This is a genomic window from Adhaeribacter radiodurans, from assembly GCF_014075995.1.
In the GTDB taxonomy this organism is placed as follows: domain Bacteria; phylum Bacteroidota; class Bacteroidia; order Cytophagales; family Hymenobacteraceae; genus Adhaeribacter; species Adhaeribacter radiodurans.
Genome location: NZ_CP055153.1, coordinates 5767147 through 5824817, shown reverse-complemented (window position 1 = coordinate 5824817; position 57671 = coordinate 5767147). Strand labels below are relative to the sequence as shown.

Genomic DNA, 57671 nt, shown 5'->3' with positions numbered 1-57671 from the left:
TATTTTCCGGATGCTGATGCGCGGTTATCCCTACCGTCCGGCTTACTGGCCAAACGGCTTACCAGGACCAGATATTGAAAATGGCGAACAACCAGTCCTGATTACTACAAATGCTTCGGGTTACGACCGGGATACCCGGTATTACCTGCAAAGTAATGGTAAAATAGACGTTACTCTTCCGTGGGTGAAAGGCTTGAAACTTACTGGTAGTGCCGCATTGGATAAGTATGTTCAGCAAACTAAACGATTTGCTATTCCATGGTACATTTATAGCTGGGATAATACTAGTTATGAAGCCGATGGAGTAACGCCTAAACTGCAGAAAGTGCCACGCGGACCAGCTCAGGGCGAAATGGGGCAGAGCACCGGCGACCAGTTGAATGCTCTCCTTACCGGTATTATATCGTACGAGCGCACATTTGGCAGCCATGCTGTTACCTTGTTAGCTGGTGTAAATAAAGAAACCTCTAACCGTAATTTTTTCAGCGCTAACCGCCGTTATTTCAGTTCTACCGCCATCGATCAGTTGTTTGCAGGTAGTGATAGAGAGAAAGATAATTTCGGTAGTGCCTGGGAACGGGCTCGTTTGAGCTATTTTGGCCGGGCTGGTTACAACTTTAAGGAAAAATATATTGCTGAATTCTTATGGCGCTACGATGGTTCTTACATGTTTCCGGAGAGTTCCCGTTATGGTTTCTTCCCTGGAATTACGGCAGGCTGGAGAATTTCTGAAGAAGAATTCTTTAAAAAGAACATCAGCTTTATCAGCAGCTTAAAACTTCGGGGATCCTGGGGCCAGTTAGGTAACGATAACGTAGAATTTGGCGGGGTGCTAAGGGAGTACGATTATCTGGCAACCTACGCCTATGGTTCTTACCCTATTGGTGGCCAAATTGCTCAAACCTTATTCGAAAATGGCGTACCTAATACCAATTTAACTTGGGAAGTGGCCGATAATAAAGGCTTAGGCTTAGATGGCCAGTTACTAGACGGTAAAATTTTCTTTGAATTAGACGTATTTAAAAACAATCGTTCTAATATCTTATGGCGCCGGAATGCTTCTATTCCAACTACCACCGGTATGACTTTGCCAGCCGAGAACATTGGAAAAGTGAGTAACAAAGGATACGAGTTTAATGTAGGTTACAACGGTACTGCCGGCGATTTTACCTATAATGTAAGTGTGAATGGCGGTTACGCTAAAAACAAAATTGAATTCTGGGACGAAACACCCGGGGCTCCTGAGTGGCAGCGGTCTACCGGCCGGATGATGAATACAGGTTTATTTTACATCTACGACGGTATATTCACTACGCAGGCAGACATTGATAACAACATTTCTCCGGCAACTGGTAAACCTTATGATTACAGCGGGGTAGGTGCTAGCACGCTACGTCCGGGTGATATGAAGTTTAAGGATGTAAACAACGATGGTAAACTAAATGGCGACGACATGGTACGCCGGGATAAAAACAATCAACCTACCTTCCAGGGTGGTTTAAATTTGGGCGCCCGTTACAAAGGCTTTGACTTATCCATTTTGTTCCAGGGAGCAAAAGGTGGTGAAATTTACCTGCAAACGGAATCAGGCACTATTGGTAACTTCCTTTCTTGGAGTTACGAAAACCGCTGGACCGTTGACAATCCTAGCACCGAGCATCCCCGCACCGTAGACCGCAACAACCAGTATTTCTCTAATAATAACACCTACTGGTTAAAGAATACTGATTATGTTCGTCTGAAGAATTTTGAAGTGGGCTACACCTTGCCTAAAGGTATTGGTCAACGATTTGGCATCAGCAATTTGCGGGTTTATGTAAATGGGTTAAATTTAATTACCTGGGACAAAACCGATGTGTTCGATCCAGAATCTTTAAATGGCAACGTGCAGTACTATCCGCAATCCAAAATTCTTAACACGGGGGTAACAGTATCCTTTTAGAAACGGTTAAAAAATTACTTCGTCTCTCACTATTGCTCATTATATAAGGCGAAGTTTTTTTTAGCATTTAATCATAAATCAAGATCAAATGAAAAAAAATATAATAAGATACGTTCTCATATCTATGTTTTCCGGAGCCATCCTTACCGCGTGTAATGATGATTTCCTGAATACGCAGCCTCTGGATAAAGCCACGGGAGAATTGGTTTGGAGTGACGCCGCTCTAGCCGAGTCGTTTGTAACCGATCTTTACAATGGTTTAAACGCTGGGATGTTGGATCAGCAAAACATGGAAACCATTACGGATAATGCGTTGTACAATTTCGGCAAGCAGGATATTATGGAAGCCAACGTGAGTCCGGCTAATGTGGGTTGGGTAAGTGGTAACTACGAGTGGAGTGCCATGTACCGCCGCATCCGGGCAGCCAATATTGCCTTGCAGAACCTGGCCTCTCCTAAGTTCGATAATGCTGGTACTGTGTCTGCGGATAGATTAAAAGGCGAAGCCTACTTTATGCGGGCTTACTATTATAACCAAATGCTGCGGTGGTACGGAGCAATTCCTATTGTAAAAAAGCCTTATGACCTAAATAACCCAGACTTTACTATTGCCCGGAATACTTACGAAGAATGTGTAGATTTTATTGTTAGTGATCTCGACTCGGCAGCCTTATTACTGCAAGGTAAAACGTTAGCTGCAGGCCGGGCTACTCAAGGTGCCGCTCTGGCCCTGAAAGCGCGGGTACTAACCTACGCGGCTAGTGATTTGCACGATATTCCTACCGCCAGCGCTAAATCGCCGGTTATAGCGGGTGCACCTAACAAAGAGCAATTGGGATATATTAGCGGCGACCAGACAGCCCGTTGGCAGAAAGCCCGGGATGCGGCTAAAGCAGTAATGGATTTAAATATCTACGGGTATAAATTAGATGAATCCCTGAATGCTCCCGTAACACCAGAAGAAGGACAGCAGAATTACATAAACATGTATTTGTCCCGCGGGGGCGGAGAGAGAGAAGCCATATTTTCACGGTACTTTCTTAACACCAAAGATGAGTGGGGCGCTTGGTATCCACGCAACAATATGCCGAACGGTTATCATGGCTGGACTTCCAGTGAGCCTACCCAAAACCTGGTAGATGATTATGAAATGATGGATGGCACCAAGTTCGACTGGAAAAAACCAGAACATGCGGCTGCTCCTTACCAGAACCGCGATCCCCGTTTTTATGCCACTGTTTTGTATGATGGTGCACAATGGAAGCCTCGTACCTCCGATGGTAAAGGCATAGATCCTTATGGTCAGATTCAGATGGGAACGTACCAGATAGGCAGTGCCAGCAATCCTACCACCTACTTTGGTTTAGATACCCGGAATAGTTCTATTGAAAACTGGAACGGAACCAGGACTGGTTATGCTATTCGCAAATTCATAAACATCGATCCAGGTATTGAAGACCAGAACACCCGGCAAGAAGTGCCTTCGCCGCAAATCAGGTTTACCGAAGTAGTATTTAATTATATCGAAGCTTCTTTAGAATTAGGAGATGAAGCCGAAGCTTTAAAATGGTTAAATCGAATCCGTTTCCGGGTAGGTATGCCAGCGGTTAACGAATCCGGAGCTGCTTTGGTGGAGCGTTACCGCAATGAGCGTAATGTAGAAATGACGTTTGAAGAGCAACGATTCTATGACACCCGCCGCTGGATGATTGCTCCGGATGTCTTGGGTGAGAAGGTTAAAATTGTCAAGATTACCGGTACTTTAAAGCCGGGTAAAACCGTGCAGGTTTATAAATACGATCCGGAAAATTATACCTATACCTACACCGTACAGGATATCGACCCAGGCGTAGAAAACCGTCGTTGGGATGATAAAATGTACTTTATGCCTATTCACCGCGACGAAATGAACCGGAATAATAAACTGGTTCAGAACCCAGGTTACCAATAAGAATAACTTACTCGCGCATTAAAAATCTATGCCGGTTATTTTTGTACCGGCATAGATTTTTTTATTTTTAGTAAATCTTAATTGTATTACCACCTTGTTACTAATCAGATTAAAGTATTATTTCCTATTAATTGGGGGGATAACCGTTATTTTTTCCGCCTGTCAGAAAAAAGCTCCTATCATCGAAGAAAGTACGCCTGTTAGCTCTTCTGAACCTACTCTTTTTACCTTGCTCGCTCCCGAAAAAACGGGAGTAACTTTTGCAAATACCTTAACCGAAGCCTTAAATACAAACGTGCTCATGTACGAGTATTTTTACAATGGCGGCGGCGTAGCGGTAGGCGATGTGAACAACGATGGCTTGCAGGATTTATACTTTACGGCGAATATGGCACCCAACCGGCTGTACCTGAATAAAGGGAATATGCAGTTTATAGATGTTACCGATGCGGCCGGGGTAATTGGCCGGCCCGGCCCTTGGAAGACCGGCGTAACCATGGCCGATGTAAACGGCGATGGTCTATTAGATATATTTGTGAGTTATTCCGGTAATGTTCGACCAGAAAAACGCATTCCTCAGCTGTTTATTAATCAAGGGAACGATGCTAGCGGTATGGTTCATTTTACGGATCAGACGGCTCAGTATGGCTTTACGCAACCTACTTACAGCACCAACGCTTCTTTTTTTGACTACGACCGCGATGGCGATTTAGATGCATTTTTACTAAATCATTGCCCCACGCAGTTACCCGCTCTAGACGAAGCCTTAACGGCCGAAATGCAAAGCAAAGAAGACCCGCAAAGCGGCGTACGCTTATTCCGCAACGATAACAATTTTTTTAAAGATGTTACTCTAAAAGCTGGTCTGCAAAGCACCGTATTAACTTATGGCTTAGGCGTAGGTATTTCCGATTTAAATACTGATGGCTGGCCCGACTTGTATATTTCCAACGATTATGCTATTCCGGATTACCTGTACATAAATAATCATAACGGTACTTTCACGAACAAGCTACCTGGCAGCATGGGGCATACCTCGCAATTTTCGATGGGCAACGAAGTAGCCGATATTAACAACGATGCCTTACCCGATGTTTTTACTTTGGATATGCTGCCCGAAGATAACCAGCGGCAAAAGCTTTTATTTGCCCCGGATAATTACGAAAAATTTGACTTGAATTTACGCTCCGGTTTTTACTACCAGTACATGCGCAACATGCTGCAACTCAACAACGGCGATGGTACTTTTAGCGAAGTAGGTCAATTAGCCGGAATCTCGAATACCGATTGGAGTTGGGCACCATTATTAGCCGATTACAACAACGATGGCTGGAAAGATTTATACGTAACCAACGGCTACGTACGTGATTTTACCAATATGGACTTTATGAAATACATGAGTGATTTTATGAAGCAACACGAAGGTAAACTTATGCGCGACGATGTTTTAAAGTTGGTGTACCAGATGCCGGCTTCTAACGTGACGAACTATGCTTTCCAGAATATGGGCAATGCTAATTTTAGGGACCAAAGTGCGGCTTGGGGCTTAAAGCAAGTTTCTAACAGTAACGGGGCGGCCTATGCCGATCTGGATAATGATGGGGATTTAGACTTAATTGTGAATAATATTAACCAATCGGCATCTATTTACCAAAATCAGGCTAACGCACAACTTAAAAATCAATACCTGCAAGTTAAGCTGCAGGGAACTGGCAAAAATACGCAGGGTTTGGGCGCTCGGGTTACTCTTTACGCGAATAACCAGAAGCAATACTTAGAACAAATGCCAACCCGGGGCTTTCAATCGAGTGTTTCGCCGGTTTTGCATTTTGGTTTAGGTACAACTACAGTGGTAGATTCACTAAAAATAAACTGGCCTACTGGGAATCAACAAGTTTTGCGGCAGGTAAAAGCCAATCAATTACTTACTTTAAAGGAACAAGATGCCGGTAAATCAAAATTTACCGCTAAGAAAGAAAGTCCTGTTTTTTCGGAAGTTAAACCGCCGGTAACTTTTGCGCACCAAAAACAAAACATCAACGACTTTAAACGGCAGCCTTTATTAGTAAATCCCTTATCGTTTGCCGGGCCTTGCCTGGTTAAAGGCGACGTAAACAACGATGGACTGGATGATGTGTATGCCGGGGGAAGTGCGGGCCAGGCCGGCGTTCTATACCTGCAGCAAAAAGGCGGTAAATTTATCCAGAAAACAAATGCTGCTTTTGCTGCGGATAAAAACAGCGAAGATGTAGATGCTTTATTTTTTGATGCTAACGGAGATTCTAAACTGGATTTGTACGTGGGCAGCGGCGGTTACGGTAATTTCATGCCCGAAGATCCCCTGCTCCAGGACCGAGTTTATTTAGGCGATGGACAAGGTAATTTTACTAAAAGTGCCGATGCCTTGCCGCCAATGCTGACGAGTACAAGTTGTGTACGCGCTACCGATATAAACCGCGATGGCCATTTAGATTTATTTGTGGGAGGGCGGATAATTCCGGGGCGCTATCCGGAGGCTCCGCGGAGTTATATTTTACTAAATAATGGCCAAGGTAAGTTTACCGATCAAACGGCTACTATAGCGCCAGCACTGCAAAAGACAGGAATGGTAACCGATGCGGCCTGGCAGGATTTAAACAACGATAAGATACCTGAATTACTGGTAATTGGCGAATGGATGCCAGTAGCTGTTTTTAGTAATAACAATGGCAAATTACAGGAAACAACCAAAACGTATTTTAACAAAGAATACCGCGGCTGGTGGAATAAAATTTACGTGAATGATTTTAACCACGACAACAAACCCGATATAATTCTGGGAAATGCCGGTCTCAATTCGCAGTGCAAAGCATCAGATAAACAACCCGCCGATTTATTTTATAAAGATTTTGACGATAATGGTTCCGTTGACCCTATTTTATGTTTCTACATGCAAGGTAAAAGTTATCCGTACGTGAGCCGCGACGAGTTACTGGAGCAAATGAGCATCATGCGGACCCGTTTTCCGGATTATAAAAGTTATGCTAATACTACCTTAAAAGATATTTTTAAGCCCGAAGAATTACAAGGAGCACAACGTTTATCGGCTAATTATTTATCAACGGCTTATTTTCAGATGAATAATGCAGGAAAATTTATAGAGAAAGCTTTACCGGTTCAAGCGCAGTTTTCGCCGGTTTATGCCGTTACGGCTCTGGATTATAACCAGGATGGCAACTTAGATTTACTTTTAGGAGGTAATAGCAACCAAGCCCGTTTACGTTTTGGCAAAGCCGACGCCAATTACGGGATCCTATTACAAGGCAACCGCCAGGGCGAATTTATTTATGTGCCTCAGTTGCAATCGGGTTTGCAGGTAAAAGGTGATGTAAGATGCATTCTAAATTTAAATAAGATTATTTTATTTGGCCGGAATCAACAACCCGTGGTAGCTTATAAAAAGGCAAGCTTTAAATAAAATAAGAGGCAATAGCTTATTGTTATTAATCACGCTACTTAAAACAAAAGGCCGGAAGTAAGTATTCCGGCCTTTTGTTTTACAGTTATACCAAAATAAATTTGTTAAACTGTGTTTAATACCAAATCGTATCAAAAAGCTATCCTATATTTTGCTTGTTAGTAAACGTTTTCTGTGGAGCCTTTTAAAACCACTAGTTTGCGGTGCTGATGCGGTAGAACGGCCATGAGGCAAACTCAGCCCTATTTAATAAGATGGAACCTGTAAATGGAGGCTGGAACAGGCTCTAAAGAACAACATTAAAGTCTGCTATAGCAACTACTTTTTACTATTGGGTATAAGTTACTATCAACACCACTTACATTTTACTAATGGGTTTACCGCTGCCGCCTTGGAGCTGGTTGTAAAAGACAGATTGTGTTAGTTTGAAAACAGTTTTAGCACCCCGATTAAAACCTGTAAAATTTAACAGAATAAAATACTTATAACCGTAATAATACTATTTGAGTGTTTTACCCGGAATGTATTTTACGTGTTAATTTAGGTAGAAAATAAAAATCTTTATCTGTTTAATTCGTTCTAAAACGGCTAGTAAAGCAGCTTGCAAGAGGAGCGTGGCTTGGCGTTATTTTTGCAATGCAACCATTTAAGCCGATAAGAGGTCTTAGGAAAAAGTTCTTGAATTAATTAAAAGAAGAAATTCATGCGTTGGCTATTAAATATTGTATTTGTAGTATTATTACTTATCACGGCGGCTTTTACGGCTCGGTACATCAAGGACGAAGCGTTACCATCGGGTAAGGAAGCAAGGTGGCAAGTTGCTACTACTGAAGTCAGAACCAGGTAAATTTATAAAAACAAAAAGCGGGCTTAAAGGCCCGCTTTTTGTTTCCGGAGGTTCGTCAACATATCCTGGGTCATGCGGGGCAAATCATAATCAGGTTGCCAATTCCAATCTTTTTGGGCGGCAGAATCGTCAATAGATTCAGGCCAGGAAGCGGCAATTTGCTGGCGGTAATCGGGCTTATACATAATTTTAAAATCCGGAATATGTTCTTGAATAGAAGTGGCAATTTCGGCGGGTGAAAAGCTCATTGCCGTTAAATTATACGACGACCGTATTTTTATATTTTCGGCGGGCGCATGCATCAACTCCAGGGTGGCTTTTAAAGCATCGGGCATGTACATCATGGGCAAATAAGTATGTTCCGCCAGATAACATTCAAACGGAACTTCTTCTACTGCTTTATAGTAAATATCTACTGCATAATCGGTAGTGCCTCCGCCCGGTAGTGCTTTGTAACTAATTAAACCCGGATAGCGCAAACTTCTTATGTCTAACTTATAGCGGGTAGCATAGTATTCGCAGAACCGTTCGCCGGTTAGTTTACTAATGCCATACACGGTATTGGGGTCTGTAATGGTGTGTTGCGGCGTGTGGTGGCGGGGAGTATTCGGGCCGAAAACCGCAATAGAGCTGGGCCAGTATACTTTCGCAATTCCTTTTTCTAAAGTCAGGTCCAGAATATTTTCTAAACCTTTCATGTTAACCTTCCAGGTAAACTTGGGCCGTTTTTCGCCGGTAGCCGATAAGACAGCCGCTAAGTGGTAAATTTGCGTAAATTCATGCTTATAAGCCAGGTCAGCTAAATGATGACGATCCAGCACATCCAGAATTTCAAATGGACCTGATTCAACTAATTCGTTTTGTCTAGGTAGAGAAATATCGGCCGCAACTACCTGGGCATCGCCGTAAATCTTCCGTAATTCTAAGGTGAGTTCGGAGCCTAATTGGCCGCAAGCACCAATAACTAAAATCTTCTCTTTAGTGGGGATCATGTTACGTTTTTGAATCAAGAAGCCTTGGGTTAAGAAAACTGCTGACCACAGCCGCGTTCAAAGTTAGTTCTGATTTAATATCTTTGCAAAGAGTACGATTTTTACTCAAAATAATGTGCAAGCCGGATTTAACCGGTAACGCCATTCAATCGTTAAAGAAAATTTACTTTTTTTATACCTATTACCAAAGCGTATGACTTTTGAGGATGATCTGACCAAACGCCGTATTAACGTAGCCGCATTTGCCGCCGGCGATCCGGAAAGATATGCAGCCTGGCGAACGCTATACGAGCAGGTTCACCCGAATACGTTTTATACAGCGGTAAAAATGATTATTAACGATGTGCGCCGCCAGTTTTGGTTAGAAGAAGTGCCCAAACCAGCAACGGTTACAATTACTGCTACTGCAAAACCAGTTATGCGGCGTGCTACTGGAACGGTTCCTAACACTGCCTCTGCCATACCGGATGAGCCTTCGCCCTCCGTGGATCGTACCCCGGAACTAGCGCCTGCCCCGCGGGGCCGGGCAGTTATACGCCGGCCACCTGTAACGGAGTCAGCTGTACCCGAAGAAAAAGAACAGCCTCAGGAAAAGCCATTGCCTACCGAAAGCCAGGTAAATACGCCGGAAGCACTAAAACCAGGCCGGGCCCGACCTGTATTTAAACGGCCAGTTGCGGAAACGCCTGCCAGTTCTAGCGCCGAATCGGAATCAAATAACCAGCCACCTACTGCTCCCGAAGAAAGTATTACTGCCGCAGAAGCCGCTAAACCACCGCGGCCCCGTCCCGTTTTTCGAAAGCCTGCTACTCCTACTCAAACACCAGAAGCGGAAACGAAGAACGAAGCTTCCTCTGATGGCAATGCTATGTCCTTGCCGGTGCACAGTAACCCGGACCCGGATGCTACGCCTAAACCGCCCCGACCACGGCCTGTATTTAAGCGACCAACTCCAGCAACGGTTCCCGATGAAACAGAAATAACAACTCCAATGCCGGAAACCCAAGTTTTAGCGGATAATCTGGCAGATAATCAGGTAATTGTAGCAGAAGAAAAATCAGATGATGTAATTCCCGAGGCTACTAAGCCACCATGGCCACGGCCAATATTTAAACGACCAGCCACTGCTACTTCAGGAGATATAAATAAAGAGGAAGTTTCTTCACCGGCGGCTATACCAGAAAACAGACCGGTCGATTCAGCAACGGAAAAGCCAATTGAAATAACTCCTGAACCGGTAAAACCGCCAAGGCCACGACCTATATTTAAGCGTCCAGGTGCGGCAAGTCCAGAGCAAAATGCAGCGGAAGCTACTCCTGAACCAACCGCAGAAAACAATCCGGAACTAATGCCGGAACCGGAAAAGCCTAAGTTCCCCCGGCCCAGGCCAATAATAGAACGCCCGACAACTTCTACTAAATCTTCGGAGACAGAATCCTTAACGGAGAAGGTGCCTGATACCCTGAATACGGAGCAGGAAATTAATAATTTAGAAAATAAAGGCCAGCAACAGCCGGTAAATGAGTCTGATTCTGCTGCTATAATCCCGGCTCCAGAGTCAACAGAGGTACCAATAGTTTCGAAACCTCCCCGGCCACGCCCTATTTTTAAGCGGCCTGCTCCGTCGGGGCCATCTACGGAAACTCCTCTTGGTAAACCCGAAACAGAATAGCGAATTACCTGTTGCTTATACATATTTTAAAACCAAGAACAAGCAAAGTGCTATGTACGAAACGTTAAAGCCTGACCTGGAAAAACAACTCACGGAAATAGAAGAAGCCGGTTTATATAAAAAAGAACGCATTATCACTACTCCGCAGGGAGCGGCTATCGAAACTTCGGAGGGGAAAGAAGTACTAAATTTTTGCGCGAATAATTACCTGGGCTTATCGTCGCATCCGGCGGTGATTGAAGCGGCTAAGCGCACCATTGATACGCACGGTTACGGTTTATCGTCGGTACGTTTTATTTGCGGCACCCAGGATATTCACAAAGAACTGGAACGTAAACTAGCCGAGTTTTTAGGTACCGAAGATACTATTTTATACGCCGCTGCTTTCGATGCCAATGGGGGCGTTTTTGAACCGCTTTTCGGCGAAGATTCTGCAATTATTTCTGATGCTTTAAACCATGCTTCTATTATTGATGGGGTGCGTTTGTGTAAGGCGCAACGTTTGCGGTATAACCATAACGACATGGCTGATCTGGAAGCAAAATTGCAAGAAGCACAATCTGCCAAACACTGTATTATTGTAACCGATGGTTCTTTTTCCATGGATGGTACGATTGCCCAACTTGATAAAATCTGCGACCTGGCTGATCAGTATAAAGCTCTGGTAATGGTAGATGAAAGCCACTCTTCAGGGTTTATTGGTAAAACCGGCCGCGGAACGCACGAGTACCGCAACGTGATGGGGCGGATTGATATTATTACCGGTACTTTAGGAAAAGCTTTGGGCGGAGCTATGGGAGGATTTACCTCGGGCCGGAAAGAAATTATTCAGATGCTGCGCCAACGTTCGCGCCCTTATTTGTTTTCTAATTCCCTTATGCCGGCTATTGTAGGTGCTTCTATTGCTGTGCTCGATATGCTTTCCGAAACTACCGAGTTGCGTGATAAACTGGAATGGAATACCCAATACTTCCGCGAAAAAATGACGGCCGCTGGTTTTGATATTCGCCCGGGCGAACACCCTATTGTGCCTATTATGCTTTACGAAGCCAAACTAGCGCAGGAATTTGCGGTTCGTTTGCTGGATAAAGGCATTTACGTAATTGGTTTTTATTACCCGGTCGTGCCCCAGGGCAAAGCCCGGATTCGGGTCCAGTTATCGGCCTCGCACACCCAAGAACACCTGGACAAAGCTATTCAGGCTTTCACGGAAGTAGGAAAAGAACTAGGAGTGTTAAAGTAAGTTTTGGCTTAAAACAGGCATCATACCAAAAGATATTCTTATTGAAGAACGGCTTTTGATGTTAACATTTAATACCTGTAATATCTTACTTTTATTCCTGACTAATATTTACTTATCAATAATTTATACTTTCTATTTTAATCAGACTTTGGTTTATAAAATTAAACAGAAAATATATTGAAATAAGTAAAGTATATAAGAATAAAAGCTTACTTTGCTTACCAACATTCGTCTAACTTTAGCAGTGCAATACCATTGATGAATAAACTGCATCGTTTTTTTAACAAACCTTAGTACCTGAATTCTACTAACTAATCTAAGAGTCCGTTGAGGCATTTATTTGCTTTACCAAGTACCAGTTAAGCCTTGCTTACGGCCAGTAGTACTTTTCATTTTATTTGGTTACACTTTTCTATTTAGAGTAAATATTCACTTAAATAATAAAGCTATGCACCATAAAATTACCTGCCTCTTTTTACTAATTCTGCTAATAAGTACTACTGGTTGCGAAGAGTTTTACGACATTGTAGACGAACTCAAACCCAAACCGCCCAAGTCCAAAGCTTTTGCCACTGGTTTAACTGCTCCTTTAGGAGTAGAGAGCGATGCCCTGGGACAATTGTGGGTAACGGAAGCGGGCACCGGCCAAACGAATGATGGGCAGCTTTCTTTTATTACCCCCCAGGGAGAAGTGTATCCGGTAGTACAAGGCTTTACGTCTGAGGCTAGTCCCGAAGGTGCCATTTTTGGCCTGAATCACCTTCTGTTAAAAGATAACGTTTTGTACATGCTTCATGGGGTAGAAGGCAAACTTTACAAATTAAATATTTCGGCTTATCAGCCCGGAGATAAACCCAGGAAAGCGGCCGACCTGGAGGTGGAAGATATTGGCAGTTTTGTTAAAGATTATTTTAAAACCGAAGAAACCGATATTTTTAACCTTACCGTTGGGCCAGAAGGGGATATATATATTGTGGATGCGGCAGCTAATGCCGTTATCCGCCGAGATGCTAAATCGGGCAAATTAAGTGTATTTGCCACTATTCCGCCCATTGAGATTCCGGATGGCGAAGACCTGCAAGCTGTACCTACCGGAATTGTCTTCGACGGCGAAAAATTCTTGGTGTGTACTTTTACGGGTTATCCGTATCCAGCTAAAAAAGCTACTATCTATCAAATTGATTTGGCCGGGAATACTACGGTTTATCAATCTGGGTTATCTATATTAACCGACATTGAGCTAGGCGTTGATCAGAAACCGGTAGTACTAGAATATGGTACCTGGACCGGAGAATCATTTATTCCTAACTCTGGCCGAATGGTGTTTTCTACTCCCAACAAAAATATACCTTTACTAAGTAAACTTAATTTTCCGAATTCAATTGAAAGATTTGGCTCTAAAACTTTCTTTATCGCTCAAACCTTCGATGGGGAAATTAAAAAAGTTACTTTTTAACCAGGAGGCAAAATTGTATTAATTAGATGAGTGAAATAAACCCATTTCAATTAATACCATCAAAAAAGCCACTTCTGATCAGAAGTGGCTTTTTTGATGGTATTAACTATAAAATATTTATTCTTTAATCTCCACAGTAGAGCTAGAATTTTCTTTTTTTACTTCTGCCAGTTCGGTTTTTACAACCGTATCCATATACCTTGCGCGGTTTTTAGGTAAGATGGGTGCACCACCCAAACCAACTCCCAACGAAGCCAATATAATCAGGCAAATAATGCCCGTTAGCTTAAGTGCTTTTTGCCATTTCTTCATCATTTTAAGAGATAATGTATAGAAGGTTGCGGAGAACGCAACTAGTAAGTTTTAGTAAAATAAAAGTGCCCTGCCAGAAGCAGGCAGGAAAATAAATTAACTAAAGCGGGCGAGCAGAGGATCTTCTTTTAAAGGAGCAGGAATGGTTTTTCCTGGAAAAGTTATTATGAAAGTTTTGAAGGAATTGTACAGGCAGTAAGTACAAGCCAGCTTGACTTGGTTAAGCTGATTATGCCGAAAAATTGTTTGATTTAACTTAAATAAGTTGAGGCAATGATAGGAGGAACGCTTCTTATGGCCGAGTTGGGAGGCCCTTTTTAATGATATGGACTTTTGGCCGGATGAGTAAACCGGAACAACAAACCCAGTTAGTTTAAAAGGCGGCTGCTGACTTGAAAAATTAAGATTCCCGTCTGAAAAGCTAATCAGGTTAAAAAACAAAGTTAGCGTTAAAAGCCACCTGGTGAACTTCTGTTGGTAATTAGGAAAGTGGCCGACAGACATAATAAGAGTATAAGTACTATTATAATTGAACCAAAAATAACGAATCAATTAGAATAGTTTAGCTATATAATTGATTTTAAGTTAATAATGTGGGCTATCTTCTCTTGCAATCTGAATGATAAAAGAAAATTATCATGAGAGGTGCATAAATTAGACGATAAATTATTTTTCTACTTTTTTAATTGCTCATCTATTAAAGCGGCCTCAAAAATATAAGCTTTCAAAATGTCAACATTAATATCAGGGATACTCGTGAAATCTTTACAGTAAACCTGTTTACGATTACCTTGGTTCAAGTAGTTTATTTCGTCTTGCAGTAAGTTGCCTTTGGTAAACCCAAACCTTACTCCTGATAAGTTACCTGCTTGCCCCATTTTACGGAGGCAGGCCAGATAAAACAAATACTCTTGTTTACCCAATAATAAGGCACATTATAAGCAAGCTTCTCGGTGCAGTTAGGTAAGCAGTAAAAAACAAGTCGGCGTAAGAATTCTACTATTTGTAATTCGTCTTCGGGTAGATATGCCAGAAAATCATCCACGCTTTGGAAAGCAACATCCTGAAACTTGTTCTTGGCCATTATTGTATTTACATTATACTTTTGGATTAATTTTGCTATTGAAATTAAAATTAAAAGTAATAGATAATTGCTTGTAACTTAACTAATTTCAATCAGAGCATTCCGGAATACCGCGTATTTCTGAACCGCTGCGGCTAATAATTCTTTATCTAACTTAACAGTAGAATCGAATAGCGAAAGGTGTAGCTTTATTTTACTTTTTTCCGGGCTGGTTTGCCAAAGACCAACTACTTTGCCGTTTACCACAATTATTGGTTTAAATATGCCGTTCCCGGTAATAGTTTCTTTAAAATGGGCAGGTAAAAGCGATGCCGTTCTGTTTTTATAACTTATCATAAATTCGTCGAAAGCCGGTAGTAAATGCAAACTCGCCGGGTTGTATGTTTCCGGGGTAGCTTCATCGGCTAGCCAATACGTTAGGTCTTCTATCGTTTCGGAAATAAGATTCGTTTTAACTTGATTTAGGCCAAGGCGGGCATCGGTTAACGTTAAGCCACTCCACCAGGTAAAATCCTGAATAGTAGCGGGTCCGTGACTGGTAAAATAACGCATAGCTAATTCGGCTAAAGCTTCGTGGCGGGTAAAATTTTTAGTACAGGGCGGTACTTTTTCGTCGAGTAAGGCGTAGGTAAATTGCTTATTTTGTTTAACGCCGTTGCAAACAACACCATCTAATTCCGCTTGAAACATAATATGGCCCGCCCGCAAACCATTAGTTAAAATACCTGCTTGGTTAATAGTAGCCATTATTTCCTGGCGGGAAAGGTGGTTTCCACCTTCCAAAGATTTAAACAAAATCTGGTAGATTTTAGAAAACACTTGCTCATCTAGCTCTAGTTGCCGGTTCATAGAAGCGGCGATTCTTTTTAAATGCGGTGCGGTTAATTGGAGCATCCACCGGATATCGCTGGCAGCTACAAAATGCCAGGTTGGGCGCATAATATGGGTCCGGATAATATTGCTCTGGTTAAGGGCATCTTCTATTACGGCATCGGTGCCATTAGGCAAACGCAAGGCCATAGCCCATTTTGCCATGGCGTAATCCTGAGCCTGTATGGCACCTAACCAGCGAATTAAATCAAGTGGAGTGCTAAATCTATTTTTCTCGATTTGTTGATTAAAAAGCCGATGCAGCGCGATATCCATTATAGCCATTTAGAAATTAGTAACTGCTTAAGATGAAACCTATTAATTTTGAATGCGAACCTATGGTATTGATTGAGAAATGGAGTAGTTAATTTTTTATTTCTCTTGTTGTTAAATTAAGCAGGCAATTCTTCCATTAACTTTCATTCAAAATCTAATTATTTGAAGTAATATTTTCCACTATTTTTTGCAAAGTAGCTAAAGTTTGTTCGTATTGTTGCTCGGTAATACCTGCCATTGCCTTTAGCCGGAATATTTTTTGTTGCTCCTGGCAAGTAGCGTGTAAGGCTATTCCTTTATTTGTAAGGGCAAGGTCATCCTTGTTTTCAATCAGTAATAAATCATTTTTTAACTCAGCCAGAGTTTTGGTTACAGTTTCTGGATCGGCGAAGGGCTGTAATAGGGTTATTAAGGCCAAAAAGTTGATTTGTTCTTTTTCCTGAATGCTATGTAAAATTTGCCATTTCAGTCTGGTTATTCCTAAAGTGGCATGTAGCGCATTAATTTCTTGGGTAAGTAAAGTGTCAACTTGTTTTATCCAGTATCCAATGGGGAGAGCTTTTGCCTGCATTTTACGGTGTTGTTTTACTCGATTTATCTATTTTTCCGAAATTAATTTTATTGCAAGAAAACAATTGTTTAAAAGCTAAATTTTTACTCTATTCTTTCTCTTTTTAATACTTTTTCAGTGTGTCGCCGCACACACTGAAATTTTTACAGGACTATTCTTTGCTGGATTTGGCAAAGGTTGGATATATTAAGTTAAGCCGGTAAATTGGTTATATTTTTCAACGGAATTATATAAACAATTAGGTGTCCAGATTTTAGGTTTAGAAGGTGCGTAACTTATGGCTTTGGGTTACAACATAGTGTTTTCAACCAATAATTAATATTTTTGCCATTCGACTTTTTAATCTTACGATTAAAATTTCATTTTAAAATATTATAAGTTATTAATGCTAAAAACCAAATTAACCATAAACTGCATGTAACACAAACCAATCAAAATACTCTTCTCGTTACGTGGCAAAAGGCCATTGTCTTCTTACCAGTTAGTTCGGTAGTTTCCTTCTACTTTAGTAGCCTGGTTCTTCCGGCTGTCTGTTTTTCTCCCCGTTCAGGTTTTAATTCCTAACCTGCTGTTCTTGTGCGGCATTTATCAGTACAGGGCCGCTACTGTAAGTATATTTCTAAACCAGGAAAAGAAAATAACATGAAAATTAATTTACCCGTTAAGGTCCGAAACTACCATGGGGTACACACATTACTACCATCCGTTGGGACCATTTTGAAATTTACGTGTTTCCTCTTTGTTTTTTTGAGTACCCTTACCATTTCCTTTGCCCAAACAACTGTTTCCGGTAAAATATCCGATGAAAAAGGCGAGGGAGTTCCAGGGGCTACTGTTTTAGTGAAAGGCACTACCAACGGTGCTACTACCGATCCTAACGGCAGTTTCACGCTGAATGCTCCTAATGGCAACGGTGTTTTAGTGGTGTCTTTTATTGGATATCAAACTAGAGAAGTGCCTATTAACAACCAGTCTACTATAAATGTAACCTTAGCTCCCGATACCAAAGCTTTAGACGAAGTGGTGGTAATTGGATACGGTACCCAACGTAAATCCGATTTAACCGGAGCGGTTGCAGCCGTAAAAGCTGAGCAATTGCAGGAACGTCCCGCGCCGTCGCTGAACCAAGCCTTAGCTGGCCGTATGGCAGGTGTGCAGGTAAACAATAACTCGGGTCGTCCGGGTGGTCGTACTACCGTGCGGGTGCGGGGCTTTAGCTCTATTAACTCCTCTAACAACCCATTATACGTGGTAGATGGAGTAATGCTGCCCCAAGGTAATCAAGCCCAGTTCAGTAACGCTATTGACTATATCAACCCCAACGACATTGTATCGGTGGAAGTGTTGAAAGATGCTTCGTCAACGGCTATTTACGGTGCTCGCGGCGCGAATGGGGTAATTTTAGTAACTACCAAGCGTGGTAAGGCTGGCGAAGGTCAAGTTACTTATAACGCAGATTTTAGCGTGAACACCATTGGGCCAAATCGTCCGGAAGTTTTAAACGCCCGTGAATATTTAGCTACCGAAGATTTAGCTTATGCCAACATCGCTAAATACGATCCGGCTGGTTGGGCTCAAGGTAAATACGCCAATTTAGATCCAGTAAAGAGAAGACAAGATTTTAGTAAACAGTTTCCGGGCGTTTTCGACGCAAACCTGCAGCCGTTGCACGATACCGACTGGATGAAAGAAATTACCCAGAATAAAATTTCGCAGAACCACCAATTAGGTTTTAGTGGCGGAAACGAGCGTACTACTTATTCTTTCTCTTTAGGTTACCGCGACGATGAAGGCTTAGTAAAAACGTCGTACATGAAGCGCTACTCCGGCCGTTTTAGCATCGACGATCAAGTAAAAAAATGGTTAAAAGTGGGCGGTACGCTGAGTTACAACAACCAGACTGAAAACTTAGTGGATATTAACGATGCGGTAGCTCGCCAAATGGTAGAAGACTTCCCTTTCTTACCTGTGAGATACCAGGATGGCACTTACGCCAATAACCGGGATTATCCTCAGGCAGAAGGCACCATGAGTTCGTATCACCGCTTAATGGGACGCCGGTATATTTTGAACTCACAAACCACTAACGGTAACGTGTATTCCAATATTACCTTCTTCCCCGGTTTAGAAATGCGGACCGTATTAGGAGCTAATATCCTGACGCAGGAAACGAACGAGTCTAGCACCCGGACCTTATCTATTGCGGACCAAGGTTTCGCCCGGGCCTACAACCGGAAAGAAAGCTTCTGGTCTTTGGAGAATTACTTAACTTATAATAAAAAGTTTGCCGAGATTCACTCAATTACCGCATTAGCTGGTATTTCCTGGCAGGAAACTAACTTTTTTGATATGGACGCGCGGATCCGAGGTTTTGCTACGGATTATTTTGGATTTAATAACTTAGATGCGGGTTCTCTTCGGCCAGAAGTATTCTCGGAAGCTAACCGGTTTGCCTTTAGCTCTTACTTTGGCCGGATTAACTACAGCTTAATGGATAAGTATTTGCTTACGGTAACTGGCCGGGCCGATGGATCTTCTAAATTCGGAGCTAACAATAAATTTTCTTTCTTCCCTTCTGCTGCTTTAGCCTGGCGGGTATCGGAAGAAGAATTCCTGAAGAGTAATCCGTTTATTTCTAATTTAAAGGTACGGACCAGCTTTGGTTTAACGGGTAACTCCGAAATTCCACCTTATCAATCTATTGATATTTTAAGTTCTACTTACGCTTATATATTTGGCGATACCCGGGTTGGTGGTACAGGCCTTAGCCGCTTGGCTAACCCAGATTTACGTTGGGAAAAAACCGCCCAGTACGATGCCGGGGTAGAATTAGGGTTATTACAAAACCGGATTAGTTTGGAAGCGGATTTTTATTACCGCAAAACTACTGACATGTTATTAGATGCTCCGGCGCCTCGTACCAGCGGTTACGGCTCTATCCGGCAGAACGTAGGTTCTATGGAAAACAAAGGGATTGAATTAACTTTGAATACCGTGAACGTTAATTCCGGAGATTTCTCTTGGAATACTACATTTAACATTTCCATGAACCGGAACAAAGTACTTACCCTGGCTACACCAGCGGATATTTTTGGGGTAGGTGGTCCGAACTTTACCAATCAAACCAGCATTATCCGGATTGGCGAACCGGTTGGTTCTTTCTGGGGTTTGAATCGTTTAGGTGTTTGGAGTGAAGCTGAAAAAGACGAAGCCGCTAAATTCCGCAGCTACCGCAATGGTTTAACCATTTTACCGGGCGATATTAAATACCAGGATGTAAACGGTGACTACGCCATTACCGATGCTGACCGGATGATTATTGGTAACGGTACTCCAAAAGCCTGGGGCGCTTTTGTTAACACTTTCAAGTATAAAAACCTTGACTTAACTGTTGAGTTACAGTATAACTACGGTAACGATATCCTGGACCTGACTTTGCACCCAAGCGAAGACCGCCAAGCAATTGCTAACAGCTACAAAACCGTATTAGATGCTTGGACTCCTCAGAATCAGAACACACCGATTGCTGAAATCCGGGATACCCGGGCTGGTTACGTTACCAACGTAGATTCACGCTGGGTAAAAGACGGATCTTTCCTCCGGGGTCGTAATATTTTATTAGGCTATAATGTTCCAGCCGCAGTGGCAAGCAAAATCCGGTTAAACCGTTTACGGGTTTACGGTTCTGTACAGAACGCCTTCCTGATTGTTGATAAAGAAGTTATCGGTGATCCGGAAGCTACTCCTACTAACCAAGGCGATGGCAGCAGTGCCTTCTCGCAAGGCATCATCTGGCACGGTTATCCAAAGCCGCGCACCTTTATGCTGGGCATCCAGGTTACATTGTAATTCATTGATTTAAAAAGAGATTCACTATGAAGTTGAAAATATTTAAAAAAGTAAGCACGGCTTTCTTACTGGGTGCTATTTTGCTTGGACCTACTTCTTGTAAAGATTTCCTGGAAGAAGAACCACCTTCCAACTTAACTCCCAATAACTTTTATACCATTCCGGATCACGCCGAAGCCGCTTTAGTTGCTGTTTATGCCGATTTACGGTTAGGTTACGATGGAGCTGGTATCTTTTCGTCGTCGTGGCAATTATTAGAAGCTCCTACGGGCACTTCTACCACTGAAACTGCCCAGAACTCCGATTTAAACAACTTGTACTCGTTAGTTTATGATGGCAATACCCAGCACATCATTAACTGGTGGAACGGCATGTACCGGATCATTGCCAACGCTAATTTGTTGCTGGCCAAAGTTCCGAGTATCACCCCTATGGACGAAGGTCAAAAAAGCAGAGTACTGGGGCAAGCCCGCTTTTTGCGAGCTTGGGCGTATTTTAATGCGGTACGGTTGTGGGGCGATGTACCTTTAATTACGGAACCACAAACTATAGAGTCAGAAGACTTCTTCCCGACCCGGGCTCCCCAGGAACAGGTTTATAACTTAATTATTGAGGATTTAAAAGCAGCCGAAGCAGCAGGCCTACCTTGGATGGACGCGAGTGGTAAGGCTTCTACGGCTGCGGTAAAATCAGAATTAGCCCGGGTTTACTTAACTATGGCAGGTTATCCTTTAAACAAAGGTGCTGAGTACTATAAGTTAGCGGCCGACAAAGCTTTTGAGGTAATTACTTATGCTAATGCTAATCCCGGAGAGATTAACCTCTTTCCAACTTACATGGATGTGCATAAAGAAAGTACTGAAAACAAATTGGAGCATATCTTCATGATTCAGTACAATACGCTGGTAGCTGGTAACCCAATGGAAAACATGTTCCCGAACTTTAAACCGGTTACCTACGCTGGTCCGGGTGGTACGGGTAGCACTATTCCTACCCGCGAATTCTATAACTCTTATGAACCAGGCGACCTGCGGGCTAAGAACCAGGAAGGCTATTTTTACACCAGTTATTACACCAATGGAAACGGTGATCCATTTGAGTTAGGCGCACCTTACATCTTTAAACATTTTAATACTACTTCCAGTGGTTTTAATGGTGTAGCTGGTTCCCGTAACAATAACCTGAACGTACCACTTATTCGTTACGCCGAAGTGCTTTTAATGTACGCCGAAGCGCAGAATGAATTAGGTGGTCCTACTCCGGAAGCCTACGCTGCTTTTAAAAGAATCCGGGACCGGGCGCAATTAACTACGCCCGACATAGGCACCTATACTCAAGCTAGTTTCCGGGAAGCAGTTTGGCGGGAACGCTGGCACGAATTGGCCTACGAACAAATTACCTGGTTTGATATGGTCCGGTTGCGTAAGGTGTACAACGAAACCACCAATCAATTTGATGAATTTGTAGGCCACCAGAATCAAGGACGTTTCCCATTACAGGAAAGACATCTTTTGTTCCCGATTCCAATACCTGAAATTCAGAACAGCCCGAACCTGGTTCAGAACACTGGTTATTAATTTTTCGGCTTTAACTAATAGTAAAATGTAAACCAGTAAACAAAGAAGATGGCCTCTTTACTAAAATAAAAGGCATATCTTCTTTGTTTATTTTATATGTCTATTGCAATTTCATCAAAGAAAAAGAGTTTAATTATTAAGGTTGTATTTTTCTATATTCACTATTGCTACTACCAGATTTCAGATGAATTATAACTTAATCTGACTGGTAAATAAAAATTCTTGATTAAGAATTTTTATTTAGCCTCTACTGCCAAAGTGCTTTTAAAACTTGCATCAATTATCTACTACCCTCAACTAAAAAACTTTTCATACAGGTTGTTTCACGATAAAAGCCTAATTTCAGGGCTCAAAGTCTTTTAAGTATATATTCAAATTAATCCTTTCTTTATTATGACAATGAACATTTCAGTGAAGAGTATGCGGCAAATGGCAGCACTTCTGTGCGCCGGTTTTCTGGCTCCTCTTTACCTGCAGGCGCAAACGGCTGCTAACAGTCAGTCGGGTACCATGCCTCTTACCGATCTTTCGGCTTTTAAAAGTCCCTCTAAAAACTGGCAGATTGTAGGAGATGTATCAGCCAATTTGGGCAAAGACAATACGCTCTCTACTTCTAAAGGAACGGGAGTTTTAGTAAATGTATTAGACAAAAAAAATCACGGCGCGGATCTGTACACGAATGCCGAACACGGCGATGCCGAACTGGAATTAGATTACATGATGGCCAAAGGTTCTAATTCGGGTATTTACCTGCAAGGCCGTTACGAGTTACAATTACTGGATAGCTGGGGCGTAAAAACTCCTAAAGCCAGCGATAACGGCGGTATTTATGAACGCTGGAACGAAAGCAAGCCCGATGGCCAGAAAGGTTATGAAGGATATGCCCCGCGTCAGAATGCCAGCCGGGCGCCTGGTTTATGGCAACATTTAAAAGTAACTTTTCAGGCTCCTAAATTCGATGGCAGCGGTAAGAAAACCGAAAATGCCCGCATGTTACGCGTAGAATTAAACGGTGTATTAATTCACGAAAACTTAGAGCTGTTAGGACCAACCCGCGGTGCTATGGGTAACGACGAAAAAGCTACTGGCCCTTTGCGCTTCCAGGGCGATCACGGTGCTATCGCATTCCGGAATATCACTATCTCTAACTTGCCTGCTGCCCCGCAAGAACAAGCTAATTCCCGGAGAAACAACCCCGTTGATCCTATTCTGGTAGAGGCTCCTACCAATACCATTTTGCGCAGCTTCATGGATATACCGGGCCAGCCACGTACCCGGGTGGTACACGCCGTGTCGGTAGGTAGTCCGCAAAAAGTTCATTACACTTATGATATGGATAAAGGAGCCGTTATACAAGTGTGGCGCGGCAACTTCTTGGATGCAACCCCCATGTGGCACGATCGCGGCGATGGATCTTCTCGCCCCACAGGAATGGTGCAGCGTTTTGGTATGCCCAAATTTACCTTGGCTAAATTAGGCTCCGCGCAAGCTGCCTGGATTGCCGATAGTGCCGGCACCAGCTTCCGCCCGAAAGGCTATACCCTCGACGAAAATGACCAGCCTACTTTTACTTACCGCATCTACGGTGCTACTGTATTAGATGCCATCCGGGTGCTGGATAATGGCCAGGGCATTCACCGGGAAATTACTGTACAAAACCCAGCAGGTGGCGACTTATACGCCCGCTTAACCGAAGGTTCTACTATTGAAGAAGACAAATCCAACGGGGCCTACGTGGTAGATGGTAAAGCTTATTACCTGCGTTTAGATGATGCAAAAGGTACGAAACCAGTAGTACGCGATGCCGATGGCCGCAAAGAATTAGTGGTGCCGGTAAAAGGGAAAGTTGGCTATTCTATCCTGTTCTAGTTTTTAAAATTTTGTACTTATGAAGTATTCTAATAAATATATCCGAAACAAATTTTTGCGCCGCACGGCTCTGCCGCTATTGCTGGGTGCTTTTTCTTTAGCCAATGTTTCTTCGGCTCAGGCCCAGAACGCCCCCAAAGAAGAAGATTTTTATAAAATAATGAAGGTGAGTGCCCCTGAAGGTACTATCCTGGAGGTAGGTGGTTTAACCATGTTACCAAACGGAGATTTAGGTATTTCTACCCGCCGCGGTGATATTTTTATCGTGGAAAACCCCACCAGTGCCCGGCCATATTTCCGGAAGTTTGCTTCTGGTTTACACGAGGTATTAGGTTTAGCTTATAAAGACGGAGCGCTATATTGCGCGCAACGCGGCGAGCTTACCAAACTGGTAGATACTAACAAAGACGGCAAAGCTGATGTATTTGAAACCGTTTACGCCTGGCCTTTATCTGGTCACTACCACGAGTATTCCTTCGGGCCGAAAATTGCACCGGATGGCTCTTTCTTCGTGACTGGTAACGTAGCCTTCGGGGATGAGCAATGGTGGCGCGGTGAAAGCCGGGTGCCGTGGCGCGGCTGGACCTTAAAGATAAGCCCGGAAGGTAAAGTAGAGCCTTGGGCTACCGGTATGCGTTCGCCGGCTGGTTTAGGCATGATCGACGGGGAGTTGTTTTACTCCGATAATCAAGGCGAATACGTTGGTTCGGGTGGTATCTGGCACGTGAAGAAAGGAATTTTCGCGGGTCACCCGGCTGGTTTAAAATGGACTGGCTTACCAGGTTCGCCGGTGAAATACACTACCGAGCAGTTTAATGCCAAGTTAGACCCACGCGATAAGCGTGATGCCAACAACCGGGCTATTAAACCAGAAAACGTAGTAGACGAAAAGTTTGTAACCAAAGCGGAATTAAAAAAGGACTTCCCGGAGCTGCAATTACAATCAGTAATATTGCCGCACACCATTTTAGGTATTTCTAACTCCGAAATGGTGAAAATTCCGGAAGGTGCTTTTGGTCCGTTTGCGGGTCAGATCTTAATCGGCGACCAGGGACAAAGCAAAATTTCGCGGGTAATGATGGAGAAAGTAAAAGGCGAATTCCAAGGCGCGGCTATCGAGTTCCGGAATGATTTCCAATCAGGCGTAATGCGTTTAGCTTGGGGACCAGATAATTCCTTGTTCGTAGGGGAAACCAACCGTGGTTGGGGTTCTGCGGGCGAAGAAAATCAAGGTTTGCAGCGGTTAGTATGGAATAATCAAATGCCTTTCGAAATGCTGAATGTACGCGCCATGCCCGATGGTTTTGAAATTGAATTTACCAAACCCGTTGACCGTAGCTCAGCCGAAGATGTAGCTTCTTACGCCGTAGAAAGCTTTACCTATAAATACCACCCGGTTTATGGTAGCCCACCGGTTAACATCGAGAACCCAAAAGTAAAAGGTGTTAAAGTATCCGAAGATGGGTTAAAAGCCCGCATTATTGTGGATGGTTTACGCGAAGCCTACGTGCATAACATTTCCTTAGAAGGTGTACGGGATAAAGAAAAATCTTCGCCGCTGTTGCACACCAATGCGTTTTATACGCTGAACAACATTCCGGATGGCGCTAAATTACCTTTAGCGCAAGCCAGCACTAAAAACTCCGGTAAATCGGTAGCCATGAAAACGGTTCCTACCGAGATTATGGAAGACCGGTTTAATTTCAAATTACAATCTGCGGTAGTAGAAAGCGGTTTAAAAAACAACAATAAGACGGCAGCTAAAGGTGGCGTAAAAGGTAGTGCCAAAGGTACTGGTATTGTGGCCAAAGGCAGCGTGCCGGGGTCGCAACAAGTACTTACTTACGATCAGATTAAGCCTATTTTACAGAAAAACAACTGTTTGGCTTGCCACAATCCGGATAAACGACAGGTAGGTCCGGCTTACAAAGACGTAGCTAAGCGCAAATACACCAATGAGCGCATTGTGAAGTTAATTCACAACCCAGAGCCACAAAACTGGCCGGAATACGCCACCGAAATGCCGCCCATGCCGCAAGTATCGCGGGGTGATGCATTGAAAATTGCTGCCTGGATTAATTCTTTAGACGGTAGTAACAACGATTCAGCTTCTAAAGCCGCTAAAAACCCCGATGATCCAAATAATTAATTCTATTTTGTATTAAATTGATTAGCAGAAAGCATGAAAGAAAGTAATATTCTTTCATGCTTTCTTTTTATAACACTTTATTAAAACTCAGCTGCATCGCTTTTAGTGTTAGATTAATGAATACCCCCTTATATTTTAAAGATTACCGCATAATGAAAAAGCTATTTTCTGCTCTCTTTTTTTTAAACATTTTCTTTTTTGCGCAAGCACAGGAAGGCACTAAAACCCACCCCAACACTAAAAAAGCTGGTTGGCGTGATTTGTTTCAACCGGATTTAACCAATGCCATTAAGCCCGATAACGTTTGGTCATTTGAAAACGGTGTTTTAACCGCCACCGAAGACAATAGCATCTGGTCGAATAAAGAGTACAACGACTTTATTCTGGACCTGGAATTTAAAACCGCCAATGGCACCAACAGCGGCGTAGTAGTACATGCCACCGATCTTGAAAACTGGATTCCGAACAGTGTAGAAATTCAGATTGCCGATGATTACAGCGAAGAATGGTCGAAAGCCCCTAAAACCTGGCAGTGCGGCGCCATTTTCGGCCGTCTGGCTCCTAAAAAAAGTAATGTAAAAAAAACAGGAGAGTGGAACCACTACACCGTTACCTGCAAAGGCAAAAAAATATGGGTAATATTAAACGGCGAATTGGTAAACGAAATTGATATGAACCAATGGACTGACCCTAAAAAAAATCCGGATGGCTCCGAAATACCTTCGTGGTTAAACAAGCCATTAGCTACTTTGCCGTTGAAAGGGTACGTAGGTTTACAAGGCAAGCACGCTGGTGCTCCTATTTATTTCCGGAATGTAAAAATTAAAGAACTTTAAGTTGTATCTACTTTTTTGTAAAAAAATACCCGGGCCACTGCACTGCCCGGGTATTTTTTTTTTATACACATTGGAATAAGGCAGATCTACCAACAAGTATTTGACCGAGTCAAGTAGCTAAGGACAAACTACAGCCGTTTGGTTATGGAACACCTGTTTGGCGTTTGGTATTTAGCCGTATTTCACAAATTATCTCCCTTCAAAGCAGGACATTTTGATACTTTCGCGAAAATCTTGTAAAAGACAATTGGTTACCGGTCAAGCTCACCCAATACAATATCAATCGAACCCACAATGGCAATTAAATCGGCTACCATACAGCCTTTGGCAATTTCGGGTAAAACCGACAAGTTAGAAAAACAAGGTGAACGGCCTTTGCACCGGAAAGGAATGTCCGATTTACCGGTAGTCCGAAAATAGTAACCTAACTCACCGCGTGGGGTCTCCGCCCGGAAATAGAATTCCTGTTCTTTCGGCCGGATTTTTTTAGGGCACATGGCCTGTGGATCAAAATCCGGAGTACGTTTATAATCAGTAGTCAGGCGTTTCAGACACTGACGAATAATTTTGAGCGATTCGCGCATTTCCTGGGCCCGCACGTAATTCCTATCCCAGCAATCGCCAGTAGTTCCTACTAAACCTTGTCCTATCGGAATATCAAATTCCAGTTCCGGATAAACCGAATACCCATCTACACGCCGCAAATCGAACTTTAAACCCGAAGAGCGCAGCATTGGCCCGGAACAGCTGTAATTAATAGCTACATCCAATGGTAAAACCCCAACATTTGCCGTACGATCAATAAAAATTTTATTATTAATTAAAATCTGATCTAATTCTTCGAGCTTGGGTAAAAAATACTCTACAAATTCCAGACAGCGTTCTTCAAAACCAATAGGTAAATCGTAGTACAAACCGCCAATCCAGATATAATTGTACAGCATGCGCGAGCCGGAAGTCCATTCGAGCAGACGCTGGATGTGTTCCCGGTCGCGGAGTAACCATAGAAAAGGGGTAAAGGCACCAATATCAATGGCGTAAGTACCAATAGCTACTAAATGCGAGGCAATGCGGTTTAACTCCGCTACCAGCACCCTGATATATTCTACCCGCTTCGGTAACTGACTGGTTATACCTAACATTTTCTCCACGCCCATGCACCAAACATGTTCCGAGTTCATAGCGGCCAAATAATCCATACGGTCTACATAGGGTAGCGTCTGGTTATAAGCCAGCGATTCAGCGTGTTTTTCGAAGCAACGGTGTAAATACCCGATATGCGGTACTACATCCACTACTATTTCGCCATCGGTAATAAGTTCAAGCCGCAAAACGCCGTGGGTAGCAGGGTGCTGTGGCCCCATATTCAGGAGCATTTCGCCGGCTTTTAAATCAGCAACGTCAAATTTATTTGGCTCGGCTTGCAGTAAATATTCGGTATAACGGGTAGTCATTTTTTAGTCTAAAATTCATGGATGATAGTCCACGGATTTTTATTATTGTATGGTTGAATTGCTGGATGGTATTTTTTAAAATGTGATTTACAGTACATCCTTATAAGATTGCTCAATTAGCTTCATTACATAATCAATATCATCTGTATTCCTAACATAAACTCGGCGATCCATCGTATATTGATAACTTTCTGGTATTTTCTCTATTTTATTTAATGGGTCATCATAATTAACAGAACGTAGAAATAATTTTATTTGCTGTTTACCTAAGTGTACTTCAGTAAAGTTTTTTGAAACCCTGTAAGCAGTGTATATTGAGGTTTTCTTTTCTATTATATTCTCATCTATTTGCAAAATCCTGCTACGCAGTTCTTCGAAAAGGTTTTGGATAGAAGATGGAGCTTTTATAAGACCATTATTGATACTATTCGTATCCTCGGTAATGAGGCTTATTCTTTCCGAAACATTATTTACTTTGATATTTTCTGACTTTTCACTATTGGATGTATTTGTATTTAACGATTCTAAACTAAAAATACCATTTTCATAATAACGGTATTTAAAAAGTTCTAAACGCATTGGAATTACTTCCACGGTATCAATATCAAACTTGCTGTAATTTTCGGCAATGCAAATTACTCGTGGGTTATGCCAATCTATTTTTAGGTTATCTGCCAGTTCTTTACCTAATTTTCTTATTACCAGCATTTCAAAGAATTCAACTTTTTGGGCTTTGAGCCAACGCAAATAAGATAATGCCTGATTAATAACATTGTCATTTCTGTTTAACTTATACTCTATAATTACGGGAGCTCCATTCATATCAACAGCAAGGGTATCAATCCGGCCGCCAAAAGTGGTAGAGTACTCGCTAGCTAATAGATGCATATCTAAAACTTCTAATAGATTTTGTTCTATTAACAATTGCAGGCTTTTCTCTTTGGTCAGAGAATTAATCTTGAGCTTCTTTAATTGTCCGTTGTCTTCTTTAAATATGGGCATAGAGATGTGTTCAATCAGTCATACAAAATTTACTAATTCTCTCGCCAGTTTTCGCCTTTAAAACCGTTATTACGGTTATGCTCGTCGAAGGCTACCCGGATGCCGTGGTAGTATTCCTGGGCTTCATAGTCTTTGCGGAGCGGGTGTCCTTCCCAGTCGGCAGCGCATAAAATTCGGCGCATATCCGGGTGGCCCGAAAACTGAATTCCTACTAAGTCAAAGATTTCGCGCTCGTGCCAATCGGCGGTGCGCCAGATGTGGCTTACCGTTTGAACTGTGGGTAAAAGCTCACCTCCAGCATTGCGCGGCACCATTACCTTTAGGCAAATATGATGGTTGTAAGGAATGGAGTACAAATTATAAGCTACTTCCATAGTACCCGCATCCGGACCGTTATCAATGCCTGTTTGACAAGCTAGTACGTCGAAGTACAGTTGTTCATTTGCGTGTAATTCGGCACAAACATCGGCTATCTGGTCTGTTTGAATAACCAAATAAGGCATTAGTTCCTGGCGGTTCTCTCGTACAATTACATCATCGCCAAAAATGCCAGTAATAATATTTTTAATTTCGTCGAAAGACATACTAGTTCTATTTAGTAAAAGGCTTAGGATGTTAGTGTCAAGAACTTAAGGGGTAGTGCGTTTAAGTCTAAGAGATTGAATCTTTGATGATTTGATGGTTACACTTCTGCGGGCTGCTGATTATCAATAATAGCTGGATTCATTAACCTTTGCACCGCTTTAGGTGGGGTGAGCAAGCTTTCCTTCCGGATTTTTTCCTGCAATTGTAAAAAGCCGCCAATTAAAGCTTCAGGGCGGGGCGGACAACCAGGTACATAAACATCTACCGGAATAATGCGGTCTACGCCTTTTACCACGTGGTAACCGTGTTCCCAATAAGGGCCACCGCAATTAGAGCACGACCCCATTGAAATAACATAACGCGGCTCGGGCATTTGTTCGTACAAACGCCTAATGCGGTCGGCCATTTTAAAAGTAACGGTACCAGCAATAATAATCACATCTGACTGGCGTGGTGAGGCGCGCGGAATAACACCCATGCGGTCAATATCATACGCCGACGACCAGGCTCCCATCATCTCAATGGCGCAGCATGCCAGCCCAAATTGCATAGGCCATAAAGCCGACAAGCGCGCATAATTTAAAAAATCATCTAACTTACCTATAATAATACTGCCTTCCCCGGTTTTCTCTCTGCTAAGTATATTTGTCATTTTTATTTTTTATTAAATGCATTTAGCTATCTTAAACTAGCGGTAGCTTAAATTATTTTGCTTCAACTACTTGTTTCTTCACCTCGTACTGTTGGGCGTTTATTTTGGCGTAAACCGAAACGGGTACTTTGGAAATACTCTGCGGAATAACGGGTTTTTGTTTTACCCAGTCTAAGTGGCCTTTAGCCCAGGCGTAAGCCAAACCTAAAGCCAGAATGCCTAAGAAAATAAACATTTCGGTAAGAGCAAACCATCCCCACAAGCCATTAGTTTCTTCTATTAACGAGCGCTGCCCAAATACCACTGCCCACGGAAATAAGAAAGCCAGTTCTACATCGAAAATGATAAAAATAAGCGCAATTACGTAGAAACGCGGATTAAATTGCACCCACGAACTACCCATGGCTTCTTCGCCGCACTCGTAAGAAGATAGCTTTTCGGGATTAGGTTTGGATGGCCGGAGGAAACGGGCCGTAAGCAGGCCAATCATAATAAAAATTCCGCCACCAATTAGAAAAAGCAGAATTGTACCGAAGTCAGATAAATATAGTTGATTCATGAGTAGTTGTTCGTTGTAAGTTATGCGTTGTTCAATAACAAAAAACTAATCAGCATTAGATTTTAATAATCATACCCTAAATTAAATCTCATCGTGAAACTTACATTCTAGAGTTTACGCTAAACGGGCTTTATCAGCTATTTTCTCCATTTGTTCGCATCTTAACTGCCAGGTTTAACTAATTAAAAACTTAAAGTTACACCTAAAGATTGGTTATTACTAAAACAAAAATCCGATGCTAGAGTTGTAACTTTTACAACGAAAGTGCGGTTCAACTAGCAATTTGCTTTAGTTCTACTAACCTGGATATTATGCCATATTACATGGTAAGTTATTCGATAGAAGTGGTTTAGCGTATAATTTATAATATTTAGTAAATTTTTTTATTCGAACAACGAACAACTACTAACTAACAATAATTGAATGATTACTGGTCGTGTAAATGCTCCTGAAATAAATACCAAGTATGGTTGGCTCAACACCAACGGTAAATCTTACTCTATTAACGATTTTAGAGGTAAAATTCTATTGCTCGACTTCTGGACGTTAGGTTGTATTAATTGCCAACATATTATCCCCGATTTACATCGCCTGGAATATGAATATCCCGAAGAATTAGTAATAATTGGGGTGCATTCGGCCAAGTTCGATAACGAAAAAATACATAATACTATCCGCAAGGCAATTCTTAAATTCGGGATTAAGCACCCGGTAGTAAACGATGCGGGTTTCGACGTCTGGAAACATTATGCGGTAAATGCCTGGCCAACCGTAGTTTTAATTGACCCGGCCGGTAAAGTAATTGGACAGCGGGCAGGCGAAGGTATTTATGATATAGTAAAACCCAACATCGACCTTTTAATTCAGAATTTTGGAGATAAAATTAACCGAACCCTTCTACCTTTTCAGCCAGAAGAGCAAGCTTCGGGCATACTACAATTTCCTTCTAAGTTAATTACCGATTCAGATGGTACTATTTATCTCTCGGATAGCGGCAATCATCGGATTTTAAAAATAAACCAGGACGGTAAGATTCTGCAGGTAATTGGCAAAGGAGAACGAGGCTTTACTAATGGTAATTTTACCCAGGCAACTTTTAACGAACCACATGGTCTTGCTTTGCAGGGCGAGCACTTGTACGTAGCAGATGCCAAAAATAACGCAATCCGAAAAGTAAATCTAAGTACCAGCGAGGTAACTACGGTGGCCGGAAACGGAGAACTAGATTATTATTTCTTTGAAGAACGCTTGGATGTACCGGTAAACCCAAATAGCCCTTGGGATTTAGTTCTGGAGGGTAATATACTATACATTGCCAGTGCCGGTAATCACCAGATTTTAAAAATGAACCTGGAAACGGAAACAGTGCAGCGGTTTGCCGGTACAGGCCGCGAAGCTTTGGCGGATGGCACTCTTTTGGAAGCCGCTTTTAATCAACCTAGTGGCTTTGCTTTGCAAGCAGGTATATTGTACGTAGCCGATGCCGAAGCTAGCGCTATTCGGGCAATAGATTTAAATAAAGGAACGGTACAAACTTTAATTGGTACCGGATTATTTGATTTCGGGGATGTAGATGGCGATGCCGATACCACTTTACTACAGCATGCCATGGGGCTTACCATTGACCAGAACCAGTTATACATTGCCGATACCTATAACGGTAAAATAAAAGTATTAAACCTGGAAAGTAAGCGTGTACAAACTGTAATAGCCGGCTTAGACGAACCAAACGATGTAAAATTAATAAATAATAAAATGTGGGTTACAGATACCAACCACCATCAACTGTTAAAAGTAAACCTTACCACCGGTGAAAAATTTCTAGTGCCTGTAACAATGGCGGAGCAGGCAGAATAGATAGGTTATCTTTTGTAAATCCTTATAAATAGCAAGAGAAGAATAGCAGAATGCTGCTCCAGATTTACTATATTTAAGGAGAGTAATGCTTTTCACGCAAGTTACCGGAACTTTAATTTCCATTGTTCTTCTTAATTTTCATAGCTTGTTAAGCACCAATAGAGTTACAGTAGCAGTAATTTTTAAAGGTATTTTTAAGAAAAAACGTATAACCTATCACGTAAAACGTAATACTTTAAATAATGGCTTTGCTTTTTAAAGATTTTGAGAGCTGGGAAAAGCACTGCACCGCTACGGGCGAAGCCTTGTACGAACCGGTATTGGCTTACGAAATTGAATTGAAAGGCCGCACCGAAGAATTTATCTGGCAAAACATTGCCCGTGCGTATCAGGTAATGCAGGAAGCAGTAAAAACTGGCCTTTCCGCCGATATGGTTTCCCGGTCGGGAATGGTAAACAACGGGGCAAAAAAAGTAGCAGCCTCACCGGTAACTACCTTATCCGAAGAGTTTAAAACTTTAATTTCCCGAACCTTGGGCGCTAAAGAAGTAAATTCCTGCATGGGCCGGATAGTAGCAGCTCCTACTGCCGGAGCTTCGGGCATTTTACCCGGTGTATTAACTACCCTTCAGGATTTACATCACTTACCCGACCGTAAAATTCACGAAGGTTTACTGGTAGCAGCCGGTATAGCCTTAATTATAGAACAAAACGCTTCGCTGGCCGGGGCAGTGGGTGGTTGTCAAGCCGAAACGGGCAGTGCAGCAGCCATGGGAGCGGGAGCTGTTGTTTATTGCTTGGGCGGGACCGTGCCTCAAGTTTTTGCCGCTGTAGCTATTACGATACAATGCATGTTGGGTTTAATCTGCGATCCGGTGGCTGGTTTAGTAGAAGTACCTTGTATTGTTCGCAACGCCAGTGCAGCTGCCATTGCTTTTTCGTCGGCGCAAATTGCTATTGCTGGCGTAAACCCAGTAATTCCCGTAGACCAATGTGTGCTGGCATTAGGCGAAGTGGGGCAGAGCATAGAAACCCGCTACAAAGAAACCGCATTAGGTGGTTTAGCCAACACCCCGACTGGCCGGGCTATCGAAAAACAAGTGCTGATTCAGGATATAGAAATATTATTGGATGAAGAAGCAATTGAGGATTAGAAATTAGTCTAACTGGGAGCTTTCAACTTTTACTAATTTACTTTTTCCTCAACGAATTAATTAATACAGCTTATATAAGTAAAGAGACACAAGTATCAAGATATTAGATATTAGAATTTTGTGGGTATAAGTAACAGAATATTAATCTTATAATTTGTTAATCTCGACATCCAGTATATTAAACTAATTTTGTTCAGTTGCTTAACTTAAAATTAGTGCTTTAATTAAAGTAGTTTAGGACGTAGTTTGTTATAAAATATCAATTTTCAGGAAAGTTAAATTCTAATAACGAACAACTAATTACAAGTAACTATTTATACTTACTATTTACATGTTGCTAAAGCCTAATTACTTTTTTTTGATTCTATTGCTGCTAGCCGGAGGAATAACCGGCTGGATAGTTAAGGAAAAAAGTGTTGTAGTTCCTTCGTCAGCCATTATGTCGGTAACCGGACCGGTGTCGGGTAAATTAGGCGTTACTTTGCCCCATGAACACGTGCTCGTTGATTTTATTGGCGCCGACCAGGTAAATCCTAACCGGTATAACCCCGACGAAGTTTTTGTAAAAGTAATGCCCTACCTCCAGAAACTACGCCAGCAAGGCTGTGAAACATTAATTGAGTGCACACCCGCTTACCTGGGGCGCGATGCTCTTTTGTTGCAACGGTTAAGTAGAGCCAGCGGACTTACTATTCTTACTAACACCGGTTATTATGGTGCCGGACAAGGTAAATATTTGCCAAAACATGCTTTTACCGAAACTGCGGAACAACTTTCTGGCCGGTGGGTAAAGGAAGCGGAGCAGGGTATTGATAGTACCGATATCCGCCCGGGATTTATGAAAATAAGCGTAGATGCCGGACCACTCACCACAGTAAACGAAAAATTAGTAAAAGCAGCCGCTCTTACGCATGTAAAAACCGGTTTAACTATTGCCTCCCACACTGGCAACGGGGAAGCAGCCTTAGCTCAACTTAAGATTTTGCAGGAAAACGGAGTAGCCGGAAAAGCCTTTATCTGGGTACATGCCCAAAATGAGCAAAATTCGCAGATTCACCAACAAGCAGCGCAAGCTGGAGCCTGGATAGAGTTTGATGGTATTAACTCTAACAACATTCCGGAATATGTACAGTTTCTCCGGAATATGAAAACGGCCGGTTTATTAAAGCGGGTTCTTATTTCGCAAGATGCAGGCTGGTACCACGTGGGTGAACCAAAAGGTGGTGAATTCCGCAACTACGAAACACTTTTTACTGCTTTTCTGCCCGCTTTAAAAGTAGCAGGATTTTCTCAGGCCGAAATAAAGCAACTTCTCGAAACCAATCCGAAGCAAGCTTTTACGCCAGGTTTAAAATCATTAGCAAAAAATAAGCAAAAGGAATAAATTGGAATTAAGGTAATCAATCAGAGAAAGTCTGGTGTCTCCTATCTTGATACTTGTGTCTCAGTATTTAATAACCAAAACGTTCAGCTTCCAACTTATTTACCGGCCAAATATAAGCGGGTAAATTCCTGATCTTTGCGCAGTTTCTTAAAAGCTTTATGAACGTGGTTGATTACGGATTGATAGTTCAAAGACATTAACTCTGCAATTTCCTCAAACTCTAGATTTTCGTAGTACTTAAGGTAAATAACCTCTTTTTGACGTTTCGATAAAGTATTAAGCAAATTAGAGATGTGCTGTTTTTTTTCAGAGCTTGCTTCTTCCAGTATCGTAATTTCCTCTTCCGAAAACTCGATATTCGGTTGCTTATTACCAAAAATGCTCAGGCGCAGGTACTGTTTTTTATCCCGCTCCAGGTGCCGGATAATACCGCGCCGCAACGATTTTAATAAATAAAATTTGATAGCGTGTACATGACCTAATTGCCCTTTGTTTTTCCAGATGGAAGCAAATAACTCTTGAATAGCATCTTGTACTATCTCCTCAGAATTAGTAATTTTTATACCATAATAATACAAATCGTTATAAAATTTGTAATAAATATACGAAAATGCTAATTCTTCGCCTTTCTTGAAATCATTCCAAATTTCGGAATCAGGTTGGCTGGAATAATCTATAATATAATTTTCTCTTGGCTGGTTAACTACCAAATGCATACAAAAGGCCTCAGATTGTAATTGTTTTGAATAGGCTAGGGGCAATAGTATAAATTCTAATTTAAAAAATACTAATACGATATTACAGAATGCTGACAAAATAATCAAATTTACTAATATACTTTTTAGAAGATTTTTAATAATGTTAGCAACTAGTATTATTATGTTATAAATGTGTAATGTAATTAAAGTTTAATTGCTAAATATTTAATATATATCTGACTTGTTATAAAGCTTTTTGACCTCTCTTTTATTAACTATTCAAGCTAAATTTCAAATTCAATTTTTATAAAAAAATTAAGGTTCATGAATTTTTGTTCTTGCGTTAAACTCTGTATATTCAAATGAACTTGTTGTGCCTTGCTGTTTCTGTTTAGAGATATAAAATCTATTTTTTTTAGAAAAATAAAAAAAAGTTATAAAAAGAGAGTATCCCGTTTAGTTAGCAGGCTCTGGATTATAAGCGCTTGGTGTAAATTTGATCACTGTCTGCTTTATAGTAAAAAGAGTCGAAAATTGATGATACGGTGAGTAGACACAAAAGCTAAGTGGTTAGAAAAGGAAAGCGCTTTACTTTAAAGGGATTGACTAGACATGAAATTTTCTGATTACGAACTGAAAGATTTTATACAGGATGAGTCCTTCCAGAATTGGGTAAATAAAACAGTTCCGGATGATGTAATACAATGGGAACAATGGCTAGAAAATAACATGGATAAACTCCCATTGGCTAATGAAGCAGCAACTATAATCCGGGGAATAAATTTTAACCGGCAGCAAGTTCCGCGGCATAAGATAGACGCAAGCTGGCAAAAATTAACCCGGCATATTGCTCAAACAGAGAGTACTCCTTTGGGTGCAACCCGAGTAAAATGGCATCAGCGTCGGGAAGTGTGGCAGTTTGCGGCGGTTTGGTTGGGGTTTTTGGTGGTAACAGCAGTAGGATTCTACTTTCATCAGCAGACTAAAGAACTCCGGTATCAAACGGGTTTTGGCGAAACTACTACTATTATATTACCAGATAAATCTACAGTAGTATTAAATAGTAACTCTAAGTTGGTTTTAAGGGGTAAATGGAGCTCCCAAAAAGACCGGGAAGTTTGGTTAGACGGTGAAGCTTTCTTTAGTGTAGTAAAAAAAACAGGTAGAGGCGATGCCCGCTTTTTAGTGCATACGGGCAATATGGATGTAAAAGTGCTTGGCACCAAGTTTAATGTTAACAGCCGCAAGTCCCGTACCCGTGTGGTGCTAAACTCCGGTAAAGTCCAGTTAAAGGCAGGTAAATTAGCTCCGGGAAAAACAACCATTATGCACCCTGGCGAACTGGTAGAGTTAACGTCGGATAAAAAAGAGTTTGTAAAAAAGAAAGTTAATCCTTTGGTGTACTCTTCCTGGATCCACAAGAAATTATTGTTTGATGATACTTCTATTCAGGATATTGCCGGCTTGCTACAAGATAATTATGGCTTTCAGGTAAAAATCGCCGATTCAACCCTGATAGACCGGAAGTTAACCGGAGAAGTTTACGTGGAAGATGTAGAAACCTTGTTAACGGCTTTGTCCAAATCCTTTCAGTTAGAGATGATTCAAAAAGGCAATACCCTGATTATAAAAGGTAAATAAGCTTTAAACACCCATTACCCATAAATTAAATAAAACCATTAACCAAAGTTTGCTATCGAAAATGACTACAAAAAGAACAAAGTTGATTTTCCGGAGCGTTTGTTGTGCAGTCGCACTGGCCTTTGTGCAGGAGCAATCCCAGGCACAAACCATTGTGCTGGCCAATAACCAACCTTCCGGGCAGCAACTTAGCCGGGCTGAGCTGAAAAAGACAGTCGCGCTAACCGAAGTGCTGCAAGATTTACAAGCCGAGTACAATGTTTCTTTTTTATACGAGAAAAAGAATCTGGAAGGAAAGTACATCCAAACTTCTCAGATAGCTTACTCAGATAAAATTGAAAAAGCATTAAGTAAATTATTACCCGCTGCAGAATTAACTTACGAAAAAATCAATAACAAAACGTACGCTATTGTAAGCAGCGAAGCTAGCACCGAATCATCTAATGCCGATAATCTGGCTGGAAAAAGCGAGGCTGAAAAGCTGAATTACTTTAATATCTTGTTCGTCGACTTTAATAAAAACAAACGACCTGATGAAATTACCTACCGGGCTAAAACAGCTCCTGTTTGGCAAATTTCAGGTAAAGTTGTTTCTAATACCGGAGAAGGCATGCCAGGCGTAACCGTTTTACTAAAAGGAACGTCAACCGGTGCTACTACTACTCCGGATGGTACTTATTCTTTATCTGTACCAGAAGCCCCCGGTACCCTGGTTTTCTCTTTCATTGGATATTCTACTCAGGAAAAAGCCTTTACCGGCCCGGGAACGGTTAATATAACCTTAGCCGAAGATGCCCGCGCTCTGGAAGAAGTAGTAGTAACAGGTTATACTACCGAGAAGAAACGGGATATTATTGGTTCCGTATCCGTAGTGAAGCCTACCGAATTATTGCAAACACCAGCGGCTAACTTACAGTCGCAGTTACAAGGCCGTGCTTCTGGGGTAACCGTAAGCGGTAGCGGTCAGCCAGGTGCCGGTGCTAAAGTACGTATCCGGGGTTTTGCCTCTTTCGGTAACAACGACCCATTGTACGTAATTGACGGGGTACCAACTGAAAGCCCAGCCTCTTTAAACCCGCAAGATATTGAGTCGTTGCAGGTACTGAAAGATGCTACTTCGGCATCCATCTATGGTTCGCGCGCTGCTAACGGGGTAATTATTGTTACTACTAAGCGGGGTAAAGCCGGTACTTCCAGTATTTCAGTAGATTCTTATGCGGGTGTGCAGGTAATACCAGAAAGCACGATGCCTAAAATGCTGAATACCCAGCAGTATGGTGAGTACTTGTTTACGGCTGCTAAAAATGGAGGTACCCCTTATGGTGTTCCGAATGAAAAAGGCGATATCAGAGGTTCTGTTGTATATGGCAATGGCGTTAATCCGGTTAACCCTGATTACCTGATAATAAAAGATAAGGTAAGTGATGCCGATCCTGCTTTTTCTGGGGGTGTTTTGGCAAACAATCCATTAGTTAACCCGGATCGTTATAATATAACTCCTGGAAGCCCTTTTTATCAAATTATTAAAACGAGCCCTGGTACCAACTGGTTTAAAGAAATTACCCGTCCAGCTCTTATTCAAAGTCACCAGATATCTGCTACAGGTGGTACCGAGAAAGGAACTTACTCTTTAGGGGTAAATTATTTCAACCAAAAAGGAACCATTGTTCATACTGGTTATAACCGTGCTACCGTGCGGGCCAATACTACCTTTAATCCGGTAAAAAGAATTCGCGTGGGTGAAAACATGCAGTTAACTTACGAAACCAGACAAGGTGGTGGTGAAGCCGGTGAAGGTGGAGCTTGGGCGCAAGCTTACCGCATGGTGCCTTACCTGCCGGTTTATGATATTAAAGGTGGTTTTGCCGGTAACCGGGTAGGAGAATCAGGTAATGGTAGTAGCCCTATTGCTAACCTGACTCGCGGTATGGATAACCAGAGAAATGGTTATAAAATATTCGGTAACGTATTCGCCGAAGTGGATATTATGAAAGGCTTAATTGCCCGGACCTCTTTTGGTACAGATTATAGTAACGAATATAGTAATGGATTTACTTCTACTACATACGAACGTTCCGAAAACCAAACACAAAATTCATTTTCGGAAAGCTATGGTTTCTTTAATACCTGGACCTGGACAAATACTTTAAATTATAACCAAACGTTTGCTGAAAACCATAGCGTGAAGTTATTAGCTGGTACGGAAGCTGTTAAAGGAGCAGGTCGGGGAATTAATGGTTCTAACCAAAATTATGATTTAACCAGCGTAGATTTTCGTACTTTACAAGCCGGAACAGGTGTACGAAATACTTCTACTTTTAACACCGGCCGGTCTTCTCTTTATTCCTTGTTTGGTCGGGTAGATTACGGTTTCCGCGATAAGTATTTATTAAATGCTACCGTACGGCGCGATGCTTCTTCTAAATTTGGTTCTGCGTCCAGAGTAGGGGTGTTCCCTGCCGTTGGTGCTGCCTGGCGGATATCGGACGAAGCCTTTATGCAAGGAGTTCGGTTCCTGTCTGAGTTAAAGTTGCGCGGGGGTTGGGGCCAAATGGGTAGCCAACGTAACGTAGATGCCAGCAACCAGTTTACCACTTTTGCCTCTGGCCCGAGAGAGTCCTGGTATCCTATCAATGGTCAGAATACTTCGGCTACTGTAGGTTATCGTCAGTCACGTCAGGGTAATGAAACCACTAAATGGGAAACTACTCAAACTACCAACATCGGTCTCGATGCAACTTTCCTGGACGGTCGCTTTACTGTTACTGTTGAAGGATATAATATTGAAACCAAAGACCTCTTAATTGAGCAACCTCGTAACGGCTTAATGGCCGAGATTACCCAACCAAGAATTAACATTGGTAGCATGCGTAACCGCGGTTTTGATATTAACTTAGGAACTACTGGTAGTTTTGCTGGTGATTTTAGATACGATGCCAGCTTAAACTTTACTCATTACACCAATGAACTGACAAAAATGGCGGAAGAAGGACAGATTATTTACAGGGGTGCAAGCCGTTTAGGTAACGTAATTGTGGTTGAGAAAGGCTATCCAATTTCTTCTTTCTTTGGTTACCAGGTAGATGGTATCTTCCAAAACCAAGGAGAAGTAGATGCCGGACCTGCTATGCCGTATAAAACAATAGGTTCCTGGAGAATTAAAGACCAGAATGGAGACAATAAAATCGATGACCAAGACCGGACAATTATTGGTAATCCTATTCCAAAATTCCAATTAGGAACCAACTTGTCTTTGGCTTACAAGAATTTTGATATCTCTACGTTTATTTTCTGGAACTACGGTAACGACCTGTATAACTTTACCAGATGGTTTACTGATATGAGAGGTTTTGTGGGCGGGGTAAGTACCCGGGTATTAGAAAATTCCTGGTCACCTACCAATACTGGCGGTAATTTGCCAATTATTAGTTCTGCTGATACTTATTCTTCTAGTATTTCTACAGATTACTTTGTTGAGAAAGGCTCTTACTTAAGAATGAGAACATTACAACTAGGTTATAAGTTACCAGCTGCTGCTGCAAGCAAGCTCCGCCTGAATAACCTTCGTGTTTATGTGCAAGGTCAAAACTTGTTTACTATTACTAAATACACTGGAGCTGACCCTGATATTAGTTTAATCAGCGATAACACGGCTAACAACGACGACCAGTTTATGGGTATAGACCAGGCTAACTATCCTAACTCCAGACAATTTATCCTTGGTGTAAACATAGGGTTTTAGTAAGCTAAGCAATTGAAATCAAAATCATTAAATGTTATTATAACATGAAGAATAAAATATTTTTAAGATTATCACTTAGTTCTTTACTGCTGGCCGGTATGCTGGGAGCTTGTAAAGATGAGTTTTTGGAGATAGACCCGGCAGGGGTTTATACTCTTGAATCCCTGACGAATAAAAAAGGCGTTGAAGGTATGCTAATTGCGGCTTATGCTGCCCTCGATGGACGTCCGGAGACTCAAACTACTGGTTCTACCAACTGGGTTTGGGGAAGCGTTGCCGCCGACGATGCCAATAAAGGTACCGAACCATCCGACTTTAACTCTATTAACCCTATTGAGCTTTATCAGCAAACTGCTGGCGGCGAAGTTGGCAGTAAGTGGAGAGGAGTGGTAGATGGTATTGGGATGACCAACCAGGTACTCAGAAGTTTGAAAGAAGCCACTGATATTTCGGCGGCTGATGCGGCCCGGATTGAGGGAGAAGCGCGTTTTCTGCGGGCATTTTTCCACATGGAAGGCCGGAAAGTTTTCGGTTTAGGTTTCCCCTGGATTCCGGAAACAGCTATTACTACCGAAGATTACAGAGCTATTACCAACCAAGCAGAAATTTGGCCTCAGATAGAAGCTGACTTTAAGTTTGCCCAGGATAATTTACCTGGCGTACAACCCGAAGTTGGTAGAGCCAATAAATGGGCAGCAGAGGCGTTTCTGGCTAAAGCTCAAATCTTCCAGAATAAGTATAGCGAAGCCTTACCTTTACTAAACGAGGTAATGATCAGTGGTACCACTGCAAAAGGGGTTAAATACGCCTTAAACGCAAACTTTGGGGATAACTTCCGCATTGCTACTAAAAATAGTGCGGAAACCGTATTTGCTATACAGTATGCCATTAACACGGGAGCTGGTAATAACTCCCTGGCTAACTACGAGAACAACCTGAACTTTCCGCATGGTTCCGGCGACAAGCCCGGTGGATGCTGCGGATTCTTTCAGCCTTCTCAGACTTTGGTAAACTCTTATATGACAGATGCTACCACTGGTTTACCAACCTTCAATCCTTACACTCAAACCGGGGTTACCAGTGATTATCAGCTTACTTCTGATCAGCCATTTACTCCTTACAACGGCAGTTTAGATCCTCGGTTAGATCATACAGTGGGTCGCCGGGGTATTCAGTACCTCGATTGGGGTCCGCATCCTGGCCGGAGCTGGATCAGACAAGTAACAAATGGTGGACCATATAGCCCTAAGAAAAACGTGCATACCCGCGCTGAATTATCCGGTGGTACTGCCGGTACCGGCGACTGGGGTCAGCCTGCTAATGCTTTGAGCTTCCCGGTAATGCGTTACTCCGATGTTATATTAATGGCAGCAGAAGCAGAAGCCCAAGCAGGTAGTTTAGAAAACGCCTTAACTCATGTAAATACCATACGCACCCGGGCGGGTAGCCAAGCTACTATTGATGGCCTTAATAAAGTAGGTACCAGCACTTCCGGGCCACTTGGGAACTACAAAGTAGGGTTGTATTCGGCGTTTGCAGGTAAAGAAGATGCTATGAAAGCTATTATGGAAGAACGCAAACTCGAATTAGCAATGGAAGGTCACCGTAAGTTTGACTTAGTACGTTGGGGAATAGCAGCCGAAACCCTTAATGCTTATGTTACTTTCGAGAAGACCTATATTCCTAAATTTGTAAATGCTAAATATACCGCTGAGGATGATTACATGCCGGTTCCGGAAGGTGTTATTTCTACCAGCCGCCTTCCTAACGGTACTTTTAACATTAAACAAAATACTGGTTACTAATAGTAATTGTTAAGTAATTTTTATAAAGGCAAGATTCTTTAATCTTGCCTTTATTTTTGTATATTAGGCAGCTTATATAAACAGGAATAAGAGTTTGTTAGCTGCAAACTCAAAACAGCTTACCCATTTTAAATGAACAAAGTACCTTTTTTAATGCTGGCTATCTTTTCTTTGATAGTTAGTAGTTGCCAGAAAAAATCTGAAACCTTATTCACTCAATTAGACCCCGACGATACGGGTATTACCTTCTCTAACCGCATTCTGGAAAGCGATTCCCTCAATATTTTAACCGAAGAATACATTTACAACGGTGGGGGAGTAGCTATCGGCGATTTCAACGGCGATGGCTTGGACGATGTTTACTTTACCGGTAACATGGTACAAAATAAACTTTACCTGAACCAAGGTAATTTTAAATTTAAAGATATAACTGCTACGGCGGGAGTAACGGGTAACGGTAAATGGTCGTCAGGGGTAGCTGTAGTAGACATTAACCAGGATGGTAGGTTGGATATGTACGTTTGCGCTACTATAAAAAAAGACCCAGCAGACCGGGCAAATATGTTATTTGTGAACCAGGGAAACAATGCAAACGGCGAACCTGTTTTCAAAAATTTAGCCCCACAATATGGCATTGCCGATACTGGCTACAGCACCAATGCGGCTTTTTTTGACTACGACCATGATGGCGACCTGGACTTGTATGTGCTCACCAACGTACAGAATGAAAGTATTCCTACGGTATACCGCCCTAAAGTAAACGATGGTACCTCTCCTAATAACGACCGGCTTTACCGCAATAATGGCAATGGTACATTTACCAATGTTTCTAAAGCGGCTGGTATTATTTACGAAGGTTACGGCTTAGGATTAGCAATCAGTGATATTAATTTAGATGGCTGGCCAGATATTTACGTTACCAACGATTATCTCTCCGATGATTTGCTGTACATCAATAACCACGATGGCACATTTACCAACCGCAAAAACGAATACATTAAGCATACGAGTTTTTCGGCTATGGGCAATAGTGTTGCCGATATTAACAACGATGGATTGGTAGATATTTTGGCCGTAGATATGCTGCCCGAGAATAACAAGCGCAAAAAGTTATTGATGAAAGATAATAACTATGCGGTTTACTTTTATAATAAGCAATATAACTACGATTTTCAGTATGTCCGGAACACCTTGCAATTAAACAACGGGCCGCGGCCAAATGGGGAACCTTCGTTCAGTGAAATAGGGCAATTATCCGGCATTTACCAAACTGATTGGAGCTGGACTCCCTTGATGGCTGATTTTGATAACGATGGTTACCGGGATATTATCATAACCAACGGTTTTCCGAAGGATGTAACAGATCGTGATTTTTCTATTTACCGGAGTGGCCCGGTTAGTCAGGTAGCCAATTTACAAGCTATTGTCGATTCTATTCCGGTTATTAAAATTCCGAACTATGCCTATCACAATAATGGCAATTTAACCTTTGCCGATAAAACTAAAGACTGGGGACTAGGTACGCCTTCCTTTTCTAATGGTGCCGCCTACGCCGATTTAGATAATGATGGCGATCTGGATTTAATAGTAAATAATATTAACGATAGTGCTTTTGTTTACCAGAATCAATTATATGCCTCCAAAAAAAATACGGGTAATAACCACTTTTTGCGTTTAAAATTTGAAGGTGAAAAGCCCAACTGGCAAGGAGTAGATGCTAAAGTGAGCTTATTTTATGATCAAGGGAAAAAGCAATACTACGAGAACACTGCTTACCGGGGCTTTCTATCTTCCGTCGAGAATAAAGCGCATTTTGGGCTAGGCAATGCCACCCACATTGATTCTTTGAAAGTAATCTGGCCAGATGGAAAAATGCAACTGCTGCGTAACGTTAAAATTAACCAGGTGCTCACGTTAAAACAAAGTCAAGCCCGGTCCGCGGCGAACAAACCTGCCATAGATGTAAGCAAGCCGCTTGTTTTTCAGGAGACTGCTGCGCAACACAGTATCCAATACCAACACCAGGAAGACGACAAAATAGATTTTAATATTCAAAAAACCTTGCCGCATAAATTTACCCAATCGGGCCCTGGCATTGCCGTAGGCGATATCAACGGCGATAACTTAGATGATTTTTACGTGGGCGGCTCAGCGGGTAAAAACGGAACCTTCTTTTTGCAACAACCAACAGGTAAATTTAAAGCTTCTACTACCAACTATACTACTCCTAAACCGGAAGAAGATATGGGAATGTTGTTTTTGGATGTAGATAACGACTCTGATTTAGATTTATATGTGGCCAGTGGCAGCTACGAGTTTCAGGAAGACTCGCCCAAATTGCAGGACCGGCTTTATAAAAATAACGGCAAAGGTCAGTTTACCTTAGATACTCAGGCTTTACCGGCCTTACGAACTATTAAGTCTTGCGTAAAAGCCGCTGATTTCGACCGTGATGGTGATTTAGATTTATTTATCGGCGGCCGCGTTATTCCGGGTAAGTATCCTTTGGCTCCGCCTAGTTATATTCTGCGCAACGAAGGCGGAAAATTCATCGATGTTACCCAGCAGGTTTGTCCGGCACTAACCCAATTGGGTATGATAAGCGACGCCTTGTGGTCGGACTTTGATAACGATGGTCAGGTAGATTTAGTAATAGCCGGGGAGTGGATGCCGGTAACTTTTTTGAAGAATAACAAAGGAAAATTACAGAATGTTACGGGTACTACCGGTGTACAAAACCAGACGGGTTGGTGGAACAGTTTAGCTGCCGGCGACTTCGATAACGATGGCGATATTGATTATGTAGCCGGTAACTTAGGTTTAAATAGTAATTATTGCGCAAAACCTAATCAGCCTTTACAAGTTATTGCCAAAGATTTTGATAAAAATGGCAGCATCGACGCGGTGCTTTCTTGTTATTTGAAATCCGAAGATGGCCAGATGCGGCCATACCCCATGCATACCCGCGACGACTTAAACGCGCAATTACCGCGCACCCGCAGTATTTTTGCGCGGTACGGCAATTATGCAATGGCTACTATCGACGATGTTATTCCGGCGAAAGAACGCGAAGGCGCTACTATTTTACAAGCTACTCATTTTGCCAGCAGCTACCTAGAGAACTTAGGTCAGGGAAAGTTTAAAATGCACGAGTTGCCCCAAGCAGTACAGTTTGCACCAGTTTATGGCCTGGTAGCCGACGATGTAAACCAGGACGGTAACTTAGACTTATTATTAGTAGGTAACGACTACAGCACCGAAGTATTCACCGGCAATTACGACGCGCTTATTGGCCTTTATCTGCAAGGCAACGGAACAGGAAAATTTACCCCCTTACCTGCTTCGGAAAGTGGCTTTTTTGTAAACGGCGATGCAAAAGGAATGGCACAGCTTTATACTGGGAAAGGTGAAAAATTAACCTTAGTTACTCAAAACCAGGATAGTTTAAAGGTGTGGCAAACAAGTGCAAGCCTCCATCAGCGAGAAGAAAAAATAATTAATTTACAGCCAATGGATGCAATAGCCGAAATAACCTATACAAACGGCAGAAAACAAAGAGTAGAATTTTATTATGGTCATACCTACCTATCGCAGTCGGCGCGTAAATTAGTGTGGCAACCTGGTATGGCAACAGTAGAAATTAAAGATTTTTCGGGTCGTAGCCGAAAGCTGACTTTTTAGATTCGGAAAATGCGATTGTTCATTTTGTGTTGCTTGGGAATTTGGTTATTTAGCAGTTGTTCAATTAAAAAGAATACCACAGAATCTGGAATAGAGCCGGTAAATTTGCGGGCCGTTTTACCTGATACTACCAAAACAGCGGCCTTGGATGGCAACAACTTAGCGCATGTTTACTGTTCAGCGTGTCATCAGTTTCCAGAGCCGAATTTGCTCCCGAAAGCTATATGGGAAGAGAAAGTATTACCAGCTATGGGGCAGCGCTTGGGCATTGGCGCCAATTTAGGAATGTACGCCCGGATGGCTCCCCAGGAAATAACAACTCTATTAAAAGCTAACATTTACCCGGACAAAGCTTTAATCGCCAAAAAAGATTGGATAAAAATACTTTCTTATTATAAAAGCAACTCCCCCGAAAAGTTACCCGAGCCTAAGCCATTGGCATTAAGTAAACTTTTATTATTCGATGCAATTCCTTTAACTGTAAACAAAGGCCGGTATGCACTTACCTCTTTGCTGCAGTACGAACCTACTACCAAAGAATTGTTAGTAGGCGACCGCCGTAATAAGTTATTTCGGGTGAATGCTCAATTGCACGTTATAGATTCTATTCAGTTAGATACGCCGCCGGTAGCAGTAGTCAGAGCAAAAAACGAGCAGTATAAAGTATTAACTATTGGGTCGCTCAACCCTTCCGATGCGCCCTATGGCCGGTTGTATTCCTGGCAATTAGCTTCTGCTACAAAAGCACCGGTTGTACTACCTCAGCTAACCGATTTGCAGCGACCGGTAAAACTTACTTCTGCAGATTTAAACAATGATAATCAGGAAGATTTAGTGATTTGTCACTACGGCAATCAGCTTGGTAAATTAAGCTGGTACGAAGGTAAACCGGATGGTACATACCAGGAACACTTGCTGAAAAAATTACCCGGTAGCCGGCAAGTTGTTATTCAGGATATGAACCACGATAACCGCCCGGATATTGTAGCTTTGTTTGCCCAGGCAAGCGAAAGCATTTTTATATTTTATAATCAAGGTAATGGGCATTTTGAAGAAGAAAAAGTACTGCAATTGCCACCTGTATACGGATCCAGCTATTTTGAACTAGCTGATTTTAATAAGGATGGTGCTTTGGATATTTTAATTTCGAATGGCGATAATGGCGATTATTCTTTTATACTAAAACCATATCACGGTATTCGTTTATTTTTAAATAATGAACAAAACGAATTTCAGGAAGCTTCTTTTTTGCCTTTACCCGGTGCCTCAATAACCGCCACCCGCGATTTTGATGAAGACGGTGATTTAGATATAGCGGCGATTTCTTACTTTGCCGATTTTGCCCGCCAACCCGAATCAGGTTTTGTGTATTTTGAAAATAAAGGGAATAACACTTTTGCTGGAAAAACTTTTCCGGAGGCGGCTACCGGGCGTTGGTTAACTCTAACCACCGGCGACATAGACCAGGACGGCGACGAAGATATAATGCTGGGTTCTTTTATTTTCGCTACTACCCCCGTGCCGCCACCCTTGCAGGAGCAATGGATTAAAAGTAGTCCCAGTGTGCTAGTTTTAAAAAACCGTTATTCAAATAATTTACATTAATGGGTAAATTAAAGCGTATTCCTGCTTACTTAGTTGCTTGTGTGCATTAAGCCACAAAAAAATTACTAAATTACTATTCTTATGCAGTTGAAATCTTAGCTTGAATTACCGCAAGCCTTATTGTGTCTCGTTTTAAACAACAAATGCCCGGTAAACTCTTATTTACCGGGCATTTGTTGTTTAAAAACAGCTTTAGGGCATTCATTGTATGCGATTCATAACCTCAATACGGGCACGTATTCAAACTAAATTATAGCATCACTGTAAGTACCCCATTTTTGGGACAGTTTGAATGAGACCATTCTCATTATTATTACTATTACTAGGAAGTGGTAATGTGGTAAACTTGGTGGGCTGATTTTGAGTTCAGGGATAAGTTTTCCATATTTCCACTTCTTTTTTCAAGAGCCATTCCCTTGGGGTCAGATTTCCTAAAGCTTCATGCGGCCTACGGGTATTATATTCTTCTAGCCAATTTTCTGTCAGTTGCCGGACTTCCGCCAGTTCAAAAAACAGATAAGCATCTAATATTTCCCGGCGATAACTGCCGTTAAAGCGTTCGATAAAGCCATTCTGCATGGGTTTACCCGGCTGAATATAATGGATGTTAATTTCTTTTTCTTTACACCAGTTCGTAAAATCAACACTAGTAAACTCCGGGCCATTATCTACCCGGATGGCCGTTGGCTTACCGCGCCAGTCAATCAGCTGCTCCAGAGTGCGAATCACTCTTTTGGCGGCAATTGAAGTTGCTATCTCAATGACCAGTGCTTCCCGGTTACAATCATCTAGCACATTCAAGGTCCGAAACTTATTACCTGATGCTAAGCTATCACTCATAAAATCCATGCTCCAGCTACTGTTAATCTCTACCGGCTGCAGCAATGGTTGCTTTACTCGGGTTGGTAGCCTACGTTTTCCTTTTCTCTTTTTGTTGAACTTTAACAGTTTATAGATCCGGTATACCCGTTTGTGATTCCACGGCTGACCGGCTCTTTTCAGATAAGCTAACAGCTTCCGAAAACCATAAGCTGGATGAGCAGCAGCTAACTCCTGCAAGGCGGTAATCACTTCGGAATCATCTTTACAGCTCTTGTAATAAAATTGAGAACGGGTCAGACCAGTTAAGTGGCAGGCCCTGACAACGGGTAAGTCGTAGTCCGAGATGATTTCTGCAGTCAACTGCTTTTGCTGCCAGAGCCCCAACCTTTTTTTGTGATGACCTCCTTCAGGATAGAGTGATCCAAGCTTAAATCAGCATACATTTTCTTTAATCGGGCATTCTCCTCTTCTAACTCTTTGAGCCGCTTTACATCCGAAGCTTCCATGCCGCCGTATTGGCTCTTCCACCGGTAAAAGGTAGACCGGCTAACTTCTAATTCCCGGCAAATGTCTTCTGTCTTCCGACCCGACTCATTTTCCTGCAGTGCTTTGATAATCTGACTCTCGGTAATCCTTGTCTTTTTCATCTTTTCAGTTTTAAAGTATCCATTTTCTGTCTCCTTTCAAACTGTCCGATTTTTTGGGGTACTTACATCACAATACCAATTTTCCAGATCAAATTTCATTTCTTTCTGATCAGGTACCAGATGCAAAATATTTTCGGTAATCGGGTACGCATATTTTTCGGCATTATACTTTTTTATGGGAGTGGCGAAAGTAGCGTAGGTTGTAAAATCAGCGGATGGGTTCAGCTCACTGGTGTCGGCAAAAGCTACTACTTTAGGAAAGCCAAGCTCGGTATCTACCGCTTTCCCGAAAGCCTCCACTTCTTCTTTCTGGTTAAAAATTATATATTGTATCATGCCCATGAGTTCTTATTCAGAATTAATGCAAAAGTAGTTTATTAGTAATTGGTTAATCATCTTAAAGAATAACCAATGTTTTGCATTGATAAAACTTTTACAAAAACAAAGCCAAACGTGCCTGTAAATTTATTATTTACAGCAAGGATATTTAAGACAGATTAGCATTAGCAATTGAAATAAAATAATAGAAGTGCTATAATCCAGCATAGTGTCCAGTACAGCCGTACAATCCGCTTTATCTATATCTAAAATAAAAGCGTTTAATACCTGTTTACTTCTAAGTAAATTTTATTGCGTGGCATTGCTTAGGTGAGCAATAAAATTTTGGTTGGTAATAGAAATAATAAAAATCGTATTAAATTATTTGCTTTAAGTAAGATTTTTTTGTATTTTAATACCAGTTTACAATTCTTAATAATCCAGTTTCAAGATTATATAGTCACCTCATTTTAGTTAATTACCTTCCACCTTTATTGTATTAAAGTAAGTTTTTTGTTGCGATAAAGAGCGTTTTAATTGAAGTAGTTTCTCGAGCTCCACCGTTGAATTAAGGCAAGATCCATTTGCGTAGGAAAACAATATTGCCAACGTATTGTACGCATCTATACTGAGTGAATCTTGTCTTTTTTCCAAACTATTCCGCTTTCCAGCTGAATAGTTGATCCTCAGGTGTTCCCTTGCTTTTTCCTGCTTTCCTCCACCGTCTGATTGTTTAATTACTGCATTAAGCCTTCGCGTATTAACATTAATAATATAAAAGCGAAGCTTATTTACGCTACGTTCTAGGTTGTTTCTGTTAGTTTAATTAGGAAGATGATTAAGCTAACACCGCCTCAGTGAAAAGAAAAATACAAAGGAGAAATTAATATTCATTCAGCATTAGTATTCTTTCACTCATGAAAAAGCATTTACCTATTTTGCTCTTTTTTCTGGTTTTGCCTTTATTGGCCGCAAGTCAAAGTCTAACTTTTTCCACTGGCCGGGGATTTTACAACAGCCCGTTTCAACTTACTATTAGTTCCAGTATAAGTGGTGCTGTTATCCGGTATACTACTAATGGTACCGCACCTACCACCACTTCCGGTACTATTTATTCAAAAGCTATTCCTATATCAACCACTAGCGTTATTCGGGCAATTAGTTATAAGGGTGGAACTGTTACTCCCGTAGCTACTCATTCCTATATATTTTTAAACGACGTACTGCGTCAGCCGGCAAAGATTGCTGGTTGGCCTAACCACGATTATGCCATTAATTCTGGTACCGGTATGGCTACTCATGACTATGAAATGGACCCCAATGTTGTAAATAATTCTGCTTACAAGGGCCTCATTAAACAAGGCATGACCTCTATTCCCACCATGTCGCTGGTTTTAGATAAAAATGAGTTCTGGGATTTATACGAAGGAGATGAAACGTACCAGGCTTCCGTAGAAATTTTTTATCCGGATAACACCAAGGAACAATTTACCACTGGTTTAGAATCGCACAGTCATAATCGCTTAAAACGTGCTTTAAAATTAAATATTAAATCTACTATTCATTCCAATATATTTAAGAAAGCGCCCTTAAATGGCGCAAAAGCAGCCACAACCTTTAAGGATACTAAAATTGTACTTCGGTCAGGTAATAACCGGTCCTGGGCCCGGGCCTTTAACCAGAACCGGACTTGCTATACGCGCGATGAATGGTATCGGGCTTCCCAGTTAGCGGTATCGGGAGTAGGAGGCAGAGGTAATTTTGTGCATTTATATATAAACGGATTGTATTGGGGCCTTTATAACCCGGTAGAGCGATCTGATGCAGGCATGCTTTCTAGTTATTTTGGGGGAGCGTTTGATGATTGGATGGCTTTAGACGATGATGGTATCCGGCACGGCGATCCTACCCGGTTTAATTACTTAACCAACACTTTGATTAAGAAGGATATGAGCAATGCGACTAATTATGCACAATTAAAAAAGTACCTGGATGTAGAGAAGTTTTGCGATTACCTGATTGTAACCTGGATGACCGGAATGTCGGACTGGCCAAACAATAATTTTCATGGAGGCAACCGTAACGTACCCGCGCAACCATTTATGTACTTTGCCTGGGATAATGAATATTCCTGGGATGTTTCTTTTGGTTCTAATCAAGGCGCGTGGGTACATCCTCAATTCCGGAAAAATACTGCAGGCTCCTCTACTATTGCTAAGATCTGGCATTCGGCCAGTAAAAGCAGTGAGTTTATGCAGGTATTTGTGAATCGGGTAAATAAAAACTGCTTTAATGATGGCCCGCTAACCGATGCAAATTCGCGGGCTCGTTGGGCCACAATAAATAATTATATTAACACTGCTATTATTGGAGAATCAGCCCGCTGGGGCGATGCCCTGGAAGACGGAGTAACGCGCACCCGTAATACGCATTGGAAACCCGAAGTAAACCGGGTAGATGGGTTAATGAACGGTAATGTAAGTCGCTTTATTAATGCGCTTGCTGCCCAAGGCTACTATCCTAACTCCAATGCAAAGCAGCAAATAACAAGCTTTACTTTAATTAATGCTACTACAAACCAGCCCATCCGAACTATGGTGCCCGGCGAAATGATTAATATTGCCAGCATAAAAAATTTAAATATCCGGGCAAATACAACTCCGGGCAATGTAGGAAGCGTAAAATTTGCTTTAAGCGGTAAACAAATCAAAAATAGTACAGAAACAGTAGCTCCTTATGCGTTGTTTGGAGATAATAATAGTAATTATCACGACTGGACGCCAGCTGTAGGTAGCTATACCTTAAAAGCTACCCCGTATACTTTAAGTGGAGGCAGTGGTACGGCGGGTACCTCTTTAACTATTTCCTTCAGTGTAATAAATAAGGCTCCGGCAATTAGTAGTACGGCGGCGCTGGCAGAAGTACCTGAAGAAACAAATGCTCCAATACAACTATTGGCTTATCCCTCTCCTTCTCCCCGCGGGTTACTGCAAGTTAAACTAACGGAGAAAATAGAAGGCCCGTTAATGTATACCTTAGTATCGGCAACCGGTGCAAAATTAACAGCCGGCGAACTTTCTCTTAGCCAACCAACCTCGGTAGTATCCTTTGACTTTACGCGGCAGATGAAGGAAGCAGGTTTGTATTATCTACATTTAAAAAGTAATAAAGTAAACGGGACGATAAAAGTTATGCGGCAATAAGGAAGATATAATTTCAGGAATAAGCGGACAAATAAGTAAATTGGCAAATTAAATGATAGATAATAAGTGGGGAAAAAGCACCCCTCCTAAGTTTAGGAGGGGTAGGGGTGGTTGTTTTTCCACTAAAACTACGCGTGAGAATGTATATTTATTTTGTCCAGGTACTTAGATGAAGGATAGCTAGTGAAAATTACAGGATTCTGATAAATTTAAGTTCGTCCAGGAAAACCTTTAGAAAAATTTCTAAAGGTTTTTTTTTATTCCTTATCCTGAACCAGGAGATATACTAATAAAATATTAGAGAAAAGCTTTAAATTTAAGTTGGGTTAACAGTACCGTCAGGAAAACTTTCAAATAAAGAAGCATAAAGAAGCAAGTGCAGGAAATCTGATTCTGGTATTTGAAAAAGCAAAGAATAAGAATTACAATGCACCTGAAAATAAAAGAATCTTTACTACGTGTTATAAATTAAATTGGGCGAAGAATAAAGTATTACATTATGAAAAAAATACAGGTTAACCGTCGCAGGTTTTTAAAAGATACTGTTACCGGAGCTGCCGGAATTGCCGGTCTGGCAGCTTTTCCTGCTAATGTAGTGGCGGCCTCCGAACGGTTTGTTACCGAGCCGGTGAAGGCTGAACCAGAGGCGAATTCTAAATCCTGGGCAGCTCCCCGAATTAAGTTTGCAGCTATTGGACTTAACCATGGGCATATAAATTCGCAGGTAGAGGCCGTTATCCGGGGTGGTGGGCAGTTGGTGTCTTTTTTCGCGAAAGAAGCAGATTTAGCAGCGGCTTTCCAGAAAAAATATCCCCAGGCCAAACTCGCTCGAAGCGAAAAAGAAATTCTGGAAGATCGTTCCATTCAACTGGTAGTTAGTGCTTCTATTCCGGATGAGCGGGCTCCTTTAGGAATCCGGGTAATGCAGCACGGGAAAGATTTTATGGTAGATAAGCCTGGTATTACTACTTTGGCTCAACTCGCCGAGGTGCGCCGGGTGCAAAAAGAAACCCGGCGGATTTATTCTATCATGTACAGCGAACGCTTAGAAAACCGGGCCACCGTAAAGGCCGGCGAATTAGTAAAAGCGGGCGCTATTGGTAAAGTAATTCAAACTATTGGGTTAGGGCCGCACCGCATGAACCTGTCAACCCGCCCGGATTGGTTTTTCGATAAGAGTCGTTTTGGGGGCATTATCTGCGATATTGGTTCCCACCAATTTGATCAATATCTTTTTTTTACCGGCTCTACCCAAGCCGAAGTAGTAGCGGCGCAGGTCGGCAACTTTAATCATCCGCAATATCCAAAATTCGAAGATTTCGGCGATGTAATGCTGCGCGGTAACGGTGGTGTTGGCTACATTCGGGTAGATTGGTTTACCCCCGATGGACTTAAAACCTGGGGCGACGGACGGTTGACTGTTTTAGGAACGGAAGGCTTTATCGAAATCCGGAAAAATATTGATATTGGCGGCAGAGAAGGAGGAAATCACCTTTTTCTTACCGATCAAAAAGAAACCCGCTACATAGATTGCAGCCAGGTACCTCTACCTTATGGTGAGCAATTAGTAAATGATGTCTTAAACCGGACGGAAACCGCTATGAGCCAGGAGCATTGTTTACTAGCTACCGAATTAGCCTTAAAAGCACAGCAACAAGCGCAACCTATTAATCATCCTAAATAAAACTATATTGATTAAGGAAGAAAAGTAAAATTAATTCGCCTAGCGGTACTACTTCTATTTTACTTGGTTTATTTCCAGAAAATTATGTAGATTTATCATTCGATTTTTTTACAATGAAACAATTTTCCTGTATTCTTTTAACCTTTATTTTGGTTGGTTTTAGCGCCTGCCAACCAAAACCCAACCCAGCCGGCTTAGATGCATTTACCCGGTTTCAGTTAGCCGATTGGAACAAGCAGTTGAGCCATATTATTATTACGGATATTTTTTCGCCGCCGGTTGCCAGTCGCATATATGCTTACACCAACATTGCAGCGTACGAAGCATTGGTACCGGGCTATCCGGCTTGCCAATCGCTGAGTGGCCAGCTAAATGGTTTAGAAAACGTACCCGCACCCGAGTCAGGTAAGGAATATTATTTTCCGGTAGCTAGTGCCGAAGCTTTTGCTACGGTAATGAAAAAGTTAACTTTAGTACCTGCTAATACCGAGAAATTCGAAACCGATTATTTAAAACAAATTAAAAAAATCGGCATTAAACCCGAAGTGCTGGAAAATTCGCTGGCCTACGGAAAAAAGGTAGGGGAGCATGTTATTGCCTGGGCATTAAAGGATAATTACTTAGAATCCAGAGCTATGCAGCGGCATATGTTATCGCAGAAAATAGAGGAGTGGCAGCCCACGCCACCCGATTACATGCCCGCCATAGAACCGCACTGGAACACTATCCGGCCTTTTGTAATGGATTCGGCGGCCCAATGCAAACCACAAAAACCTACCTCATTTGATACTTTGCCCGATTCTAAATTTTATAAAGAAGCCAAAGAAATTTACATGCTGGGCGAAAACTCAGATGAAGAAAAGCAACTCATTGCCAAATTTTGGGACGATAACCCGAATGTTTCTTACACCAAAGGGCATATTACTTACTTCAAGCAGAAATTAACTCCCGGCGGACATTGGATTACCATTACTTCTAATGTTTGTAAAGCGAAAGAACTAAATCCAATGGAGCAGGCCGAAGCGTTTGTGTTAGTTACTGCTTCGCTGGCCGATGGTTTTATTAGTTGCTGGGATGCCAAGTACAAATACGTGCACATTAGGCCCGAAACTTACATTGAAAAATACATCGATCCGGAATGGGACCCAATATTGCAAACTCCACCTTTTCCGGAATTTCCGAGTGGGCACAGCGTTATTTCGGCGGCTGCAGCTACGGCGCTTACTAACCTGTTTGGCGATAATTATGCCTTTACTGATTCTACGCAACTAGTTATTGGCTTGCCCGTTCGTAAATTTAAATCTTTCTACGACGCTTCTGACGAAGCTGGAATAAGTAGGATGTACGGTGGTATTCACTTTAGACCGGCAAACGAGTACGGGGCGCAAGAAGGTAAAGAAGTTGGTAACTTAGTTTACCATAAATTAAAAACCCGTAAAAACGGCCAAGTAGCTAAATTATAATTGTTCATTTAAAATTAAGCCCCGTTACAAACCTAAACTAAGTTTGGTTTGTAACGGGGCTTTTTATTTTATCTGCGGTTAATATATGATACTAATGGTTTATCAAAAATTATATAAACATTGGGTATCAGAAAAGTGAAATAAGTACTTTAACGAAATTAGTTTCGATTATGCCTTAACTAATTAATTGCTAATAATTTATTTGTCGAACAACTAATAACGAACAACTACTTAGGTTCTTTTACCCCGTTACAAATTTTGGTTTAATTAAATTATCGAAGGAGTACAGTTCATCCCATTTTTCCTGCGTAATCAATTGTCGCTCTTTTACTACAATCTGGTAAATGGATTTGCCGGTTTGTAGCGCTTCTTTGGCCGTAGCAGCGGCGGTTTCGTAACCAACAATAGGATTAAGCAAGGTTACAATACCTACGCTGTGCATCACCATTTCCTGGGTGCGGGCGCTGTTAGCAACAATGCCCAACACGCATTTTTCGCGCAGTGTATAACAAGCATTGGTCATGTAACTAATAGAAGTAAACAACGAAAATGCAATAACCGGCTCCATTACGTTTAATTGCAACTGACCAGCCTCGGCAGCCAGCGTAATAGTAAGATCGGCGCCAATAACGTAATAAGCGGTTTGGTTTACTACTTCCGGAATAACCGGATTTACTTTACCGGGCATAATAGAAGAACCTGGTTGCATTTGGGGCAAACTAATTTCGAACAAACCGGTACGCGGGCCCGAAGAAAGCAAAC

The 57671-nt window shown here is 41.9% G+C and carries 38 protein-coding genes (2 of these 38 only partly in view); 23 read left to right on the top strand and 15 right to left on the bottom strand.

What is annotated here, in order from left to right:
• The 4 genes from HUW48_RS23130 to HUW48_RS23115 all read left to right on the top strand — a co-directional run.
• Positions 1 to 1942, top strand: partial view of a SusC/RagA family TonB-linked outer membrane protein gene (locus HUW48_RS23130; protein WP_246343590.1) — the 3' portion only. It extends 1223 nt beyond the left edge of the window; 1942 of the gene's 3165 nt are visible here — the last part of the coding sequence; its start codon lies beyond the left edge, outside the window; the stop codon is at positions 1940 to 1942.
• 88 nt (positions 1943 to 2030) lie between these two features.
• Positions 2031 to 3893 (top strand): RagB/SusD family nutrient uptake outer membrane protein, encoded by a 1863-nt coding sequence (locus tag HUW48_RS23125; protein ID WP_182413183.1) that lies wholly within the window; start codon positions 2031 to 2033, stop codon positions 3891 to 3893.
• A gap of 94 nt (positions 3894 to 3987) precedes the next feature.
• Entirely contained in the window at positions 3988 to 7350 is a 3363-nt protein-coding gene (locus HUW48_RS23120) for a VCBS repeat-containing protein (RefSeq protein ID WP_394368431.1), read from the top strand.
• A gap of 703 nt (positions 7351 to 8053) precedes the next feature.
• The gene (locus tag HUW48_RS23115) at positions 8054 to 8197 is read left to right on the top strand and encodes a hypothetical protein (protein ID WP_182413182.1); all 144 of its coding nucleotides are present in this window, start codon (positions 8054 to 8056) and stop codon (positions 8195 to 8197) included.
• A 23-nt stretch (positions 8198 to 8220) separates the two neighbouring features.
• Here HUW48_RS23115 and HUW48_RS23110 read toward each other — a convergent pair whose 3' ends face one another.
• Entirely contained in the window at positions 8221 to 9189 is a 969-nt protein-coding gene (locus HUW48_RS23110; RefSeq protein ID WP_182413181.1) for an NAD-dependent epimerase/dehydratase family protein, read from the bottom strand.
• A 193-nt stretch (positions 9190 to 9382) separates the two neighbouring features.
• On the opposite strand from HUW48_RS23110, the gene HUW48_RS23105 reads away from it, so the two are divergent.
• The 3 genes from HUW48_RS23105 to HUW48_RS23095 all read left to right on the top strand — a co-directional run bounded on the left by HUW48_RS23105 (position 9383) and on the right by HUW48_RS23095 (position 13560).
• Positions 9383 to 10861 (top strand): hypothetical protein, encoded by a 1479-nt coding sequence (locus HUW48_RS23105; RefSeq protein ID WP_182413180.1) that lies wholly within the window; start codon positions 9383 to 9385, stop codon positions 10859 to 10861.
• A gap of 52 nt (positions 10862 to 10913) precedes the next feature.
• On the top strand, positions 10914 to 12104 hold the full coding sequence (gene kbl / locus HUW48_RS23100; RefSeq protein WP_182413179.1) for a glycine C-acetyltransferase: 1191 nt from the start codon (positions 10914 to 10916) through the stop codon (positions 12102 to 12104).
• Positions 12105 to 12552: 448 nt separating this feature from the next.
• Complete coding sequence (locus HUW48_RS23095) at positions 12553 to 13560, top strand: ScyD/ScyE family protein (protein ID WP_182413178.1); 1008 nt, start codon at positions 12553 to 12555, stop codon at positions 13558 to 13560.
• 117 nt (positions 13561 to 13677) lie between these two features.
• On the opposite strand, the gene HUW48_RS23090 is transcribed toward HUW48_RS23095, so the two are convergent.
• From HUW48_RS23090 to HUW48_RS23075, 5 genes are all read right to left on the bottom strand, one after another.
• Positions 13678 to 13875, bottom strand: a complete 198-nt coding sequence (locus tag HUW48_RS23090) for a hypothetical protein (RefSeq protein ID WP_182413177.1) — start codon at positions 13873 to 13875, stop codon at positions 13678 to 13680.
• 671 nt (positions 13876 to 14546) lie between these two features.
• Positions 14547 to 14750, bottom strand: a complete 204-nt coding sequence (locus HUW48_RS27640; RefSeq protein ID WP_394368430.1) for a DUF1801 domain-containing protein — start codon at positions 14748 to 14750, stop codon at positions 14547 to 14549.
• A complete protein-coding gene (locus HUW48_RS23085; protein ID WP_182413176.1) occupies positions 14720 to 14956 on the bottom strand; it encodes a hypothetical protein in 237 nt (78 codons plus the stop codon). Before HUW48_RS23085 ends, HUW48_RS27640 begins: the two co-directional genes overlap by 31 nt.
• A gap of 78 nt (positions 14957 to 15034) precedes the next feature.
• Positions 15035 to 16102, bottom strand: a complete 1068-nt coding sequence (locus HUW48_RS23080; RefSeq protein ID WP_182413175.1) for a winged helix DNA-binding domain-containing protein — start codon at positions 16100 to 16102, stop codon at positions 15035 to 15037.
• Positions 16103 to 16256: 154 nt separating this feature from the next.
• On the bottom strand, positions 16257 to 16673 hold the full coding sequence (locus tag HUW48_RS23075; RefSeq protein ID WP_182413174.1) for a hypothetical protein: 417 nt from the start codon (positions 16671 to 16673) through the stop codon (positions 16257 to 16259).
• A 642-nt stretch (positions 16674 to 17315) separates the two neighbouring features.
• Between HUW48_RS23075 and HUW48_RS23070 the strand changes: the two genes are divergently transcribed.
• From HUW48_RS23070 to HUW48_RS23050, 5 genes are all read left to right on the top strand, one after another.
• Positions 17316 to 20522: a SusC/RagA family TonB-linked outer membrane protein gene (locus HUW48_RS23070; protein WP_182413173.1), complete on the top strand. Its 3207-nt coding sequence runs from the start codon at positions 17316 to 17318 to the stop codon at positions 20520 to 20522.
• Between the two features lie 26 nt (positions 20523 to 20548).
• Positions 20549 to 22099, top strand: a complete 1551-nt coding sequence (locus tag HUW48_RS23065; protein WP_182413172.1) for a RagB/SusD family nutrient uptake outer membrane protein — start codon at positions 20549 to 20551, stop codon at positions 22097 to 22099.
• A 393-nt stretch (positions 22100 to 22492) separates the two neighbouring features.
• Positions 22493 to 23968, top strand: a complete 1476-nt coding sequence (locus HUW48_RS23060; protein ID WP_394368429.1) for a 3-keto-disaccharide hydrolase — start codon at positions 22493 to 22495, stop codon at positions 23966 to 23968.
• A gap of 19 nt (positions 23969 to 23987) precedes the next feature.
• Positions 23988 to 26117, top strand: a complete 2130-nt coding sequence (locus HUW48_RS23055) for a c-type cytochrome (protein ID WP_182413171.1) — start codon at positions 23988 to 23990, stop codon at positions 26115 to 26117.
• A gap of 152 nt (positions 26118 to 26269) precedes the next feature.
• Positions 26270 to 26953: a 3-keto-disaccharide hydrolase gene (locus HUW48_RS23050; protein ID WP_182413170.1), complete on the top strand. Its 684-nt coding sequence runs from the start codon at positions 26270 to 26272 to the stop codon at positions 26951 to 26953.
• 251 nt (positions 26954 to 27204) lie between these two features.
• Here HUW48_RS23050 and HUW48_RS23045 read toward each other — a convergent pair whose 3' ends face one another.
• The 5 genes from HUW48_RS23045 to HUW48_RS23025 all read right to left on the bottom strand — a co-directional run bounded on the left by HUW48_RS23045 (position 27205) and on the right by HUW48_RS23025 (position 31205).
• Complete coding sequence (locus tag HUW48_RS23045) at positions 27205 to 28407, bottom strand: NADH-quinone oxidoreductase subunit D (protein ID WP_182413169.1); 1203 nt, start codon at positions 28405 to 28407, stop codon at positions 27205 to 27207.
• Between the two features lie 87 nt (positions 28408 to 28494).
• Positions 28495 to 29409: a DUF5655 domain-containing protein gene (locus HUW48_RS23040; protein WP_182413168.1), complete on the bottom strand. Its 915-nt coding sequence runs from the start codon at positions 29407 to 29409 to the stop codon at positions 28495 to 28497.
• Positions 29410 to 29441: 32 nt separating this feature from the next.
• On the bottom strand, positions 29442 to 29993 hold the full coding sequence (locus HUW48_RS23035; protein ID WP_182413167.1) for an NADH-quinone oxidoreductase subunit C: 552 nt from the start codon (positions 29991 to 29993) through the stop codon (positions 29442 to 29444).
• Positions 29994 to 30091: 98 nt separating this feature from the next.
• Complete coding sequence (locus tag HUW48_RS23030) at positions 30092 to 30646, bottom strand: NADH-quinone oxidoreductase subunit B (protein WP_182413166.1); 555 nt, start codon at positions 30644 to 30646, stop codon at positions 30092 to 30094.
• A 52-nt stretch (positions 30647 to 30698) separates the two neighbouring features.
• Complete coding sequence (locus tag HUW48_RS23025) at positions 30699 to 31205, bottom strand: NADH-quinone oxidoreductase subunit A (protein WP_182413165.1); 507 nt, start codon at positions 31203 to 31205, stop codon at positions 30699 to 30701.
• A 423-nt stretch (positions 31206 to 31628) separates the two neighbouring features.
• Here HUW48_RS23025 and HUW48_RS23020 point away from each other — a divergent pair, with 423 nt between their 5' ends.
• The 3 genes from HUW48_RS23020 (at position 31629) to HUW48_RS23010 (ending at position 35600) form a co-directional block, all read left to right on the top strand.
• The gene (locus HUW48_RS23020; protein WP_182413164.1) at positions 31629 to 33062 is read left to right on the top strand and encodes a thioredoxin-like domain-containing protein; all 1434 of its coding nucleotides are present in this window, start codon (positions 31629 to 31631) and stop codon (positions 33060 to 33062) included.
• A gap of 242 nt (positions 33063 to 33304) precedes the next feature.
• A complete protein-coding gene (sdaAA, locus tag HUW48_RS23015) occupies positions 33305 to 34216 on the top strand; it encodes an L-serine ammonia-lyase, iron-sulfur-dependent, subunit alpha (protein ID WP_182413163.1) in 912 nt (303 codons plus the stop codon).
• Positions 34217 to 34547: 331 nt separating this feature from the next.
• Positions 34548 to 35600, top strand: a complete 1053-nt coding sequence (locus HUW48_RS23010) for a phosphotriesterase family protein (RefSeq protein WP_182413162.1) — start codon at positions 34548 to 34550, stop codon at positions 35598 to 35600.
• 95 nt (positions 35601 to 35695) lie between these two features.
• Here HUW48_RS23010 and HUW48_RS23005 read toward each other — a convergent pair whose 3' ends face one another.
• Positions 35696 to 36316, bottom strand: coding sequence for an RNA polymerase sigma factor (locus HUW48_RS23005; RefSeq protein ID WP_182413161.1), 621 nt, complete (start codon positions 36314 to 36316; stop codon positions 35696 to 35698).
• 594 nt (positions 36317 to 36910) lie between these two features.
• Here HUW48_RS23005 and HUW48_RS23000 point away from each other — a divergent pair.
• From HUW48_RS23000 to HUW48_RS22980, 5 genes are all read left to right on the top strand, one after another.
• Positions 36911 to 37939, top strand: a complete 1029-nt coding sequence (locus HUW48_RS23000) for a FecR family protein (RefSeq protein WP_182413160.1) — start codon at positions 36911 to 36913, stop codon at positions 37937 to 37939.
• A 61-nt stretch (positions 37940 to 38000) separates the two neighbouring features.
• Complete coding sequence (locus HUW48_RS22995) at positions 38001 to 41681, top strand: SusC/RagA family TonB-linked outer membrane protein (protein ID WP_182413159.1); 3681 nt, start codon at positions 38001 to 38003, stop codon at positions 41679 to 41681.
• A gap of 44 nt (positions 41682 to 41725) precedes the next feature.
• Positions 41726 to 43486: a RagB/SusD family nutrient uptake outer membrane protein gene (locus tag HUW48_RS22990; RefSeq protein ID WP_182413158.1), complete on the top strand. Its 1761-nt coding sequence runs from the start codon at positions 41726 to 41728 to the stop codon at positions 43484 to 43486.
• Between the two features lie 132 nt (positions 43487 to 43618).
• Positions 43619 to 47167: a VCBS repeat-containing protein gene (locus HUW48_RS22985; protein WP_182413157.1), complete on the top strand. Its 3549-nt coding sequence runs from the start codon at positions 43619 to 43621 to the stop codon at positions 47165 to 47167.
• Between the two features lie 9 nt (positions 47168 to 47176).
• On the top strand, positions 47177 to 48772 hold the full coding sequence (locus tag HUW48_RS22980) for an FG-GAP repeat domain-containing protein (protein WP_182413156.1): 1596 nt from the start codon (positions 47177 to 47179) through the stop codon (positions 48770 to 48772).
• A 366-nt stretch (positions 48773 to 49138) separates the two neighbouring features.
• Here the strand turns inward: HUW48_RS22980 and HUW48_RS22975 are convergent.
• Together HUW48_RS22975 and HUW48_RS22970 are read right to left on the bottom strand one after the other, a co-directional pair.
• A protein-coding gene (locus HUW48_RS22975) for an IS3 family transposase (protein ID WP_220463948.1) occupies positions 49139 to 50241 on the bottom strand; the annotation gives its coding sequence in 2 pieces (ribosomal slippage) (positions 49139 to 49980 and positions 49980 to 50241; 1104 coding nt in all).
• Positions 50242 to 50277: 36 nt separating this feature from the next.
• On the bottom strand, positions 50278 to 50577 hold the full coding sequence (locus tag HUW48_RS22970; RefSeq protein ID WP_182413155.1) for a hypothetical protein: 300 nt from the start codon (positions 50575 to 50577) through the stop codon (positions 50278 to 50280).
• 899 nt (positions 50578 to 51476) lie between these two features.
• Between HUW48_RS22970 and HUW48_RS22965 the strand changes: the two genes are divergently transcribed.
• The 3 genes from HUW48_RS22965 to HUW48_RS22955 all read left to right on the top strand — a co-directional run bounded on the left by HUW48_RS22965 (position 51477) and on the right by HUW48_RS22955 (position 56909).
• On the top strand, positions 51477 to 53762 hold the full coding sequence (locus HUW48_RS22965; RefSeq protein WP_182413154.1) for a CotH kinase family protein: 2286 nt from the start codon (positions 51477 to 51479) through the stop codon (positions 53760 to 53762).
• A 499-nt stretch (positions 53763 to 54261) separates the two neighbouring features.
• A complete protein-coding gene (locus tag HUW48_RS22960; RefSeq protein ID WP_182413153.1) occupies positions 54262 to 55446 on the top strand; it encodes a Gfo/Idh/MocA family protein in 1185 nt (394 codons plus the stop codon).
• Between the two features lie 113 nt (positions 55447 to 55559).
• Positions 55560 to 56909, top strand: a complete 1350-nt coding sequence (locus HUW48_RS22955) for a vanadium-dependent haloperoxidase (protein ID WP_182413152.1) — start codon at positions 55560 to 55562, stop codon at positions 56907 to 56909.
• 241 nt (positions 56910 to 57150) lie between these two features.
• Here the strand turns inward: HUW48_RS22955 and aspA are convergent, their stop codons facing one another.
• A protein-coding gene (aspA, locus tag HUW48_RS22950) for an aspartate ammonia-lyase (RefSeq protein WP_182413151.1) crosses the window boundary here: on the bottom strand, positions 57151 to 57671 show its end. The gene runs 889 nt beyond the window's last position; the window shows 521 of its 1410 coding nt (coding positions 890–1410); its start codon lies off the right edge, out of view — the gene reads right to left on this strand; it ends in the stop codon at positions 57151 to 57153.

What these genes read in the sequence shown, in the direction of transcription:
- HUW48_RS23125 (WP_182413183.1), top strand. Translation starts at nt 2,031, where the DNA reads ATGAAAAAAAATATAATAAGATACGTTCTCATATCTATGTTTTCCGGA.
- HUW48_RS23115 (WP_182413182.1), top strand. Translation starts at nt 8,054, where the DNA reads ATGCGTTGGCTATTAAATATTGTATTTGTAGTATTATTACTTATCACG.
- HUW48_RS23110 (WP_182413181.1), bottom strand. Translation starts at nt 9,189, where the DNA reads ATGATCCCCACTAAAGAGAAGATTTTAGTTATTGGTGCTTGCGGCCAA.
- HUW48_RS23105 (WP_182413180.1), top strand. Translation starts at nt 9,383, where the DNA reads ATGACTTTTGAGGATGATCTGACCAAACGCCGTATTAACGTAGCCGCA.
- kbl (WP_182413179.1), top strand. Translation starts at nt 10,914, where the DNA reads ATGTACGAAACGTTAAAGCCTGACCTGGAAAAACAACTCACGGAAATA.
- HUW48_RS23095 (WP_182413178.1), top strand. Translation starts at nt 12,553, where the DNA reads ATGCACCATAAAATTACCTGCCTCTTTTTACTAATTCTGCTAATAAGT.
- HUW48_RS23090 (WP_182413177.1), bottom strand. Translation starts at nt 13,875, where the DNA reads ATGATGAAGAAATGGCAAAAAGCACTTAAGCTAACGGGCATTATTTGC.
- HUW48_RS27640 (WP_394368430.1), bottom strand. Translation starts at nt 14,750, where the DNA reads ATGGGGCAAGCAGGTAACTTATCAGGAGTAAGGTTTGGGTTTACCAAA.
- HUW48_RS23085 (WP_182413176.1), bottom strand. Translation starts at nt 14,956, where the DNA reads ATGGCCAAGAACAAGTTTCAGGATGTTGCTTTCCAAAGCGTGGATGAT.
- HUW48_RS23080 (WP_182413175.1), bottom strand. Translation starts at nt 16,102, where the DNA reads ATGGATATCGCGCTGCATCGGCTTTTTAATCAACAAATCGAGAAAAAT.
- HUW48_RS23075 (WP_182413174.1), bottom strand. Translation starts at nt 16,673, where the DNA reads ATGCAGGCAAAAGCTCTCCCCATTGGATACTGGATAAAACAAGTTGAC.
- HUW48_RS23070 (WP_182413173.1), top strand. Translation starts at nt 17,316, where the DNA reads ATGAAAATTAATTTACCCGTTAAGGTCCGAAACTACCATGGGGTACAC.
- HUW48_RS23065 (WP_182413172.1), top strand. Translation starts at nt 20,549, where the DNA reads ATGAAGTTGAAAATATTTAAAAAAGTAAGCACGGCTTTCTTACTGGGT.
- HUW48_RS23060 (WP_394368429.1), top strand. Translation starts at nt 22,493, where the DNA reads ATGACAATGAACATTTCAGTGAAGAGTATGCGGCAAATGGCAGCACTT.
- HUW48_RS23055 (WP_182413171.1), top strand. Translation starts at nt 23,988, where the DNA reads ATGAAGTATTCTAATAAATATATCCGAAACAAATTTTTGCGCCGCACG.
- HUW48_RS23050 (WP_182413170.1), top strand. Translation starts at nt 26,270, where the DNA reads ATGAAAAAGCTATTTTCTGCTCTCTTTTTTTTAAACATTTTCTTTTTT.
- HUW48_RS23045 (WP_182413169.1), bottom strand. Translation starts at nt 28,407, where the DNA reads ATGACTACCCGTTATACCGAATATTTACTGCAAGCCGAGCCAAATAAA.
- HUW48_RS23040 (WP_182413168.1), bottom strand. Translation starts at nt 29,409, where the DNA reads ATGCCCATATTTAAAGAAGACAACGGACAATTAAAGAAGCTCAAGATT.
- HUW48_RS23035 (WP_182413167.1), bottom strand. Translation starts at nt 29,993, where the DNA reads ATGTCTTTCGACGAAATTAAAAATATTATTACTGGCATTTTTGGCGAT.
- HUW48_RS23030 (WP_182413166.1), bottom strand. Translation starts at nt 30,646, where the DNA reads ATGACAAATATACTTAGCAGAGAGAAAACCGGGGAAGGCAGTATTATT.
- HUW48_RS23025 (WP_182413165.1), bottom strand. Translation starts at nt 31,205, where the DNA reads ATGAATCAACTATATTTATCTGACTTCGGTACAATTCTGCTTTTTCTA.
- HUW48_RS23020 (WP_182413164.1), top strand. Translation starts at nt 31,629, where the DNA reads ATGATTACTGGTCGTGTAAATGCTCCTGAAATAAATACCAAGTATGGT.
- sdaAA (WP_182413163.1), top strand. Translation starts at nt 33,305, where the DNA reads ATGGCTTTGCTTTTTAAAGATTTTGAGAGCTGGGAAAAGCACTGCACC.
- HUW48_RS23010 (WP_182413162.1), top strand. Translation starts at nt 34,548, where the DNA reads ATGTTGCTAAAGCCTAATTACTTTTTTTTGATTCTATTGCTGCTAGCC.
- HUW48_RS23005 (WP_182413161.1), bottom strand. Translation starts at nt 36,316, where the DNA reads ATGCATTTGGTAGTTAACCAGCCAAGAGAAAATTATATTATAGATTAT.
- HUW48_RS23000 (WP_182413160.1), top strand. Translation starts at nt 36,911, where the DNA reads ATGAAATTTTCTGATTACGAACTGAAAGATTTTATACAGGATGAGTCC.
- HUW48_RS22995 (WP_182413159.1), top strand. Translation starts at nt 38,001, where the DNA reads ATGACTACAAAAAGAACAAAGTTGATTTTCCGGAGCGTTTGTTGTGCA.
- HUW48_RS22990 (WP_182413158.1), top strand. Translation starts at nt 41,726, where the DNA reads ATGAAGAATAAAATATTTTTAAGATTATCACTTAGTTCTTTACTGCTG.
- HUW48_RS22985 (WP_182413157.1), top strand. Translation starts at nt 43,619, where the DNA reads ATGAACAAAGTACCTTTTTTAATGCTGGCTATCTTTTCTTTGATAGTT.
- HUW48_RS22980 (WP_182413156.1), top strand. Translation starts at nt 47,177, where the DNA reads ATGCGATTGTTCATTTTGTGTTGCTTGGGAATTTGGTTATTTAGCAGT.
- HUW48_RS22970 (WP_182413155.1), bottom strand. Translation starts at nt 50,577, where the DNA reads ATGATACAATATATAATTTTTAACCAGAAAGAAGAAGTGGAGGCTTTC.
- HUW48_RS22965 (WP_182413154.1), top strand. Translation starts at nt 51,477, where the DNA reads ATGAAAAAGCATTTACCTATTTTGCTCTTTTTTCTGGTTTTGCCTTTA.
- HUW48_RS22960 (WP_182413153.1), top strand. Translation starts at nt 54,262, where the DNA reads ATGAAAAAAATACAGGTTAACCGTCGCAGGTTTTTAAAAGATACTGTT.
- HUW48_RS22955 (WP_182413152.1), top strand. Translation starts at nt 55,560, where the DNA reads ATGAAACAATTTTCCTGTATTCTTTTAACCTTTATTTTGGTTGGTTTT.